Annotated in this window: 55 protein-coding genes, 1 other RNA gene and 1 pseudogene (2 of these 57 cut by a window edge); 13 read left to right on the top strand and 44 right to left on the bottom strand. The window is 62.6% G+C overall.

Features of this window, described 5'->3' with window-relative positions:
• Positions 1-705 carry the end of a multidrug efflux RND transporter permease subunit gene (locus tag R3355_RS13905; RefSeq protein ID WP_318961679.1) on the top strand. It extends 2367 nt beyond the left edge of the window, so 705 of the gene's 3072 nt are visible here — the last part of the coding sequence; the start codon falls outside the window, past its left edge; its stop codon occupies positions 703-705.
• A gap of 165 nt (positions 706-870) precedes the next feature.
• On the opposite strand, the gene R3355_RS13900 is transcribed toward R3355_RS13905, so the two are convergent.
• The 6 genes from R3355_RS13900 to R3355_RS13875 form a co-directional block, all read right to left on the bottom strand.
• Positions 871-1101 (bottom strand): hypothetical protein, encoded by a 231-nt coding sequence (locus tag R3355_RS13900; protein WP_318946268.1) that lies wholly within the window; start codon positions 1099-1101, stop codon positions 871-873.
• Positions 1098-1787, bottom strand: a complete 690-nt coding sequence (locus R3355_RS13895; RefSeq protein WP_318961678.1) for a lipopolysaccharide kinase InaA family protein — start codon at positions 1785-1787, stop codon at positions 1098-1100. The genes R3355_RS13900 and R3355_RS13895 overlap by 4 nt, the downstream gene beginning before the upstream one ends.
• A gap of 425 nt (positions 1788-2212) precedes the next feature.
• Positions 2213-3862, bottom strand: a complete 1650-nt coding sequence (groL, locus tag R3355_RS13890) for a chaperonin GroEL (protein WP_318961677.1) — start codon at positions 3860-3862, stop codon at positions 2213-2215.
• A gap of 60 nt (positions 3863-3922) precedes the next feature.
• On the bottom strand, positions 3923-4216 hold the full coding sequence (locus tag R3355_RS13885; protein ID WP_079203065.1) for a co-chaperone GroES: 294 nt from the start codon (positions 4214-4216) through the stop codon (positions 3923-3925).
• A 301-nt stretch (positions 4217-4517) separates the two neighbouring features.
• Complete coding sequence (locus tag R3355_RS13880; protein WP_318946271.1) at positions 4518-4982, bottom strand: FxsA family protein; 465 nt, start codon at positions 4980-4982, stop codon at positions 4518-4520.
• 64 nt (positions 4983-5046) lie between these two features.
• Entirely contained in the window at positions 5047-5808 is a 762-nt protein-coding gene (locus tag R3355_RS13875) for a HugZ family protein (protein WP_318961676.1), read from the bottom strand.
• Positions 5809-5912: 104 nt separating this feature from the next.
• On the opposite strand from R3355_RS13875, the gene R3355_RS13870 reads away from it, so the two are divergent.
• Complete coding sequence (locus R3355_RS13870) at positions 5913-6671, top strand: SDR family oxidoreductase (protein ID WP_318961675.1); 759 nt, start codon at positions 5913-5915, stop codon at positions 6669-6671.
• Between the two features lie 202 nt (positions 6672-6873).
• Here R3355_RS13870 and R3355_RS13865 read toward each other — a convergent pair whose 3' ends face one another.
• Positions 6874-7734 (bottom strand): mechanosensitive ion channel family protein, encoded by an 861-nt coding sequence (locus R3355_RS13865; RefSeq protein WP_413243516.1) that lies wholly within the window; start codon positions 7732-7734, stop codon positions 6874-6876.
• Between the two features lie 101 nt (positions 7735-7835).
• Complete coding sequence (locus R3355_RS13860) at positions 7836-8315, bottom strand: YajQ family cyclic di-GMP-binding protein (RefSeq protein WP_172144200.1); 480 nt, start codon at positions 8313-8315, stop codon at positions 7836-7838.
• Between the two features lie 299 nt (positions 8316-8614).
• Here R3355_RS13860 and R3355_RS13855 point away from each other — a divergent pair.
• The 4 genes and pseudogenes from R3355_RS13855 to R3355_RS13840 form a co-directional block, all read left to right on the top strand.
• Positions 8615-9625: pseudogene (locus tag R3355_RS13855) on the top strand (response regulator); the annotation flags it as partial.
• Between the two features lie 12 nt (positions 9626-9637).
• Positions 9638-10564 carry a putative 2-dehydropantoate 2-reductase gene (locus R3355_RS13850; RefSeq protein ID WP_318961673.1) on the top strand — a complete coding sequence of 309 codons (927 nt, stop codon included), beginning with the start codon at positions 9638-9640 and terminating at the stop codon, positions 10562-10564.
• A gap of 50 nt (positions 10565-10614) precedes the next feature.
• Positions 10615-12633, top strand: coding sequence for an ATP-binding protein (locus R3355_RS13845; RefSeq protein ID WP_318961672.1), 2019 nt, complete (start codon positions 10615-10617; stop codon positions 12631-12633).
• A gap of 2 nt (positions 12634-12635) precedes the next feature.
• Positions 12636-13217 carry a cob(I)yrinic acid a,c-diamide adenosyltransferase gene (locus tag R3355_RS13840; RefSeq protein WP_318961671.1) on the top strand — a complete coding sequence of 194 codons (582 nt, stop codon included), beginning with the start codon at positions 12636-12638 and terminating at the stop codon, positions 13215-13217.
• 157 nt (positions 13218-13374) lie between these two features.
• Here the strand turns inward: R3355_RS13840 and R3355_RS13835 are convergent, their stop codons facing one another.
• The 6 genes from R3355_RS13835 to R3355_RS13810 all read right to left on the bottom strand — a co-directional run bounded on the left by R3355_RS13835 (position 13375) and on the right by R3355_RS13810 (position 18218).
• Entirely contained in the window at positions 13375-14268 is an 894-nt protein-coding gene (locus R3355_RS13835; RefSeq protein ID WP_318961670.1) for a pseudouridine synthase, read from the bottom strand.
• Between the two features lie 81 nt (positions 14269-14349).
• Positions 14350-14745 carry a diacylglycerol kinase gene (locus R3355_RS13830; protein ID WP_318961669.1) on the bottom strand — a complete coding sequence of 132 codons (396 nt, stop codon included), beginning with the start codon at positions 14743-14745 and terminating at the stop codon, positions 14350-14352.
• On the bottom strand, positions 14735-15457 hold the full coding sequence (locus R3355_RS13825; RefSeq protein ID WP_318946281.1) for a lipopolysaccharide kinase InaA family protein: 723 nt from the start codon (positions 15455-15457) through the stop codon (positions 14735-14737). The genes R3355_RS13830 and R3355_RS13825 overlap by 11 nt, the downstream gene beginning before the upstream one ends.
• A gap of 1 nt (position 15458) precedes the next feature.
• Positions 15459-16148 carry a class I SAM-dependent methyltransferase gene (locus R3355_RS13820; RefSeq protein WP_318961668.1) on the bottom strand — a complete coding sequence of 230 codons (690 nt, stop codon included), beginning with the start codon at positions 16146-16148 and terminating at the stop codon, positions 15459-15461.
• A 128-nt stretch (positions 16149-16276) separates the two neighbouring features.
• A complete protein-coding gene (locus R3355_RS13815; RefSeq protein WP_318961667.1) occupies positions 16277-17545 on the bottom strand; it encodes a HAMP domain-containing sensor histidine kinase in 1269 nt (422 codons plus the stop codon).
• Positions 17535-18218 carry a response regulator transcription factor gene (locus tag R3355_RS13810; RefSeq protein WP_318946284.1) on the bottom strand — a complete coding sequence of 228 codons (684 nt, stop codon included), beginning with the start codon at positions 18216-18218 and terminating at the stop codon, positions 17535-17537. Before R3355_RS13810 ends, R3355_RS13815 begins: the two co-directional genes overlap by 11 nt.
• 118 nt (positions 18219-18336) lie before the next feature.
• Between R3355_RS13810 and R3355_RS13805 the strand changes: the two genes are divergently transcribed.
• The gene (locus R3355_RS13805; RefSeq protein WP_318961666.1) at positions 18337-20331 is read left to right on the top strand and encodes an LTA synthase family protein; all 1995 of its coding nucleotides are present in this window, start codon (positions 18337-18339) and stop codon (positions 20329-20331) included.
• Positions 20321-21073 carry a phosphatase PAP2 family protein gene (locus R3355_RS13800; protein WP_318961665.1) on the top strand — a complete coding sequence of 251 codons (753 nt, stop codon included), beginning with the start codon at positions 20321-20323 and terminating at the stop codon, positions 21071-21073. Before R3355_RS13805 ends, R3355_RS13800 begins: the two co-directional genes overlap by 11 nt.
• Here R3355_RS13800 and R3355_RS13795 read toward each other — a convergent pair.
• From R3355_RS13795 to R3355_RS13770, 6 genes are all read right to left on the bottom strand, one after another.
• Complete coding sequence (locus R3355_RS13795; protein ID WP_318961664.1) at positions 21036-21965, bottom strand: AEC family transporter; 930 nt, start codon at positions 21963-21965, stop codon at positions 21036-21038. The genes R3355_RS13800 and R3355_RS13795 overlap by 38 nt on opposite strands.
• Before the next feature lie 106 nt (positions 21966-22071).
• A complete protein-coding gene (locus tag R3355_RS13790; protein WP_318961663.1) occupies positions 22072-23022 on the bottom strand; it encodes a Nudix family hydrolase in 951 nt (316 codons plus the stop codon).
• A complete protein-coding gene (locus R3355_RS13785) occupies positions 23019-23651 on the bottom strand; it encodes a glutathione S-transferase family protein (protein WP_318946289.1) in 633 nt (210 codons plus the stop codon). Before R3355_RS13785 ends, R3355_RS13790 begins: the two co-directional genes overlap by 4 nt.
• A 184-nt stretch (positions 23652-23835) precedes the next feature.
• Positions 23836-25053: a bifunctional glutamate N-acetyltransferase/amino-acid acetyltransferase ArgJ gene (gene argJ, locus R3355_RS13780; protein ID WP_318961662.1), complete on the bottom strand. Its 1218-nt coding sequence runs from the start codon at positions 25051-25053 to the stop codon at positions 23836-23838.
• A gap of 158 nt (positions 25054-25211) precedes the next feature.
• Positions 25212-27947, bottom strand: a complete 2736-nt coding sequence (secA, locus tag R3355_RS13775; RefSeq protein ID WP_318961746.1) for a preprotein translocase subunit SecA — start codon at positions 27945-27947, stop codon at positions 25212-25214.
• Positions 27948-28065: 118 nt separating this feature from the next.
• On the bottom strand, positions 28066-28992 hold the full coding sequence (locus R3355_RS13770) for a M23 family metallopeptidase (RefSeq protein WP_318946292.1): 927 nt from the start codon (positions 28990-28992) through the stop codon (positions 28066-28068).
• An 81-nt stretch (positions 28993-29073) separates the two neighbouring features.
• Between R3355_RS13770 and R3355_RS13765 the strand changes: the two genes are divergently transcribed.
• The gene (locus tag R3355_RS13765) at positions 29074-29529 is read left to right on the top strand and encodes a DciA family protein (RefSeq protein ID WP_318946293.1); all 456 of its coding nucleotides are present in this window, start codon (positions 29074-29076) and stop codon (positions 29527-29529) included.
• Between the two features lie 100 nt (positions 29530-29629).
• Here the strand turns inward: R3355_RS13765 and lpxC are convergent, their stop codons facing one another.
• The 18 genes from lpxC to rsmI all read right to left on the bottom strand — a co-directional run bounded on the left by lpxC (position 29630) and on the right by rsmI (position 49024).
• The gene (gene lpxC / locus R3355_RS13760) at positions 29630-30541 is read right to left on the bottom strand and encodes a UDP-3-O-acyl-N-acetylglucosamine deacetylase (RefSeq protein ID WP_318946294.1); all 912 of its coding nucleotides are present in this window, start codon (positions 30539-30541) and stop codon (positions 29630-29632) included.
• Between the two features lie 112 nt (positions 30542-30653).
• A complete protein-coding gene (ftsZ, locus tag R3355_RS13755; protein WP_318946295.1) occupies positions 30654-31847 on the bottom strand; it encodes a cell division protein FtsZ in 1194 nt (397 codons plus the stop codon).
• Between the two features lie 55 nt (positions 31848-31902).
• The gene (ftsA, locus tag R3355_RS13750) at positions 31903-33150 is read right to left on the bottom strand and encodes a cell division protein FtsA (protein ID WP_318961661.1); all 1248 of its coding nucleotides are present in this window, start codon (positions 33148-33150) and stop codon (positions 31903-31905) included.
• Between the two features lie 20 nt (positions 33151-33170).
• Entirely contained in the window at positions 33171-34028 is an 858-nt protein-coding gene (locus tag R3355_RS13745; protein WP_318946297.1) for a cell division protein FtsQ/DivIB, read from the bottom strand.
• Between the two features lie 3 nt (positions 34029-34031).
• Positions 34032-34982 carry a D-alanine--D-alanine ligase gene (locus R3355_RS13740; protein ID WP_318946298.1) on the bottom strand — a complete coding sequence of 317 codons (951 nt, stop codon included), beginning with the start codon at positions 34980-34982 and terminating at the stop codon, positions 34032-34034.
• Positions 34979-36403: a UDP-N-acetylmuramate--L-alanine ligase gene (murC, locus tag R3355_RS13735; RefSeq protein WP_318961744.1), complete on the bottom strand. Its 1425-nt coding sequence runs from the start codon at positions 36401-36403 to the stop codon at positions 34979-34981. Before murC ends, R3355_RS13740 begins: the two co-directional genes overlap by 4 nt.
• 28 nt (positions 36404-36431) lie before the next feature.
• Positions 36432-37502 (bottom strand): undecaprenyldiphospho-muramoylpentapeptide beta-N-acetylglucosaminyltransferase, encoded by a 1071-nt coding sequence (gene murG, locus R3355_RS13730; RefSeq protein ID WP_318961660.1) that lies wholly within the window; start codon positions 37500-37502, stop codon positions 36432-36434.
• Entirely contained in the window at positions 37492-38718 is a 1227-nt protein-coding gene (gene ftsW, locus R3355_RS13725; RefSeq protein WP_318946301.1) for a putative lipid II flippase FtsW, read from the bottom strand. Before ftsW ends, murG begins: the two co-directional genes overlap by 11 nt.
• Positions 38718-40064 (bottom strand): UDP-N-acetylmuramoyl-L-alanine--D-glutamate ligase, encoded by a 1347-nt coding sequence (gene murD / locus R3355_RS13720; RefSeq protein ID WP_318961659.1) that lies wholly within the window; start codon positions 40062-40064, stop codon positions 38718-38720. The genes ftsW and murD overlap by 1 nt, the downstream gene beginning before the upstream one ends.
• A 7-nt stretch (positions 40065-40071) precedes the next feature.
• Positions 40072-41154, bottom strand: coding sequence for a phospho-N-acetylmuramoyl-pentapeptide-transferase (mraY, locus tag R3355_RS13715; RefSeq protein WP_318946303.1), 1083 nt, complete (start codon positions 41152-41154; stop codon positions 40072-40074).
• Complete coding sequence (locus R3355_RS13710) at positions 41155-42534, bottom strand: UDP-N-acetylmuramoyl-tripeptide--D-alanyl-D-alanine ligase (protein WP_318961658.1); 1380 nt, start codon at positions 42532-42534, stop codon at positions 41155-41157.
• Positions 42527-43990, bottom strand: coding sequence for a UDP-N-acetylmuramoyl-L-alanyl-D-glutamate--2,6-diaminopimelate ligase (locus R3355_RS13705; protein ID WP_318961657.1), 1464 nt, complete (start codon positions 43988-43990; stop codon positions 42527-42529). The genes R3355_RS13710 and R3355_RS13705 overlap by 8 nt, the downstream gene beginning before the upstream one ends.
• Positions 43990-45723 (bottom strand): peptidoglycan D,D-transpeptidase FtsI family protein, encoded by a 1734-nt coding sequence (locus R3355_RS13700; protein WP_413243512.1) that lies wholly within the window; start codon positions 45721-45723, stop codon positions 43990-43992. The genes R3355_RS13705 and R3355_RS13700 overlap by 1 nt, the downstream gene beginning before the upstream one ends.
• Complete coding sequence (gene ftsL / locus R3355_RS13695; protein WP_318961656.1) at positions 45720-46013, bottom strand: cell division protein FtsL; 294 nt, start codon at positions 46011-46013, stop codon at positions 45720-45722. Before ftsL ends, R3355_RS13700 begins: the two co-directional genes overlap by 4 nt.
• Positions 46010-46951 (bottom strand): 16S rRNA (cytosine(1402)-N(4))-methyltransferase RsmH, encoded by a 942-nt coding sequence (gene rsmH / locus R3355_RS13690; RefSeq protein ID WP_318961655.1) that lies wholly within the window; start codon positions 46949-46951, stop codon positions 46010-46012. Before rsmH ends, ftsL begins: the two co-directional genes overlap by 4 nt.
• A 2-nt stretch (positions 46952-46953) precedes the next feature.
• Positions 46954-47409, bottom strand: a complete 456-nt coding sequence (gene mraZ, locus R3355_RS13685) for a division/cell wall cluster transcriptional repressor MraZ (RefSeq protein WP_090447645.1) — start codon at positions 47407-47409, stop codon at positions 46954-46956.
• 309 nt (positions 47410-47718) lie between these two features.
• Positions 47719-48077, bottom strand: an RNA gene (gene rnpB, locus R3355_RS13680) — RNase P RNA component class A.
• Between the two features lie 41 nt (positions 48078-48118).
• Positions 48119-49024, bottom strand: a complete 906-nt coding sequence (gene rsmI / locus R3355_RS13675; RefSeq protein ID WP_413243511.1) for a 16S rRNA (cytidine(1402)-2'-O)-methyltransferase — start codon at positions 49022-49024, stop codon at positions 48119-48121.
• A 90-nt stretch (positions 49025-49114) separates the two neighbouring features.
• Between rsmI and R3355_RS13670 the strand changes: the two genes are divergently transcribed.
• From R3355_RS13670 to R3355_RS13655, 4 genes are read left to right on the top strand one after another with little or no spacing between them, the layout of a single operon-like run.
• Complete coding sequence (locus tag R3355_RS13670) at positions 49115-50926, top strand: penicillin-binding protein activator (protein ID WP_318961653.1); 1812 nt, start codon at positions 49115-49117, stop codon at positions 50924-50926.
• Positions 50923-51297 carry a YraN family protein gene (locus R3355_RS13665; RefSeq protein WP_318961652.1) on the top strand — a complete coding sequence of 125 codons (375 nt, stop codon included), beginning with the start codon at positions 50923-50925 and terminating at the stop codon, positions 51295-51297. Before R3355_RS13670 ends, R3355_RS13665 begins: the two co-directional genes overlap by 4 nt.
• A gap of 30 nt (positions 51298-51327) precedes the next feature.
• Complete coding sequence (locus tag R3355_RS13660) at positions 51328-51921, top strand: phosphoheptose isomerase (protein ID WP_172144136.1); 594 nt, start codon at positions 51328-51330, stop codon at positions 51919-51921.
• Positions 51918-52451 carry a BON domain-containing protein gene (locus R3355_RS13655; RefSeq protein ID WP_318961651.1) on the top strand — a complete coding sequence of 178 codons (534 nt, stop codon included), beginning with the start codon at positions 51918-51920 and terminating at the stop codon, positions 52449-52451. The genes R3355_RS13660 and R3355_RS13655 overlap by 4 nt, the downstream gene beginning before the upstream one ends.
• Before the next feature lie 102 nt (positions 52452-52553).
• On the opposite strand, the gene R3355_RS13650 is transcribed toward R3355_RS13655, so the two are convergent.
• The 6 genes from R3355_RS13650 to rpsI form a co-directional block, all read right to left on the bottom strand.
• Positions 52554-52967 carry a ClpXP protease specificity-enhancing factor gene (locus R3355_RS13650; RefSeq protein ID WP_318961650.1) on the bottom strand — a complete coding sequence of 138 codons (414 nt, stop codon included), beginning with the start codon at positions 52965-52967 and terminating at the stop codon, positions 52554-52556.
• 16 nt (positions 52968-52983) lie between these two features.
• The gene (locus tag R3355_RS13645; protein WP_318949388.1) at positions 52984-53601 is read right to left on the bottom strand and encodes a glutathione S-transferase N-terminal domain-containing protein; all 618 of its coding nucleotides are present in this window, start codon (positions 53599-53601) and stop codon (positions 52984-52986) included.
• Positions 53602-53691: 90 nt separating this feature from the next.
• Positions 53692-54474 carry a cytochrome c1 gene (locus R3355_RS13640; protein ID WP_318949389.1) on the bottom strand — a complete coding sequence of 261 codons (783 nt, stop codon included), beginning with the start codon at positions 54472-54474 and terminating at the stop codon, positions 53692-53694.
• Positions 54474-55685 carry a cytochrome bc complex cytochrome b subunit gene (locus R3355_RS13635; RefSeq protein ID WP_318949390.1) on the bottom strand — a complete coding sequence of 404 codons (1212 nt, stop codon included), beginning with the start codon at positions 55683-55685 and terminating at the stop codon, positions 54474-54476. Before R3355_RS13635 ends, R3355_RS13640 begins: the two co-directional genes overlap by 1 nt.
• On the bottom strand, positions 55685-56278 hold the full coding sequence (gene petA, locus R3355_RS13630) for a ubiquinol-cytochrome c reductase iron-sulfur subunit (RefSeq protein WP_318949391.1): 594 nt from the start codon (positions 56276-56278) through the stop codon (positions 55685-55687). The genes R3355_RS13635 and petA overlap by 1 nt, the downstream gene beginning before the upstream one ends.
• Positions 56279-56531: 253 nt before the next feature.
• Positions 56532-56570: the 3' end of a 30S ribosomal protein S9 gene (rpsI, locus tag R3355_RS13625; protein ID WP_079203112.1), read on the bottom strand. Its footprint extends 354 nt past the window's final position; 39 of the gene's 393 nt are visible here — the last part of the coding sequence; its start codon lies beyond the right edge, outside the window; the stop codon is at positions 56532-56534.

The following is a 56570-nucleotide window of genomic DNA, read 5'->3' as shown; positions in this document are numbered from 1 at the left end:
CTCAACCAGTTCCAGCAACTCAACTCGGCGATCATCCAGGGCGTACCCATCGTCAGCATGGGCGAGGCGATCGAGACCGTGCAGCAGATCATGGCCGAGGAGGCTCCAGCCGGCTTCGCCGCCGACTATGCCGGCGCGGCGCGCCAATTCATCCAGGAGGGCAGCGCCCTGTACGCCACCTTCGGCCTGGCCCTGGCCCTGATCTTCTTGGTGCTGGCGGCGCAGTTCGAGAGTTTTCGCGACCCGTTGGTGATCCTGGTGACGGTACCGCTGTCGATCTGCGGCGCACTGATCCCGCTGTTCCTCGGCTTCTCCAGCATGAACATCTACACTCAGGTGGGCCTGGTGACCCTGATCGGCCTGATCACCAAGCACGGCATCCTGATCGTCGAGTTCGCCAACCAGCTGCGCCGACGCCACGGCTTGTCGCGCCGCGCGGCGGTCGAAGAAGCCGCGGCGATTCGCCTGCGGCCGGTGCTGATGACCACCGCCGCCATGGTCTTCGCCATGATCCCGCTGATCCTCGCCAGCGGTGCCGGTGCGGTCAGCCGTTTCGACATCGGCCTGGTGATCGCCACCGGCATGTCGGTCGGCACCCTGTTCACCCTGTTCGTCCTGCCCTGCGTCTACAGCCTGCTGGCCAAGCCGGACGCAGAGCCCGGCGCGGTGTCGGCAGCCGTAAGCGGGGACGCGAGCCGGGGGTGATGCCCGGGCTATTGGCGCTCGTGCGCCCGGCGGTGTCAGCGCCGCAATGACGCCAAGCCGATTGAAACGCCAGACAACCTAGTCAGCAGAAAAAGAAATGCCGCGCACTCGAGTCGGGTGCACGGCATTGGCATGGCGATGAGGCTTGTCGGACAGACCGTTCGCTTATTTATGCCCGGCCAGACTCTGCGACAGACTGAACATGAACAGCAGCAAATCCTTATCCGGGGCAAGCTGTTGCATCCCCGCGCTGGCCTTGCGCGGCAGTGGACAGTGCTCCAGGCCACCGGCATTACCCAGCATGACAGGGCCTGGCTCATGCCAGGCAGCGGCGGCCAGTGATGCCACGCCCAGCGCCGCAATCAGGAAAATACCTCTAGCAATTTCTAACTTCATAACCGCAACCCCTTGATGGCGCTGCCAAACGCTTGCTGGTAACAGTAGACCAATCGGTCCCAATCACCAGCACTCCACGACGAATGGCGTTTGAGTTGCAGCATGTCGTGGCGAGCGGCCTGGCGCGAACTGAAACGCCGTCGGCTTTTTTCCAGGTCCAACAGGGCCGTTTCGACCTCGATGCGCTCGCCCACCTGCTCGACTCGCACGAACAGATGCTTCTGATAGAGGCAACCATGCTGCCAGCCTGCCCGATGGAAACGCGCCAGCATGCCAGCCACTTGCTCCAGCAGTTGCTCGTTGACCGCGACGCCGAATCGCTCACGGCCACCCTCGGCATACCAGTGATTGAGTTCCTGAAAGCCCTTGAGCTCCTCCGACACCAGCAAACCGCGCCAGAGCCCGGCAGCATCGCGCTGCACATCGCAATAGAGCAGGTTCGGCGCCTTGACACCGAGTAGCGGCAGGGCCCGCAAGGCATCACGCTCACGCAGCACCGTGGGCCGACCGAACGGGTAACGCAGGCTGCGATAGACGTGCCCGACCTGACGCTTGGCATAGAGCACTTGACCATCGTCCTGGTACAGACGCTGCACGCCGCTCTCGCCACCGCGCCGATGATTCGGTTCTTCGACCCATTCACCCTGCAGTTGCCACCACTGATCGAACGCCATCGCTGCTGTCATTTCATTCGCCTGCAAGCCAAATATCAATACAACCAGACTTGGCCAGAAGCCCTACCCAGTCACCAACAGTAACAAAACACCCATCGCGTAACCCAAAGCCAATTCCGCACGCCGACGCACAAGTCCCTTGAAGCCCCTGATTGCATGGCCGCATCGACCAGTGGCTGGACGATGACAGCCGGAGTGCAACTTACAGCAATTTTCGCACCACACAAAAAACCTGCGGTTCCGGACCAACTGGTGGCCGTTGGGTGCCAAGGTCATCCTGCCGCTATCCACTCACTCCCATGGCGCATTACCGGCAGCCTCGGCCAAGTGCAATGCAGTCGATTCAGCATGCACAAGCCAGACAGACTTTCGCGCGCCCAATAAAAAACCCGCGCCAAGGCGCGGGTTTTTCAGGGACTGCCGGGAAGCAGGCTGGCTTACATCATGCCGCCCATACCGCCCATGCCGCCCATGCCGCCCATGTCCGGCATGCCGCCGCCCGCCTTGTCGTCGGCGACCTCGGCGATCATCGCTTCGGTGGTGATCATCAGGCTGGCGATCGAGGAAGCCGCCTGCAACGCCGAACGAGTCACTTTGGCCGGATCGAGGATGCCCATTTCGATCATGTCGCCGTACTCGCCGGTGGCCGCGTTGTAACCGTAGTTACCCGAACCTTGCTTGACCTTGTCGACCACTACGCTCGGCTCGTCGCCGGAGTTGGAAACGATCTGACGCAGCGGCGCTTCAACGGCGCGACGCAGCAGAGCGATACCGACGTCCTGATCGGCGTTCTCGCCTTTCAGCTCGCTGATAGCCTGCAGGGCACGTACCAGGGCAACACCGCCGCCAGGTACCACGCCTTCTTCAACGGCTGCACGGGTGGCGTGCAGGGCGTCTTCAACGCGGGCTTTCTTCTCTTTCATTTCGACTTCGGAACCGGCACCGACCTTGATCACGGCAACACCGCCAGCCAGTTTGGCCAGACGCTCTTGCAGTTTCTCTTTGTCGTAGTCGGACGAGGTGTCTTCGACCTGCTTGCGGATCTGGGCAACACGCGCCTGGATGTCGGTTTGCACGCCGGCACCGTCGATGATGGTGGTGTTTTCCTTGTTGAGGATAACCCGCTTGGCGTTACCCAGGTGTTCCAGGGTGGCGCCTTCCAGGCTCAGGCCGACTTCTTCGCTGATCACGGTACCGCCAGTGAGAATGGCGATGTCCTGCAGCATGGCCTTGCGACGATCGCCGAAGCCCGGTGCCTTGACGGCAGCGACTTTGACGATACCGCGCATGTTGTTCACCACCAGAGTCGCCAGGGCTTCGCCTTCGACGTCTTCGGCAACGATCAGCAGCGGACGACCGGCTTTGGCCACAGCTTCCAGCACCGGCAGCATTTCGCGGATGTTGGAGATTTTCTTGTCGACCAGCAGGATCAACGGGCCGTCGAGTTCGGCGACCATGGTGTCCGGCTTGTTGATGAAGTACGGCGACAGGTAGCCACGGTCGAACTGCATGCCTTCTACAACCGACAGTTCGTTTTCCAGGCCCGAGCCTTCTTCAACGGTGATCACACCTTCTTTACCGACTTTTTCCATGGCTTCGGCAATGATGTCGCCGATGGAGGTGTCGGAGTTGGCGGAAATGGTACCAACCTGGGCGATCGCCTTGGTGTCGGCACATGGCTTGGATTGGGCTTTCAGCTGAGCAACGATGGCGATGGTCGCCTTGTCGATGCCGCGCTTGAGGTCCATCGGGTTCATGCCGGCAGCGACGGCTTTCAGGCCTTCGTTGACGATCGACTGAGCCAGCACGGTGGCCGTGGTGGTGCCATCACCAGCGTCATCATTGGCGCGGGAAGCCACGTCTTTGACCAGCTGGGCGCCCATGTTTTCGAAGCGGTCTTTCAGCTCGATTTCTTTGGCGACGGAAACGCCGTCCTTGGTGATGGTCGGAGCGCCGAAGCTCTTCTCGATGATCACGTTACGGCCTTTCGGGCCGAGGGTCGCTTTAACCGCGTCAGCCAGGACGTTTACACCGGCGAGCATTTTCTTGCGGGCGGAGTCGCCGAACTTAACTTCTTTAGCAGCCATGATGGATATTCCTCAAAATTCGTTTTGGTGGAACGCAATACGCTGTAGCGGAGACGGAAATCAGGCTTCGACAACGGCCAGGATTTCGCTCTCGCTCATGACCAACAGCTCTTCGCCGTCGACCTTGATGGCATTGCTGCCGGAGTAAGGACCGAACACCACTTTGTCACCGACCTTCACGGCCAGCGGGCGCACTTCGCCGTTGTCCAGCACGCGACCGGTGCCTACAGCGACGATTTCGCCCTGGTTCGGCTTCTCGGCAGCGGAGCCCGGCAGCACGATGCCGCCTGCGGTTTTGGTCTCTTCTTCGCTGCGACGGATCACGACGCGGTCATGCAGAGGACGAAGCTTCATTGTCGATCTCTCCCAAATAGTTATTTACATCGGCCGGTGTTCACACCAGCGGGTTAGCAAAGTCCGGCGGGGCCGGTTGCGCTGCACCGAAGTGCAACGCGGAAGTCTGTTCTGCCGAAACCGGCAGAAAACCTTGCGGTGACCGCTACATAAGGGCGCACAAGGGGATTTCAAGGGTCAGCGATGATTTTTTTTGCTGCAGATCAACGCCTGTAGCGACGCATTGACGCACGCCAAGCGAGCAAAACTGCTCCTGACTGGTGCAAGACCCAGCCGCACTCCTACAGTGCATGGAGCCTCGTCAGTCGCGGCGCTCGTACTCGCCTTCCAGCACGTTTGGTTTGGCCGCACCCGGCCGGGGCTGCCCGGAGCGCGCCGCCAGGTCATCGGCAAAGGCCCGCTGGCGCATGGCTTGCTCGGCCGCACGCAGACGAATCTTGTTGACCAGCAGGCGGCGGGTAAAGGGGATCAGGCAGAACACGCCGAAGATGTCGCTGATGAAGCCCGGCAGCAGCAGCAGGCCACCGCCGACCGCAATCAGCAGGCCTTCGAGCATTTCCTGCTCGGGCAGTTCACCGCGCGCCAGCTTCTCGCGGGCGCGCCAGGCGGTGGCTACACCGGCGACGCGCAGCAGAATGCCGCCGAGGATCGCCGTGCCTATCACCAGCAACAAGGTGGGCAGCACGCCGATGGCGCTGCCGACCCGAATCAGCAGCGCCAGCTCGATGACCGGGAACAACAAGAACAAAATCAGAAAAACACGCATCAAGAATTCCTTAACGGAAGAAGGGCTTCCAATAAGAGTGAAATATGGGGGTATTACGCTTAATTCAAGCCAAAGCGGCGCCGTCGGTCGGCCAGGTTTCCGCATGGGCCAGCTGAACAAAGGCCTGACGCACTTCGACGGGAGTGTTGCAAGATGCGGCAAAGGCCAACCAATACAAGCCTTGGCCGATGCGCAGGTGAAAACCCTCACTGTCGATACCCACCAACTCGGCCGGCGCGTGGCTCGGCAAACCGGCCAGCGCGACATAATGGGCGATGGCGCTGGCATGGTCAGCGTTCATGTGTTCCAGCATGCCCTGCTCGCTTCCTCCAGCGGTGGCTGCCGCGGCAGTGGCTGCCTCAGCGAACGGGTTGGCCTGCGCCACCTGAGCCAGCCAGTGGATCGCGCCGAAACCGCCGATATAGCGCCAGCGCACCGGCTCCAGCACCCAGAAATCGAAATCATGGGCGCGGTGGTAATTCTGTGATTCGGGGAAGTAGCGATAATAGCGCGCCGCCGCCGCATCGATTGCGGTCTGGTCACACAATTGTCGTGCTTCGGCGAGTAGCGTGAGACGACCGACCGCCTGCACATCCTCGGCGCCGCGCTCGCCGACAAACAGCGAACACTTGGCGTCCTGCTTGAGGTTATGAGTGTGCTGGGCGATGCGGCTGATCAGGATCAGCGGCCAACCCTGAGCATCCAGGCAGTAGGGCACCACTGATCCGAAAGGAAAGCCCGGCATGGCCTTCGAATGAGTCGAGAGCACCCCGCGGTATTCCTTGAGCAGCAATTCTCGGGCATGCTTAGCGGCTTTCACGCTCACCTTATGACTCCTAGCAAAGAATCCGTCACTAACGGACAGGCGCCCTAGAATAGCTGTTACAGCGCGCCAGCGGGACTATATGACCTACCTTGAGGGGATACGCGATGCAACTCAAAGACAAAGTTATCATCATCACCGGTGGCTGCCAGGGTCTGGGCCGCGCCATGGGCGAATATCTGGCGGGCCAAGGGGTAAAACTGGCGCTGGTCGATCTCAACCAGGAAAAACTCGACGAAACCGTGGCCGCCTGCAAGGCCCATGGTGTAGAAGCACGCGCCTACCTGTGCAACGTGGCCATTGAGGAGCAGGTGACTCACATGGTCGCCCAGGTCGCCGAAGATTTCGGTGCGATCAATGGCCTGGTCAACAACGCCGGCATCCTGCGTGACGGCCTGACCATCAGGGTCAAGGACGGCGAAATGAGCAAGATGAGTCTGGCCCAGTGGCAGTCGGTGATCGACGTCAACCTGACCGGTGTGTTCCTCTGCACCCGCGAAGTGGCAGCGAAGATGATCGAACTGCAGAACCAGGGCGCGATCGTCAACATATCCTCCATCTCCCGCGCCGGCAATATCGGCCAGGCCAACTACTCTGCGGCCAAGGCCGGCGTCGCCGCCGACACCGTGGTCTGGGCCAAGGAGCTGGCGCGATACGGCATTCGTGTGGCCGGCGTGGCCCCGGGCTTCATCGAAACCGAGATGACCCTGAGTATGAAACCGGAAGCCCTGGAGAAAATGACCTCGGGCATTCCGCTGCGGCGCATGGGCAAACCGGCGGAAATCGCCCACTCGGTGGCCTACATCCTGGAAAACGACTACTACACCGGTCGCATCCTCGAGCTGGACGGCGGCCTGCGCCTGTAATCTCCACGCCCGACAAGCCGTGCCGGGTGGGCCGCACGGCCGATCCATTGCAGCAGCCGAGGTAACCCGCAGAACGCGGGGCAGTCCCGGCAGGCCAGGACCCAGAAAATGCCGCTTTCCTGTCGAAGGGAAAGCGGCATTTTTCATAAACGAGCCGTGCGCGGCGGTTTAGCAGGCTCGGGGGCGAACCCCGACCAGGCTGCTAGCCCAGGCTGCCTCGCCTACGTCCTTCAACGGCCTGCTCGCTGGCCTGGACCAGATGCACCACCCGCTGCGGGAACGGAATACCGATACCGGCCTCGGTCAGGCGTTCCTTGGCCAACTCGGTAAATTCGAAGGTCACCGGCCAGAAATCTCCCGTCGCGACCCACACCCGCAGCGACAGGTTGACCGCACTATCGCCGAGACCGGTGACGAACACCACGGGAGCCGGATCGAGATGAATGCGCGGATCCTCGGCGATCTTCAGCAGCACATCGCGGGCCTGCTTGATGTCGCTGGAGTAGTCGATGCCCAGGTTGATGTCGGCGCGACGCGTAGCTTCGCGCGAATAGTTGGTGATATGGCCGTTGGACAGGCTGCCGTTGGGCACTATCACCACCTTGTTGTCGGCGGTTTTCAGGGTCGTGTGAAAAATATGGATGCTGTCGACGCTGCCCGACACCCCCTGCCCCTCGATCCAGTCACCGGCGCGAAACGGACGAAACAGCAAGATCAGCACGCCACCGGCGAAGTTCGCCAGACTGCCTTGCAGGGCCAGGCCGATGGCCAGGCCGGCGGCACCGATCACCGCAATAAAGGAGGTGGTTGCCACGCCGATCATCGAGGCCACGCTGACCAGCAGCAGCACCTTGAGGACGATGCCGGCCAGGCTGCCGATAAAGCTGTGCAATGCACGGTCGACGTTACGCCGTACCAGCACGGCAGCGACCTTGCGGGTCAAGGCATTGACCAGCCACCAACCGACCACCAGGGTGATGATCGCCAGGGTCAGCTGACCACTGTATTGCAACACCACCGGCAGCCAGCTCTCGGACAGCTTCACCAGTTGCTCGACATTCATCTCCACTTGACACTCCTTTTCGACGCATAAAACGCAACCGCCATGGCGGTCGCTTGACGATCACTGCTGGCGAGCCACCCAGGCCCGCCACACTTGCCGCATCAATCGCGGAAGTTGTTGAATTGCAAGGGCATACCGAAGTCCTTGGCGCGCAGGGCGGCGATCGCCTCCTGCAGGTCATCACGCTTCTTGCCGGTAATGCGCACCTGCTCGCCCTGAATGGCGGCCTGCACCTTGAGCTTGCTGTCCTTGATGTGGGCGACGATCTTCTTCGCCAGCTCCTTGTCGATGCCTTCGCGCAGGGTCATCTCCTGCTTGACGCTCTTGCCCGAGGGATAGGCGTCCTTGAACTCCAGACACTGCACATCGATCTTGCGCTTTACCAGGCAGAGCTTGAGAATCTCGACCATCTGCTCCAGTTGAAAATCCGCATCGGCCGTCAGGTTGACGGTCAGGTCTTTGAGCTCGAAGCTGCCTTTACCGCGCAGGTCATAACGACGCTCAAGTTCCTTGAGGGCATTGTCGACAGCATTGGTTACTTCGTGTTTGTCCAATTCGGACACCACGTCGAACGAGGGCATGGTATTCCTCCAGATAGACGGCGCGACCCAGATCACGGACGGGGCACGCTCGGCTTGTTGACGGTTGAAAAACCCGGCCATTATATAGCCCTAGGAGCCTGTCGGATTAACACTGTTCTACTGTGAAAAAGCCGGATTCGTTCATTTTTGCCGTTCTTTCCCGTTAAATAGCTAGCTATTCGCCTCGAAAGAACGACAAAACTGCGCGGAGGGCTGCCCTTTGAGCCGAGATGTCGGACCACGGACTTTCCCTCGCTACGAACGGTCAAGCCCGACAGGCTTCTGGCAACAAACACTGCCCGGCGATGTACCGGGCCCATGCGACTTCCCCTACGAGCCTGCCCATGCCCAACCCCCATCTCAGCATCCTGGTGGTGGACGACGCCAAGTTCTCCAGCGCCATGATCGGTCGCGCCCTGAGCCAGGCCGGCTACCAGGACCTACGCTTTGCCAACAGCGCCGCAGAAGCCATCAGGCTGCTCGAACAACGTCCGGCCAGCGTGCTCCTGGCAGACTGGCTGATGCCGGAAATGGATGGCCTGGAACTGACCGGACGGGTCCGTCAACTGGATGAAATGGCCGATCACTACACCTACGTCATGCTGCTGACCGGCAAGGAAGGTGAAAACGTGCTGGGCGAAGCCTTCGACCGCGGGGTCGACGACTTCATCAACAAGGCACAGATGAATGAGCAACTGGTGCCGCGGGTCTACGCCGCCGACCGCCTGTGCAATACCCTGCAGCGCCTGCTCCAGGAAAACCGCCTGCTGACGGAAAACATCGCCACCCTGGAACAGCGCAACCTGGTCGATACGCTTACCGGCCTGGGCAACGCCCGCTACCTGCAGCAGAAGCTGCTCGACAGCCTGCGCCAGATCGAGTCGCGCGGCGGCGCGCTGTGTTACCTGTTGATCGGCCTGCAGGAAACCGGCGAACTGCGCCAGCGTCATGGCGACGGCTTCTACAGCGAACTGCTGCATGGCGTCGCCCGCCGCCTGCAGCAGCTGGTGCGCCCGCTTGACGTGCTGGTGCGCCTGGACAACAACCATTTCGCCCTGATCACCCTGCTCGAAGACCTGCATGAGTGTTCGCCGAGCAGTTTCAAGCGCCTGCATGAGGGCATCAACCTCAAGGCGTTCAAGACCAGCGAGGGTTTTATCAGCCTCAAGGCCGGGATCAGCCTGGTCGGCCTCGACGCCAAAGCCCTGCCCGTCAGCCCGGACAGCCTGATCGCCCATGCGAGCAAACTACTGCCGGAGTCCTACGCCAGTGGCCGGGTCGCAGCCATGCGCCTGCCGCTGACGAACTAGGCGGAGTCCGCGATGAGCTGGCATGTACTCGGCGCCGGTAGCCTGGGCTGTCTCTGGGCTGCACGCCTGGCGCGCGCCGGCATACCGGTGCAGTTGATCCTGCGCGACTCGAGCCGCCTCGCCACTTATCAGCGCGCGGGCGGCCTGACCCTGGTCGAGCAAGGACAGGCCCGACGCTACCCCGTGCCGGGGCAAACCGCCGCCGACTCAGCGCCCATCCAGCGCCTGCTGCTGGCGTGCAAGGCCTACGACGCCGAAACCGCCATTGCCAGTATCGCCCAGCGGCTGGCGCCAGGTGCGGAACTGGTACTTCTGCAAAACGGCCTGGGCAGCCAGGCTGCCGTGGCCGCCCAAGTACCCCAGGCGCGCTGCATTCTCGCCTCGAGCACCGAAGGCGCCTTTCGCGATGGCGCCGCGCCTGATGGAGAATGGCGCGTGGTATTCGCCGGCCATGGCCACACCTGGCTTGGCGATCCGCTCGACGACAGCCCTCCGGCCTGGTTGGCTGACCTCGAACGCAGCGGCATTCCCCACCAGTGGAGCCCGGACATTCTCAGCCGGCTATGGCGCAAGCTGGCACTGAACTGCGCGATCAACCCACTGACCGTGCTCTACGATTGCCGCAACGGTGGCCTCAGTGACCATCCGGCCGAGGTCGCCACGCTCTGCGCCGAACTCGGCCAACTGCTGCAAAGCTGTGGCCAGCCCGCCGCCGCGGTGGACCTGCATGCCGACGTGCAGCGGGTGATCCAGGCTACCGCGGCGAACTACTCCTCGATGCACCAGGATGTCGCCCAGGGCCGGCGCACCGAAATCGCCTACCTGCTCGGCCATGCCTGCGCCACCGCGCAGCGCCATCGCCTGGTCTTGCCGCACTTGGCAGCACTGCATGGGCGCCTGGTGCAGTACCTTGAGATACGCGGATTGCCCAGTCATTAAGCCGCGCGTTACCCTGCTCGAACCTTCTCGCCACTGCGACTTGTCCGCCCATGCCATTGCGTCAGCGCCTCGAAAATCTGCCCGTTGGCCGCAAACTGCTCGCCGCACTCCTGGTATTGCTGGCCGCCGTGCTGCTGATGGCCAACCTGGCGTTCATCAGCGCGGCCTACTGGATTTCCCAGCAGAGCGTCGCACCACAGGCCTTGCACACCCTCGGCCGACTGATCGCCAGCCCGACCCTGGGCCAGGAGGCACTGAGCTCGGCAAGCGCCGCCCAAGCCCTGCTGCAACGCCTGGATGACTACCCGCCACTGCGCGCCGCGGTGATCTACGACAGCGCTGGCGCGAGCCTGGCGCAACTGCAACGCGGGGAATCCTTAAACTTGCCACAGCGCGTCGAGCAACTGGACAGCTGGCGCCTTGGCGAATTCCGCACCAACCTGCTGGTCGAACTGCCGCAGCCCGACGCGCACCACGGCTACTTGCTGCTGGTCGCGTCCAGCGAGCTACCCGGCGCCTTCTACACTGGCACCCTGACCGCCAGCCTGGCGATTCTTGCGTTCAGCGTGCTGCTCTGGTTGCTGGTGGCGCGACAGATCCGCCGCCTGGTGACCAAGCCGATCCGCCGCCTGGAAGAACTGTCGCGCCAGGTCACCCGCGAGGAGAACTATTCCCTGCGGGCCAGACGCGGCAATCAGGACGAAATCGGCAGCCTGGCCGATGCCTTCAATACCATGCTGATGCGCATCGAGGCGCGTGAGCAGCAACTCAAACGCGCCCGCGACGACGCCCAGGCCGCATTCGATCAGGCGCATAACCTGGCCGAGGAAACCCGCCACTCCAACCGCAAGCTGGAGCTGGAGGTGCAGGTACGCAGCAAGATCGAGAAGAAGCTCACCGGCTTCCAGAATTACCTCAACAGCATCATCGACTCCATGCCCTCGGCCCTGATCGCCCTCGACGAACAGCTCTACGTCACCCAGTGGAACCAGGAAGCCAGCGCCCTCTCCGGCACCCCCCTGACGGAGGCGCTGAACCAGCCGGTGTTCCTCGCCTTCCCGCCGTTGAAGCCCTTCCTGCCGATGCTCAAGCGCACCGTCGAACAACACAAGGTGGAGAAGATCGAGCGAGTGACCTGGAGCAAAGACGAAAACCCGCATCACTACGCCCTGACCTTTTACCCGCTGATGGGCGGCAGTGGCCGCGGCGTGGTGATCCGCATCGATGACATCTCCCAACGCCTGAACATGGAAGAGATGATGGTGCAGTCGGAGAAGATGCTCTCGGTCGGCGGCCTGGCTGCCGGCATGGCCCATGAGATCAATAACCCGCTCGGCGCCATCCTGCATAACGTGCAGAACATTCGCCGCCGGCTGTCGCCGGAACTGGAAAAGAACCGCGAGCAGGCCGAGCGCATCGGCATCAGCCTGCAGGCCATCGACCGCTACCTGCAGGCTCGGGAAATCCCGCGCCTGCTCGATGACATCCAGCAGGCCGGCACCCGCGCGGCGAAAATCGTCAGCCACATGCTCAGCTTCAGTCGCCGCAGCAACCGCCAACTGGCGCCTTGCCAGCTGCCCGCCGTGATCGACCAGGCCCTGGAAATTGCCGGCAACGACTTCGACCTGACCGAAAGCTTCGACTTCAAGAGCCTGCTCATCCACCGCGAGTTCGACCCGAAGCTCGGCCCGGTGCCCGGCACCGCCAACGAGCTGGAACAGGTGCTGCTCAACCTGCTGAAAAATGCCGCCCAGGCGATTCACCAGCGCGAAGACTGCAGTACGCCCGGGCAGATCACCTTGCGTACCCGGCTGGCTCCGCCCTGGGCAGAGATCCAGGTGGAAGATAACGGTGTCGGCATGCCTGAATTGGTGCGCAAACGCATCTTCGAGCCGTTCTTCACCACCAAGGAAGTCGGCCAAGGCACCGGGCTGGGCCTGTCGGTCTCCTACTTCATCATCACCAACAACCACAAAGGGCAGATGGAAGTGCAGTCCAAGGCAGACCAGGGCACCTGCTTCACCCTGCGCCTGCCCCTGGCAGCCGCCATTCCCCACACAGGTCATTGAACATGGGTTATCGACTGTCGAAGATTTACACGCGCACCGGCGATGCCGGCGAAACCGGGCTGGCCGACGGCCGCCGGGTGGCCAAGGATCACCCACGGGTGGAGGCCATGGGTGAGGTGGATACGCTCAACAGTCAGCTCGGCCTGCTGCTGGCCGACCTGGCCGAACAGGCGGCCCTGTGGCCGGGGCTGAGCGAAGTCATCGAGGTGCTCGCGCCTTGTCAGCACCGCCTGTTCGACCTCGGCGGCGAACTGGCCATGCCCGAGTACCAGGCCCTGCAACAAACCGAAGTCGAACGTCTGGAAGCGGCCATCGACAGCTGGAATGAGGAGCTCGGCCCGCTGCAGAATTTCATCCTGCCGGGCGGCACCCGTCTGGTTGCCCAGGCCCATGTCTGCCGCAGCCTGGCGCGCAGCGCCGAACGCCGCTGCCAGCACCTGAACGCCGAGGAACCCATACGCGGCGTCGGCCTGGCCTATGTCAACCGTCTCTCCGACCTGCTGTTCGTCGCCGCCCGCCTGATCGCCAAGCGCCAGCGCATCGCTGAAGTGCTCTGGCAGGCGGCGCCGAAGCCACAGGCTTAAGCCGGATGCAAGGGCGTCCGCTTCCCCGGATTGCATCCGGGCTACGGGGGCTCAGGGGATTCGTAGGAGCGGCCCATGGCCGCGAACAGGGCATGTTCGGCAAAAGCATCGCGGGCATGGCCCGCTCCTACGGCCTGCACACATAGGATCTACGGGATCAGAGCAGGCTCAGGCGGCTCTCGAAGCGGCGCGGCTCGCCACTCAGGGGATCGATGAAGGCCAAGCCCTGGGCCAGCAGCTTGAGCGGCCGGCTGTAGTCATCAGGGGCATCGGGGCCTTCGCTGATCTCGGGGTAGAAGGGATCGTTGAGAATGGGCGCGCCCAGGGCGGCCATGTGCACCCGCAGCTGGTGCTTTTTCCCCGTCACCGGATAGAGCCCGTAGAGCCAGTGCTCACCCAGCCGCTGCGCCACCTCGATGCGGGTCTCGGTATTGGCCATGCCGGCGACTTCCTGCATGCGGAAAAACGGCTCGCCGGCGCCCAGCCGCGTGGCCCGGCGCAGAGGGAACTCCAGCTCCGGCAGGGCCGGCGCCAAGGCCTCGTAACGCTTGCCCATCTGCCGCTCACGGAACAGCGCCTGATAGTGGCCGCGACTTTGCGGATTGCAGGAAAACAGCACCAGCCCGGCGGTATGCCGGTCGATGCGGTGCAGCGGCACCAGATCGGCATTACCCAGGCGCTTGGCCAGACGCGCCTGCAGCGTCTGCTCGACATACTCGCCGGCCGGCATCACCGGGAGGAAATGCGGTTTGTCGGCCACCAGCAGGTGCTCGTCGACATACAACACTGTCTCGACGAAGGGAATCGGCGTCTCCGCCACCACCTCGCGAAAGTAATGCACGCGCAGGCCGACCCGATAAGCATGCGCCGGGCCGATCGGCGCGCCCTCGGCATCCAGCACCCGCCCACGCGCCATGCGCTGCAGCCATACCTCGCGATCGATCGCCGGAAAATGTGCGCACAGGCAATCGAGCACCGTCGGCCAGTTGCCCTGGGGCAGATGCAGGGTGCTGGGACGCATGTTGGACGGGGAACGGGCAGACACAGGCATGAGGGGCTCGGCGGGCAACGGCAAAGGTAACCAGCGCCCATTAGGCCGCAGCCACTCGCCTGGCGTCAAAGGCCGGGACGGTTACAGCAGTATCACCGCCCAGACCAGGGCAATCAGGGCCATGGTAACCAATTGCGCGGCGCTGCCCAGGTCCTTGGCCTGTTTCGACAAGGGGTGCAACTCCAGGGAGATACGGTCCACCGTCGCCTCGATCGCCGAGTTGAGCAGCTCGACGATCAGCGCCAGCAAACATACGCTGATCAACAGTGCACGCTCGACCTTGCCAACATCCAGGTAGAACGCCAGGGGCAACAGCACGGCATTGAGCAGCAGCAACTGACGAAACGCCGCCTCGCCCCTGAACGCGGCCCACAGCCCCGCCCGGGAATAGCCGAAAGCATGCACGATACGCCGCCAGCCGGTTTGCCCCTTCAGCGCGCTGCCATCGAGCACGCTGACAGCGACTTCAGAACTCATGGCAAACAGCCCCCACGCTAGCCATTGAACGGTTGTAGGCCTCGAGCAACAGCTGCCAATCGGCAGCCGGCATGCCCCCACGGTGGCGAAACAGTTGGCCCATGTCGCGCCGCGAAGCCGAGCGGCTGAACAACCGGCGACGACTTTTCTCCAGGTCGAGCAGCGCCACTTCGACCCCACCGCCGTCGACGACAGCCTGAGGCTTGATGAAGATGTGCTTGGGATACAAGCAGCCATGCTGCCAGCCGGCCCGGTGCAGGCGCCTGAGCATCGCCGCCAGTTGTTCCAGCATGCACCGATTCAGTTGCGTGCCGCCATGCCGCAGCGCGTCGCTGGTGTACCACTGTTCCAGGCTGACGAAGCCCTCCAGCGCCTCGGTGACCAAGAGCGCACGCCACTGTCCGGCTTGTTTTTGCGCAGCCGCATAGACCAGCTTCGGCACGCGGATGCCGAGACGCTGCAGTTGCTGCATTGCATGCAATTCACGCAACGCCGTGGGCCGGCCCATGGGGTGCAGCCAGGAGCGATGCAGGTGCCCGGTCTGGCGCTTGAGGTACAGCAGCCGCCCCGACTGGCTATGCAGGCGCTGTACACCGCTCTCGCCGCCACGCCGTTGATTGGGCGCCTCCACCCACTCGCCCTGGATCTGCCACCAACGCTCGAAGGTGCTGGGCACCTGCTCGGTCTGTACTCGCGCAATCAGGCTACTCATCTCAGTTGCCCTTGCGCAGGACATAGACCCGCCACATGGCATAGCCCGGGAGGAAATCCTTGTGGCCGAGGATATCGAACCCGGCCTGTTTGAACTCCGCCTCGATGGTTGACCGGGCGATGACGAAACGGTTCTGATTGCTCACCGTGCTGTTCTGCGCCGCACGTCGGGCCTCAAGGCGCCGGCGCTTCCAGGATTTATAGTTGCCATCGACCCACAGCGAAATGATCAGGGTATCGCGCGTCACCCGGTGCAACTCACGCAGCATGGTCAGACGATGTTCGGGCTCGGCGATGTGATGCAGCAGGCGCATGCAGAAAATACTGTCGACCGCGTTGTCACCCAGATCGATGGCGAACGCCGAGGTTTGAAAGGGCTTTACCCGCGCCACGACATCTGCCGGTTGCCCGGCCATGGCAATTGCCAGCATGTCCGGTGAGTTGTCGGCAGCGAGGATCACCCGGTTCGGCTGCTTGGCCAGCAGCGGCCAGAATCGACCGGCGCCGCACGGCAAGTCGAGCACCAGGTTGGGCTCGCCCGCCAAGTTCAGGGCATGTCGTGCCAGTTGCTCGTCGCGCCAATGGGATAACCGGCGGGACAGGCCATCCTGATGCTTTGCCAAATACTGACGGGCGTGTTCGGGGTCGTACTTGCGCGAGAAGTCCAACTCGACGGGTTTAGCGCTAGACATGACAACCTGCTCCACAGAGGAATCCACGGCTGCCAAACTAACGACCAAGGCATCAAGTTAGCGTCAACAGACTGTGAAAAAAACGTGAAGCGCCGGTTGCATCGGCCGCAGTTCGCGCGGCACGGCCTTCAGCTGCGCAAGCTGACCTCGAACGCACTACCCTGCGGGGGCAGGTCATGCACCTGCACCGTCCAGCCCTGATGCGTGCAGATCCGCTTGACCAGGGACAGGCCCAGCCCCAGGCCCTCGCCACGAGACTGGGCACCGCGCACAAAGGGCTGGAACATCTGTTCCTGCTGATCCAGGGGGATGCCAACGCCGCTGTCCTCGACCCGAAAACCACCGTCCTGGAGGATCAGCCGCACCGTGCCCTGCTCGGTGTAGTGCAAGGCATTGCGCAGCAGATTGGAGATCACCGTACGCAGAAACGTCAGGTTGTAGTGCGAGTCATCCTCGCCCTCCTCGATCAACTGGAACTGCAGACCCTTCTCGTGCATCAGTGGTGCCCAGCGCTTGCTCTGCTCATCGGCGATCGCGGCCAGGGTCGCGCTGTCGCCCTGGCTCGATTCCTGAGGCCTGGCCCGCGCCAGAATCAGAAAGGTCTGCACCAGACCACCCATTTCCTCGGTCGCGCGAGCGATGCGCTGGATCTGTTCAAGCTGGCGCGCATCCAGGTTGGGCGCCTCCGCAAGCAGCTCACAGGAACTGGCGATGATCATTAGCGGCGTGCGCAACTCATGGCTGACATCACTGGTGAACAGCCGCTCGCGCTCCAGGGAATGACGCAACTGGCCGAGGGTGCTGTCGAAGGCCGCCGCCAGGTGACCGACCTCATCATCCGGATAGTCCGGCGCCAGGGCCGGGGCCAGCGCATGCAACTGATCGCGATGGCGCACCTGATTGGCCAGACGGATTACCGGCGCCATCACCCGCCGCGCCAACAGCCAGCCAAGGCTCCAGGCGACCAGCAGGCTGAGCAGAAAACCGGCCAGCACCACATTGAACAGTACCTGTTCGCGGGCCTCGAACTCGTGCTGCTCCTGCACCAGCATGAAGGCCCGACCGTTCTTGCTGCGCTTGAACAGATAAAATGCCTGGTCACCCTCGACCACCTCGGAAAACCCGTCGGCCGCCTCGGCGAACTGCAGCGGCACCTGGAACTCCGGCAGATGCGAGGCGAAAAAACGTGTACTGGAATCCAGCCGCGGCCTTTGGCCACGCCGTAGATCTTCATCGATAACGATGCTCAACTCACGATCAAGCTCCTGGGACACCAGATGCTCTTCGACGAAGTGCACAATCGCCACGATGCTCAATGAAAACACGCCGCTGACCACCAGTGTCATCAGCACGAAGGCGATCACGATGCGCCTCAGCAACGGTTGTTTAGACACCACTTGCGGACTCCGCCAGGCGATACCCGATACCGTGAATGGTGTGCAGCAAGGGTGTGGCGAAAGGCTTGTCAAGCACTTGGCGCAGCTGATGAATATGGCTGCGCAGGCTGTCGCTGTCCGGGCAATCGTCGCCCCACAGGGCCTCTTCCAGGGCCTCGCGACGCACCACCGCCGGGCTGCGCTGCATCAACACGGCCAACAGCTTCAGGCCCAGGGGGTTGAGTTTCAACGGCTGACCCGCGCGACTGACATGCAGGGTGTCGAGGTCATAGACCAGCTCGCCGACTTGCAACTGGCGCTTACGATTACCCTGACTGCGCCGCAGGATCGCTTCGATGCGCGCCACCAGCTCGGACAGGGCAAACGGCTTGAGCAGGTAATCGTCGGCCCCCGCACTCAAGCCCTGCAGCCGGTCGTCGAGGGCATCGCGCGCGGTCAGCATGATGATCGGCGTATCACGCCGGGCATCCTCACGCAGACGTTTGCACAACTGATAACCATCGATGCCCGGCAGCATGATGTCCAGCACGATCAGGTCATAGTGCTCGGAGGCAGCCAGATGCAGGCCACTCAGGCCATCCTGCGCGCAGTCGACGCTATAACCCTTCAGGGTCAGGTAATCGAGGATATTGGCCAGAATATCCCGGTTGTCTTCCACCACAAGAATGCGCATGCCGGTTCAATCCTCAAGCGTGCCGCTACGATTTGATGTTTTTTTCACGCGACTTCTACATTTACCTCACATCCAGAGCGGCAGAGTGCACGGCATCTTTCCGCTGCCGGATCATACGATGCCAACCTTGAAGTTTGCTCAACTGCGTTACCTGGCGCTAATTCTACTGGCTTGGCTGACGATCTTTACCCTGACCCGCAGTGCCTTGCTGTTCAGTCACCTCGGCGAAGCGGATCTCGGCTTGAGCGAACTCGCCCGTGTCTATGCCACCGGCCTGGGCTATGACGTGGGCTTTGTGGTTTACGCGGCACTGCCGCTGGCCTTGTACCTGCTGTTGTGCCCACGACGCATCTGGCTGCAGCCCTGGCACCGCGGCCTGCTCCATGGCGTAGTGGCTGTCAGCCTGTTCGCCATGCTGTTTACCGCCGTGGCGGAGTGGCTGTTCTGGGACGAGTTTGGCGTGCGCTTCAACTTTATCGCCGTGGATTACCTGGTTTACTCCGACGAGGTACTCAACAACATCCTCGAGTCATATCCGATCTACCCGCTGCTGGCAGCGCTTGCCGTCATGGCGGTGGTTGCCGCCATGCTCTTGCGCAGCGCCACAGACGCCGCCCTCAAGGCACCGCTGCTGAGCTGGCGCAACAGTGCAGGGGTAGCGGCCGGCATTGTCCTGATGGCCTGCGTCAGTAGCCTGCTGCTCGACCAGGACTTCCCCCGCGGTGCGGACGGCAATACTTATCAACGTGAACTGGCCAGCAATGGCCCCTACCAATTCTTCGCCGCCTTTCGCAACAATGAGCTGGATTATCCACAGTTCTACGCCACCCTTGATCAGGACGAAATCGCCCAGCAGTTGCGCGCCGAGCTAAGCGAGCCCAACGCACGGTTTATCGGCAGCGAACCCATGGATATTCGCCGGCTGATTGATAATCCCGGTCAGGTACAGCGGCGCAACGTGATACTGGTGACCATAGAGAGCCTCAGCGCCAAGTACCTGGGCAGCTTCGGCGACACTCGCAACCTGACCCCCAACCTCGACCGTCTACACCAGCAGAGCCTGTTCTTCACCAACTTCTATGCCACCGGCACCCGCACCGACCGCGGACTCGAAGCCATCAGCCTGTCGATGCCGCCAACGCCCGGGCGCTCAATCGTCAAACGCATCGGCCGTGAAAGCGGTTTTGCCAGCCTCGGCCAACAATTCCAGGCCCTCGGCTACGACAGCGCCTTCGTCTATGGCGGGCGCGGCTATTTCGACAACATGAGTGCGTTTTTCAGCGGCAATGGCTACCGCGTGGTCGACCAGAGCAGCGTCAATGAGCAGGACATCCACTTCAAGAATGCCTGGGGCATGTCGGACGAAGACCTCTACACCGAGACGCTGAAGCTGGCCGACGCCGACCACGCCGTTGGTAAACCGTTCTACCTGCAGCTGATGACCACCTCCAACCACCGGCCGTACACTTACCCGAGCGGACGTATCGACATCCCATCGGGCTATGGCCGTGAAGGCGCGGTCAAGTACACCGACCATGCCATCGGCCTGTTTCTCGAACAGGCGCGGCACAAGCCCTGGTTTGCCAACACCCTGTTCGTCTTCGTCGCCGATCACACCGCGGGTAGCGCCGGCACCGAAGACCTGCCGGTGGCCAGCTACCATATCCCGCTGTTCATCTACGCCCCGGCCTTTATCCAACCACGCGAACATGCCGGCCTGGCCAGCCAGATTGATCTGGCCCCGACCTTGCTGGGGCTGCTCAATGTCGACTACACCTCGACCTTCTTCGGCCGCAATGTACTGCGCGCGGATGCAGTGCCTGGCCGCGCCCTGATTGGCAATTACCAGCACCTCGGACTGTTCGACGGGCATGACCTGGCGATTCTCAGCCCACGCAAGAGCATGCGTCGCCACGAGGACGCCCTGGGTCTCAGCCGCGAATCGAGCGCCAAGGCCGACGACCCGCTGCTCAAACGCAATATCAGCTACTACCAGAGCGCCAGTTACGACTTCAGCCATCACCTGCTTGGCTGGCAGCAGACTCGCGCAATCGGCACCGAGCGACTCGCCAGCTCTCCGGCCCGGACCAAGGATCGTGACCATGCGCTTTGAACTTCTCCCGGCCGGATCCAGGCCGTTCAACTTCTACCTGGGCTTTGGCCTGCCCCTCGCGCTGATGCTATTGCTGTTGCTGGCAGATCCAACCGCGCTGGACTTCGCCATCGCCCACTTGGCCTACGACCCGCAGACCGGCTTTATTGGTCGCCATAGCAGATTTCTCGAAGACATCCTGCATGACCGCGCCAAACAGGCAGTGATCGTCATCGGCGTACTGGCCATTGTCGGTTTCGTACTTAGCCTGCTGATAGGCCGCTGGCGGACATGGCGCCGGCCGCTGGGCTACCTGGTACTGGCGATGGGTCTGTCGACCAGCTATGTGACGCCGGTGAAAACCCTGACCGGCGTGCACTGCCCCTGGAGCCTCAGCGAGTTCGGCGGCGAGGAAGCCTACACGCCGCTGCTGAGCGCCCGGGCGCCGACCGACAAGCCAGGGCGCTGTTGGCCCGGCGGCCACGCTGGTGCGGGTTTCGCGCTGCTCGCGCTGTTCTTCGTGCTGCGCGACCGCCGCCCGGGCCTGGCCAGGGCCGCGCTCGCCGTAGCCCTGATCTTGGGCATTACCTTCTCGGTCGGGCGCATGCTGCAGGGCGCGCACTTCTTCTCGCACAACCTGTGGACGGCCCTGTTCGACTGGATGATCAGCCTGGGCTGCTACCGGCTGCTGCTGTACCGACCACTCCCCGCGACCGTTGCCAGCCTCAACGCTCAAGCAGCAGCAGGCACAGCGACAAGCTGAGCAGCGAGCCGAGCGTCGACAGCAGGATAGTGCTGGAGACCACCGCCGCGTCGCGGCGATAGAACTCGGCCAGCATATAGGGCCCTGTGCCGGTCGGCAGCGCGCTCAACAGTAAAGCCGCAGCGGCCCACATGGGGGGCAGCTGCAGGACATGGAACACCAGTACCCAGGTAATCAGCGGGTGTGCGATCAGCTTGATCAGCACCAGGCCGACGCTACCCTCACTGCGACCGACCTGCTTGTGCGCAAGAAACAGACCGAGCGAAATCAGCGCACAGGGCGCGGTGGCGCTGGCCAGCAGGTCGATAAAGCGGTGCAGCGGCTCTGGCAGCGGCTGGCCGCCCAGTGCCCACAGACCGCCGAACAACGGCGCGACGACCAGCGGGTTCTTGGCCAACGCCAGCGACACCTTGGCTGTCGCACGCAGCAGGTTCTTTTCATCCTGCAGGGCGACCTCGATGCACACCACCGCCAGGGCGAACAGCACACAGATCACGATCAGACTGGCGATCAACGCCGGCTGCAGCCCCTCGTCGCCGAATACCAGCAGGCACAACGGAATGCCCATGTAGCCGGTGTTGGCGTAAGACGCACTGAGTCCCTGGATGCTGGCATCGGCAAGATTGCCGACCCGGCGCAGACGCCAGAACAACGTCAGCAGGAACACCGCCAGGGTGCCCAGGCTGTAGGCGAGGATGAACTGCGGCTGCCAGATCTGCGCCCACACCGCTGTGGCCGTGGCCTCGAATAGCAACGCCGGCAGGCATAGCCAGACCACCAGACGATTGATTTCCGAGGCGGCGCTCGGCCCGAGAATGCCCGTGCGCCGGCACAGGTAGCCGGCCAGGATCAGGGCAAAGACCGGCAGGATAACGTTCAACACGGAGGCCATGGGCCGGATCACCTGCGAGCGAAAGTGATCGCGCAGGTTAAGGGCAGCCGCTCGATGTGTCTAACAGCAATTGCACGGGCTAGAGCATTTCAGTAGGCCTGCGCCCTCAATCCGCCGGCGATGGCCAGAACGCGCGAATGCCGGCGACACCCTGAGCGCCCACTTGCCATGCGCGCGTCAGGTGCTGCGGGCCAACCCCGCCAAGCAGGTAGGCTGGCTGATTGAAACTGCGCAGCAATTCGCCGGCCAGAGCCCAACCCAGTGCCGGTGCATCAGGGTGAGTCTGGGTGGCCTGCAGCGGTGACAGGGTGACGAAATCCACCCCCATCTGTGTTGCCAGTGCCAGCTCTTGCGCCGAATGACAGGAAGCCGCCAACCAACGACCCTGGGCCAAGGGTCGTCCCTGGTCGGCATAGCGACGTAGCTGCTCGGCGGTCAGGTGCCAGCCTGCTGCGGGAAAGTCTCCCAGCCACTCCAGCGGCCCCTTGAGCATCAGCTGCGCCTTGCCCGCGCAGAGCCCCTGGATATCCAGGGCCAGGTCGCGGTACTGGGCATCGAACATACCCGGCGCACGCAGCTGGAGCAGCCGGGTGCCGGCGGCCAGTGCCGCTTGCACCCCCTGCAACAACGCCTGTGGGGGCAGCCCCTCCGGGGTGATCAGGTAGCGGTCGGGCAAACGGGCTGCGGCAATGATCGGCTGATTCGCCGCCGGAAACTGATACTCGGCCAACTGGCGCGAACTGACCCAGGCCAGCGCCTGACCTTCGGCACCGTGGGGGTCGCCGGCGAAGGCCGACACCTCCCAGACATCCAGCAATACCTGCTTGTCCGGGTAATCGTGGTGCACCTGAATCAGTGGCCGCGCATCGGTTGGGCGAATCCCCAGTTCCTCCTCCAGCTCGCGAGCCAGGGCGGCCTCCACCGCCTCGCCGGGCTCAACCTTGCCGCCAGGAAACTCCCACAACCCACCCTGGTGCTTGTCGTCCGGGCGCTTGGCAATCAGCATACGGCCATCTGCCGCACGGATCACCGCGGCGGCTACATGAATGCGTTTCACTCCAACCGCTCCTCCTGAGCCGCCTGATACCAGCGCTGAAAGGCCGGCCACTGATAGACCGTCGCCACATACGCCGCCGCCACCTCGGGCAACGCCACCCGATAGCTGCGCAGCCGAGCCGCGACAGGGGCGAAGAAGGCATCCGCCAGGCTGGCGTGACCGAACAGGAAGGGGCCGCCCTCGCCGAAGTTGCCGCGGCACTCGGCCCAGAGCGCACAGATGCGCCGGATATCGGCCTCGGCATCAGCCGGCATTTCGTCTAATGCCTGATCGCGCTTGAGATCCATCGGCAGGTGCGTGCGCAGCGCCGCAAAGCCGCTGTGCATCTCGGCACAGACACTGCGCGCCACCGCCCGGGCGTACTCGCCACGCGGCCACAGATAGGCCTCGGGGAAGCTCTCGGCGAGGTATTCGCCAATCGCCAGGGAATCCCACACTGGGCCCTCCTCGGTCTTCAGCAGCGGCACCTTGCCTGTCGGCGAATGTTCGAGGATGCGCGCACGGCTATCCGCACGATCGAGCGGGATCAGTACTTCGCTATACGGCGCCTCGGCCAGCTCCATGGCCAGGGCGGCGCGTAGCGACCAGGACGAGTAGGTTTTGTTGCCGATGACAAGAACCAGGGACATGGGGGGCACTCCTTGCGTGACGCGGTTGCTGAAGGGTCGATTGACATTAAGATGCCGCGCCGCCCAATAGCAAATTCCCGTTGTTCATGCCCCCATGACCAACGGGAATAGCCGACTGCCAGCTGCAGGCCTGTGCGCGGGGGGACAGGCTTGCAGCTGACGCTGATCGCCCGCAGCGTACCGCTTAAGTACGGTATTCGGCGTTGATCTTCACATACTCATGGGACAGGTCGGTGGTCCAGATCGTCTCGCTGCAAGTACCACGCCCCAACTCGATGCGAATGGTGATTTCCTCTTTGGCCATCACCGCCGCACCCTGCTCTTCGGTGTAGCTGGCCGCCCGGCAACCACGGCTGGCAATGCATACATCACCGAGGAACACGTCGATCAGGCTGACATCCAGTTGCGCCACGCCGGCATAACCCACGGCAGCGAGGATGCGTCCCCAGTTCGGATCGGAGGCGAACAGCGCGGTCTTGATCAGCGGCGAGTGGGCCACGGCATAACCGACGTCCAGACACTCCTGATAAGTCGCCCCGCCGTTGACCTGCACGGTGACGAACTTGGTCGCGCCTTCGCCGTCACGCACGATGGCCTGGGCCACCTCCATGCACACCTCGAACACCGCCTGCTTGAGCGCGGCGAACAATGCGCCGCTGGTCTGGGTGATCTCCGGCAGGGCGGCCTGGCCAGTGGCGATCAACATGCAGCAATCGTTGGTCGAGGTATCGCCGTCGATGGTGATGCGGTTGAACGACTTGTTCGCCGCATCGCGCAGCAAATCCTGCAAGACTCCCTGGCTGACCTTGGCGTCGGTCGCGATGTAACCGAGCATGGTCGCCATGTTCGGCCTGATCATCCCGGCGCCCTTGCTGATGCCGGTGACGGTGACGGTCACGCCGTCATGCACGAACTGGCGGCTGGCGCCCTTGGGCAGGGTATCGGTGGTCATGATACCGGTGGCCGCTTCGGCCCAGTGATCCGCTGCCAGGTCGTCCAGGGCCGCCTGCAAGGCGCCTTCGATCTTCTCTACCGGCAAGGGTTCGCCGATCACCCCGGTGGAGAACGGCAGCACCGCACTCTCATCGACACCGGCCAACTGCGCCAGGCTGGCGCAGCTGCGCACGGCATTCTGCAGGCCGGGTTCGCCGGTGCCGGCGTTGGCATTGCCGGTATTGGTCAGCAGATAGCGCACGCTACCCAGCACGCGCTTTCTCGCCAGGATCACCGGCGCCGCACAGAAGGCATTGAGGGTGAACACCCCGGCCACGCTGGAGCCTTCAGCGCAACGCATGACTACCACATCCTTGCGCCCCGGGCGTTTGATGCCAGCCGAAGCGATACCCAGCTCGAAACCTGGAACCGGGTGCAGGGTAGACAGCGGGCCAAGACCAACAGCCATAGAGTGTGCTCCTTGAGGGATATAAGTGTCGTACCGCTGGGCACGACCGAATTCGATGGTAAAACGCCGCGAACAGCAAAGCCGTTCGCGGCGTTTGGGGGCAGGCTCAAGCATAGCCGAAGCCGCTACCCTTTCTGCTTAGCTTCGCCAGCCGAAGGCTAGTTGACCTGGCCGTGGCAATGCTTGTACTTCTTGCCGGAGCCGCAAGGGCAAGGTTCGTTGCGGCCGATCTTCGCTTCGGCACGCACTGGCGGTGGCGCAACAGCCACATCACCGTCTTCAGCCGCGACGTCGGGTTGCATCAGGGCCGATGCTTCGGCGTGCTGGAACTGCATGCGCTCAGCCAGCGCCTCGGCTTCGCGACGCAGACGTGCCTCTTCCTCGGCCGGGTCTTCGCGACGCACCTGGACATGGGACAAGACCCGGATGGTGTCGCGCTTGATCGATTCGAGCAGCTCCTGGAACAGGGTGAAGGACTCGCGTTTGTACTCCTGCTTGGGGTTCTTCTGCGCGTAGCCACGCAGGTGAATGCCGTGCCGCAGGTGATCCATGGTCGACAGGTGGTCTTTCCACAAATCGTCGAGCACGCGCAGCAGGATCTGCTTCTCGAAGGAGCGCAGGGCCTCGGCACTGGCCAGTTCTTCCTTCTCGTTGTAGGCCGCAATCAGCTCTTGCAGAATCCGCTCGCGCAGGGTTTCTTCGTAGAGTTTGTGGTCGTCGTCGAGCCACTGCTGGATCGCCAGCCGGAGATTGAAGCCGGCGTAGAGCGCCTCTTCCAGACCGGCGATATCCCACTGCTCGGGCAACGACTGCGGCGCAATATGCTGGTTGATGATGCCGTCAAGCACTTCCTTGCGGAACTCGGCGATGGTTTCGCCAATGTCATCGGCAGCCAGCAGGGTGTTGCGCATGTGATAAATCACCTTGCGCTGCTCGTTGGATACGTCGTCGAATTCCAGCAGCTGCTTGCGCATGTCGAAGTTGCGTCCTTCGACCTTGCGCTGCGCCTTCTCGATGGCGTTGCTGACCATGCGATGCTCGATCGCTTCGCCTGGCTGCATGCCCAGGGCCTTCATGAAATTCTTCACTCGATCCGAGGCGAAGATGCGCATCAGGCTGTCTTCCAGCGACAGGTAGAACCGACTGGAACCCGGGTCGCCCTGACGACCGGAGCGGCCGCGCAGCTGATTGTCGATACGCCGCGATTCATGGCGCTCGGAGGCGATCACATGCAAGCCCCCCGACTCGATCACCTGCTGGTGGCGCTTCTGCCAATCGGCCTTGATCTGCGCGACCTGCTCGTCCGTGGGATGTTCCAGGGCGGCCACTTCGACCTCCCAGTTGCCGCCCAGGACGATGTCGGTACCGCGACCGGCCATGTTGGTGGCGATGGTCAGCGCGCCCGGACGCCCCGCCTGAGCGATGATCTCGGCTTCCTTCTCATGGAACTTGGCGTTGAGCACCTTGTGTTCGATGCCTTCCTGGACCAGCAGGCGCGAGACATATTCGGAACTGTCGATGGTCGCCGTACCAACCAGGATCGGCCGACCCTGGGCCTGGCATTCCTTGATGTCGGTGATGATCGCCGCGTACTTCTCTTCCTGGGTCAGATAGACCAGGTCGTTGAAGTCCTTGCGCGCCATCGGCCGGTTGGTCGGGATCACGATCACCGCCAAGCCGTAGATCTGATGAAACTCGAAGGCCTCGGTGTCGGCGGTACCGGTCATGCCGGACAGCTTGTTGTACAGGCGGAAGTAGTTCTGGAAGGTGGTCGAGGCCAGGGTCTGGCTCTCGGCCTGGATCGGCAAGCCTTCCTTGGCCTCGATGGCCTGGTGCAGGCCCTCGGACAGGCGGCGGCCCGGCATGGTGCGGCCGGTGTGCTCGTCGATCAGCATGACCTGGTCGTTCTGCACGATATATTCGACATTGCGGTTGAACAGCTTGTGCGCGCGCAGGCCGGAATAGACGTGGGTCAGCAGGCCCAGGTTATGCGCCGAATAGAGGCTCTCGCCCTCGGCCAGCAAGCCGACCTCGGTCAGCAACTCTTCGACGAACTGGTGGCCGGCCTCGTTCAGCTCGACCTGACGGGTCTTCTCGTCGACCTTGTAATGGCCTTCCTGAGTGACCACGCCTTCCTCTTCCTCGATGTGCAGCCTGAGGCGCGGAATCAGCTTGTTGATCTCGACATACAGCTTGGAGCTGTCTTCGGTCTGACCGGAGATGATCAGCGGAGTACGCGCCTCGTCGATGAGGATCGAGTCGACTTCGTCGATCACGGCGAAATTCAGCTCGCGCTGGAACTTGTCTTCCAGGCTGAAGGCCATGTTGTCGCGCAGGTAATCGAAACCGAATTCGTTATTGGTGCCATAGGTGATATCGGCAGCATAGGCGCTGCGCTTTTCTTCAGGCGGCATGAACGGGGTGACGATACCCACCGACATACCGAGGAATTCGTACAGCGGGCGCATCCAGTTGGCGTCGCGGCGGGCCAGGTAGTCGTTGACCGTGACCACATGCACGCCTTTGCCTTCCAGCGAGTTGAGGTAGACCGCCAGGGTCGCCACCAGGGTCTTGCCCTCACCGGTACGCATTTCGGCAATCTTGCCTTCATGCAAGGTCATGCCACCGATCAGCTGCACGTCGAAGTGGCGCATGCCCATCACCCGCTTGCCCGCTTCACGGGCTACGGCGAAGGCTTCAGGGAGCAACTGGTCGAGGGTTTCACCTTTCGCCAGACGGGCTTTGAATTCGTCGGTCTTGGCACGCAGTTGCTCATCCGAGAGTGCGAGCATCTGCTCCTCGAAGGCATTGACGGCCTGAACCGTCTTGAGCATGCGTTTGACTTCACGCTCGTTCTTGCTTCCAAAGAATTTTTTCAACAAAGGCGCAAACATATCGGCAGGGTCTTCCACGCGTGATGGATGGAGGGCGGCCCATGAGTCGCCCATGCAGCCCTCATGGCTGCGTGCGAAGGGGGCATTCTACCCGGAAACGGAGATGATGAAAGCGGCGTTATTCGACGCCGCTGACTCGAGCGATATAGCTGGTAGGGTTGACTACCCGGCCATTCTGGCTGACTTCGAAATGCACGTGGGCACCGGTAGAGCGGCCGGTGCTGCCAACCTTGGCGATGACCTGGCCGCGCTGCACCAGTTCGCCAACCTGCACCAGGTTGCTCTGATTATGTGCGTACAGGGTGACGTAGCCGTCGGCATGACTGATTTCCACGGTATTGCCATAGCCGGAGCGCCGGCTCGAGGCCGTCACCACGCCGGCGGCGACCGCGACCACATCACTACCGGCCTTGGCGGCGAAGTCCACGCCCTTGTGCACGCGCAAACGCCCGTTCAGGGGGTCGGTACGCCGGCCGAATGGCGAGGATATATAGCCTTGCATGACCGGACGCCCCGCGAGGTATTCGGCCTCATTGAGCTGGCGGTCGGCGAGCAGTTGCTCCAGCACTTCGAGTTGCTGCTCGCGGCTGTCCAGGCGCAGGGCCAATTCATCCAGCGTGGTGATAAAGGATGGCGGCGCGTAAGCCGGGCCACCGAACAGTTCGTCCGGGCCGCCCTGACCGACATTCAGGGAAAAATCGAATTCGCTGGAGTCCAGCTCGGCCAGTTCGGTGAGGCGTTCGCCCAGTGCATCCAGACGGGTCAAGCGCGCCTGCAACTCGGCAACATGGGCGGCGAAGGCATCCAGCTGGCGCTGTGCATCGACCCGCACCGCCCCCACTTCCGCACGCTGGCGATCCAGCGCCTCGGTCAACTGGGCACTGCCTGGCGCCTGCTCCACGTGTGGCACGACCCATGCGCCTACCGCGACGCCACTGCCAAGCGCCGCCGCCACCAGCATGACCAGCGCCACCAGCAGCCAACGTAAATCCAGGCTCAGCGAGCGCGCGGCGCCGTGACTCCGATTGAGTAGTATGATGTGCATGGCTTCCCCTCTAAGGCGGAGCCCAAGTCGGTGGCAGAGATTCTGCTACCATGGCGGCCCCACAATCTCAGGCGTCCTGCCATGTCGTTTCGTCCTTTGCCGGCTAAAGCACCCGCCGCGCTAATGCGCGAAGCGAAGCCCCTGAAAGCGCTGTTCAACCAGGCGCAACGTATCGATCGCCTGCAGCACTTGCTGGAAAGCCAGCTGCAACCCGCGGCCCGCGAACACTGTCATGTAGCGTCCTGGCGCGAGGGTTGCCTGCTTCTTATAGTCACCGATGGCCACTGGGCCACCCGCTTGCGTTATCAACAACGGCGCCTGCTCAGGCAGCTGCAGACACTCGAAGAGTTCGCGACCTTAACCAAGATCCTGTTCAAGGTGCAACCGCCAACTGCCGAAAGGCGTGCACCAGGTCGCACTATCAGCCTATCCAGCAGCGCTGCCGAGAACATCCAGGCCACCGCAGACGGCATAACCGACCCCAAGCTGCGTGCCGCCCTGGAACGACTGGCCAAGCACGGCCAACCCGGCGAATAGCACCGGACCGGCCCAGACCAGGACACCTGATTGTGGCTGTTGCGCAGAAACAAAAAGCCACCCGAGGGTGGCTTCAAAACAAGGGAAAGAGAGGTTTTGCTTACACTGCCGCGGCCGGACGCATATAAGAGATAGGCGCGCTCTTGATGTCATCGAAAGTAACCACTTCCCAACTGTCCGTCTGCTCGATCAAGGCGCGCAGTAGACGATTGTTCAGGGCATGCCCCGACTTGAAGCCACGGAACTCGCCGATCAGGCTATTGCCCAGCAGGTAGAGATCGCCAATGGCGTCGAGGATCTTGTGCTTGACGAATTCGTCCTCGTAACGCAGGCCGTCTTCATTCAACACACGAAACTCATCCACCACGATGGCGTTATCCACGCTGCCGCCGAGTGCCAGGTTCTGCGAACGCAGGAACTCGATGTCACGCATAAAGCCGAAGGTGCGCGCACGGCTGACTTCCTTGACGAAAGAAGTACTGGAAAAATCCACGCTGGCCGACTGGGTGCGGTTACGGAAAACCGGGTGATCGAAATCGATCTCGAAGCTCACCTTGAAGCCTTCGAAAGGCACGAAGGTGGCGCGTTTGTCGCCCTCTTCGACCGTCACTTCGCGAAGAATACGGATGAACTTCTTGTGAGCATCCTGCTCCTGCAACCCAGCGGACTGAATCAGGAATACAAAGGGACCGGCACTGCCATCCATGATCGGTACTTCGGATGCGGAGAGCTCGACGTAGGCGTTATCGATGCCCAGGCCAGCCATGGCCGAAAGCAGGTGCTCTACCGTATCCACCTTGACGTCACCACTGACCAAGGTGGTCGACATGGTGGTTTCACCAACATTGCATGCCCGCGCGGGGATTTCCACGACAGGGTCAAGGTCAGTACGACGGAACACGATACCGGTGTCCACAGGTGCCGGCTTCAGGGTCAGGTATACCTTCTCCCCGGAATGCAGGCCAACGCCAGTGGCGCGGATAATGTTCTTCAGGGTACGTTGTCTGATCATGGCTTTGGCCGCTATAGCACTAGTTGCGAATAGTTTTCAACAATGGCCGGGGATGATAGCAGAACCGGCCTTTGCTGAACACCAATCGCCCCAATACTCCTGATCCCCTCCATTAATCGGCCTGACGACGCAGGAAGGCCGGGATGTCCAGGTAATCCAGGTCATCCTGCGGGTTCAACTTGGCCGCGGAAGCGGCACCGCCGTGGCTTTGACGCTGAACGGTCGGGCGTTCGTAGTCCTTGTAATTGACGCTTTGCTCGCCGCGCGAAGCCGGCGTCGCAGGCGACGAAGCGGCACTGCTGGTCGTGACCTGCACGGTATTGTCGATCACCTTGACCGGCTTCTCGATTTTCGCACCCAGACCAGTGGCAACCACGGTGACGTGCAACTCGTCGCGCATGTCCGGATCGATCACGGTACCCACCTTGACGGTGGCGTGTTCGGAAGCGAACTGCTCGATAATGTTACCCACGTCGGAGTACTCGCCCAGTGACAGATCGGGACCGGCGGTGATATTCACCAGGATGCCACGCGCACCCTGCAGGTTGACGTCTTCCAGCAGCGGGTTGCGGATTGCCGCCTCGGTGGCTTCACGCGCACGGTTCGGACCGCTGGCGCAGCCAGTGCCCATCATCGCCATGCCCATTTCGCTCATCACGGTTTTCACGTCGGCGAAGTCGACGTTGATCATGCCCGGACGCTTGATGATGTCGGAGATGCCGCGCACGGCACCGGCCAGCACGTCATCCGCCTTGGCGAACGCCGACAGCAGGCTGGCATCTTTACCCAGGATGGTCAGCAGCTTTTCGTTGGGGATGGTGATCAGCGAGTCGACGCTTTCCGCCAGGGCGCGAATGCCCTCCTCAGCGATCTGCATGCGCTTCTTGCCTTCAAACGGGAACGGACGAGTCACCACAGCAACGGTGAGAATGCCCATTTCCTTCGCCACTTGAGCGATCACCGGCGCAGCGCCAGTGCCGGTACCGCCACCCATACCGGTGGTGATGAAGACCATGTCGCAGCCTTGCAGCACTTCGGCGATGCGCTCACGGTCTTCCATGGCGGCCTGACGACCGACATCCGGGTTGGCACCGGCTCCCAGGCCCTTGGTCACGCCAGTGCCCAGTTGCAGGATGGTGCGCGCACCGATGTTCTTCAGTGCCTGCGCATCGGTATTGGCGCAGATGAACTCGACGCCTTCGATGTTGTTCTTCGACATGTGGTTGACTGCGTTGCCGCCGCCGCCACCCACGCCAATGACCTTGATGACCGCACTTTGCGGGATGTTGTCTACGAGCTCGAACATGTTCCCTCTCCTTTGCCTTCTAGTTGTAACGCCTACTGCATAAGCGGTTTTCAAATCAGAAATTGCTTTGTATCCAGCGCTTCAGGCGCTCGAATACCGGTGTCTTGGCTTCATCGCTGTAGCTGCCGATGGCAGACATCGAGATGCCGTCGGCCTGTTTCTGCAGGCCATACAGCAACAGGCCCACGCTGGTGGAATAAATCGGGTTGCGCACCACGTCGCCCAGACCCTTGACGCCTTGCGGCATGCCCAGGCGCACCGGCATGTGGAAGATTTCCTCGGCCAGTTCGACTGCGCCTTCCATCTTCGAGGTGCCGCCGGTGAGCACGATGCCCGCCGGAATCAGGTCCTCATAGCCGCTGCGGCGCAGCTCGGCCTGGATCAGGGTGAACAGCTCGTCGTAGCGCGGCTCGACCACTTCGGCCAGGGACTGGCGCGACAAATCGCGCGGCGGCCGGTCGCCGACGCTCGGCACCTTGATGGTTTCGCCGGCGCCGGCCAGCTTGGCCAGAGCGCAGGCATAGCGAATCTTGATTTCTTCGGCGTACTGGGTCGGTGTGCGCAACGCCATGGCGATGTCGTTGGTGACCTGATCGCCGGCGATCGGAATCACCGCGGTGTGGCGAATCGCGCCTTCGGTGAAGATGCAGATGTCGGTGGTGCCGCCGCCGATGTCGACCAGGCACACGCCCAGCTCCTTCTCGTCGTCGGTGAGCACCGCGTAGGCCGAGGCCAACTGCTCGAGAATGATGTCGTCGACTTCCAGGCCGCAGCGACGCACACACTTCTCGACGTTCTGCGCCGCGTTGACCGCGCAGGTCACCACATGCACCTTGGCCTCCAGGCGCACGCCGGACATGCCCAGCGGTTCGCGTACACCTTCCTGGTTGTCGATCACGTAATCCTGCGGCAGGGTGTGCAGCACCCGCTGGTCCGCCGGAATGGCCACGGCCTGGGCGGCATCGAGCACACGCTCGAGGTCGGCCGAGCTGACTTCGCGATCGCGGATGGCGACGATACCGTGGCTGTTGAGGCTGCGAATATGATTACCGGCCAGGCCGACGAAGGCCGAATGGATGCGGCAGCCCGCCATCAGCTGCGCCTCCTCGATGGCGCGCTGGATCGACTGCACGGTCGATTCGATATTGACCACCACGCCCTTCTTCAGGCCACGCGAGGGGTGGGTGCCGATACCGACGATTTCCAGTTGGCCATCGGCAGTCACCTCACCGACCAGCGCCACCACTTTGGAGGTGCCTATATCGAGGCCGACGATCATCTTGCCGCTCTGCACGTTTGTCATGTTTCCTGCCTTCTCCTGATTCACTGCACGACAGCGGTGTCAGCCGCCGTGGGCGCGAGCGGCTCGCGCCACGTCACGGCCAGGCCGTTGGCGTAGCGCAGATCGATCCGCGCGATATTCGTTTGCTGCTCTTTCAGCGCCTTGTCGTAGATGGCGCTGAAACGTCGCATCTTTTCCACCAGGTGGTCGCGGCCCAACAGCAACTCGATGCCCTGCCCGGTGGAGAGGAACCAGCTGCCGCGCTCACGCAACTCCAGACGCACCACGGAAAAGCCCAATGGGCGCAACATCTGACTGAGCATCTGGTACTGCTGCATCACTTGCTGCTGCGCCCGCTTGGGGCCATACAGCTGCGGCAGGTGCTGGTAATTCGCCTGCTCCTTGGGCGCGAAGGCCTTACCCTGGTTGTTCAGCAGGGCCTCATCGCCCCAGCGGGCGATCGGCAGATGCTCCTCCAGGCGGATCAGCAACTGATCCGGCCAAACCCGACGCACCTGCGCACTGGCGATCCAGGGCATCTGTTCCAGCTCATGGCGCAGACCCGGCAGGTCGACACTGAAGAAGCTTGTCGTGACGAAGGGTTCGATACGCTGCTGCACCGCCTGCTGACTGACGTAGCTCAAGTCGCCCTCGACGCTGATGCTGGCGATCGGCCGATCTGCGTAGGGCAGCAGCCGTTGCGCCAGTTCGTAAGCGGCGAAACCCAACGCCAGCAGCAACAGCGGCCAGGTGATGCGTTTGAGCACGCCGAGATTCGGCCTTGGCAGACGCAGACTGATCGGCTCCTTGGCCACCAGACGGCTTGCGCCGCGCTGCGCAGGCTTGCCGCGCAACGGTGCGCGTGCTGAACCTGGCTGGTGACGCAGAGTGGCGACCATGGCTTAACCCCGCGCCTCGAGGCTGTCGGCGAGAATCGCCAACACCAGCTGCTGAAAATCCAGACCGGCAGCTCGCGCCGCCATCGGCACCAGGCTGTGGTCGGTCATGCCCGGCACGGTATTGACCTCCAGCAGCCAGAATTGTCCGGCAGCATCCTGCATCACATCGACCCGCGCCCAGCCCTGGGTGCCGACCGCCTCGCAGGCCCGTGCACTGAGGCTTTTCAGCTCGTCTTCCTTGAGTGCATCGAGGCCACAGGGGATGCGGTACTGGGTGTCGCTGGCCAGGTACTTGGCGTCGTAGTCGTAGAACGAATGCGGGGTGCCCAGGGCAATCGGCGGCAGCACCTGGCCGCGCAACAGGGCAATGGTGTATTCCGGACCATGAATCCACTGCTCGACCAGCACTTGCGAGTCGTACTGGCTGGCGTCCTGCCAGGCGGCGATCAAGGCGTCGACATCGGCGACCTTGGCCATGCCGATGCTCGAGCCCTCGTGGGCCGGCTTGACGATCAGCGGAAAACCCAGCTCCGCCGCCGCGGCATGGCAGTCCTCGGCACTGGCCAAGACTGCATGCCGTGGCGTCGGCAGGCCGAGGCTTTGCCAGACCTGTTTGGTGCGCAGTTTGTCCATGGCCAGGGCGGAAGCCAGAATGCCGCTGCCAGTGTAAGGGATGCCGGCGCACTCGAGCAGGCCCTGCATGCTGCCGTCTTCGCCGCCACGACCGTGCAGCACGATGAAGGCGCGGTCGATTTTCTCGGCCAGCAGGCGCTGCAGAAAATCGTCACCGACATCGATGCCGAAGGCATCCACGCCGGCGCCTTGCAGGGCTTTGAGCACGGCATTACCGGAGTTCAGCGAGACCTCACGCTCGGCGCTCTTGCCGCCAAACAACACGGCAACGCGACCGAACGCAGTCACTGGCAGGCTCGATTTCAAGGTTTCGGCGCTCATTTCGACTCAGCCTCTTTCGACTCGCCGCCAGCCGCAGCGAACAGCGCGCTTTGCAGCAGTTGCGGGGCCAGGCCACCGATATCGCCGGCACCCTGACAGAGCAGGATGTCGCCGGCGCGCAGCAGCGGTTTGATCAGCGGCGCCAGTTCGACACCACGCTCGATATAGATCGGATCCAGCTGGCCACGCTGCCGAATGCTGTGGCACAGGTGCTTGCTGTCAGCCCCCGGAATCGGCTCTTCGCCGGCTGGATAGACCTCCATCAGCAGCAGCACGTTGGTTTCCGCCAGCACCTGGACGAAATCCTCGTAGAGATCGCGGGTCCGGCTGAAACGGTGCGGCTGGTAGACCATCACCAGCCGACGATCCGGCCAACCGCCGCGCACCGCCTTGATCACCGCGGCGACTTCACGAGGGTGGTGACCATAATCGTCGACCAGCATCACGCTGCCGTCAGCCACCGGCAGCTCGCCGTAGACCTGAAAGCGCCGACCGACACCCTGGAAACCGGACAGGCCCTGGACGATGGCTTGATCGCTGATGCCTTCATCGGTCGCGATGGCAATGGTCGCCAGGGCATTCAATACGTTGTGATTGCCCGGCATGTTGACCGAGACATCCAGCGGCTCGCGGCCGGTACGCAACACGGTGAAGAAGGTCAGCATGCCTTGCTGGCGCACGTTGATCGCGCGCACGTCGGCATCTTCGCCGAAGCCGTAGGTCATGGTCGGCCGTGCCACCTGCGGCAGAATCTCGCGCACGATGGGGTCGTCGACGCACATGACGGCCAGGCCATAGAACGGCAGGTTATGCAGAAACTCGACGAAGGTTTTCTTCAACTTGCTGAAGTCGCCCTCGTAGGTGCTCATGTGGTCCATGTCGATATTGGTGACCACCGCGACCATCGGTTGCAGATGCAGGAAGCTGGCATCGCTCTCGTCCGCTTCGGCAATCAGGTAGCGGCTGGTACCGAGCTGGGCGTTGGTGCCCGCTGCATTCAGACGACCACCGATGACGAAGGTCGGGTCCAGGCCGCCGGCGGCGAACACCGAGGCCAGCAGGCTGGTGGTGGTGGTCTTGCCATGGGTGCCGGCCACGGCGATGCCATGCCGGTAACGCATCAACTCGGCAAGCATTTCCGCACGCGGCACCACCGGCACACGCCGCTCCAGGGCAGCGGCCACTTCCGGGTTGGCGGTGTTCACGGCGCTGGAGACCACCAGCACATCGGCGTTCTCGGCGTTCTCGGCGCTGTGGCCGATAAAGATCTGCGCACCGAAGCTTTCCAGACGCTCGGTGACCGCCGAAGCCTTGAGGTCGGAGCCGGACACCTGATAGCCCAGATTGAGCAGCACTTCGGCGATGCCGCACATACCGGCGCCGCCGATACCGACGAAATGGATGCGGCGGATACGGCGCATTTCAGGCTGCGGGATAGCTTTGCGACTCTCAACCACGGGCCACCTCCAGGCAAATATCGACAACACTGCGGGTTGCATCGGGCTTGGCCAGGCGCCGTGCGGTACGCGCCATTTCTTTCAATCGTTCAGGGTGCATCAAAACCTCGGACAGCTGCGCGGCCAGCGTGGCGGCGTCTGTGGAGCGTTGCGGCAGAAGGACGGCGGCGCCCTCCTCGGCCAGATACTCGGCGTTACGCGTCTGGTGATCGTCGATGGCATGGGGCAGCGGCAGCAGGAACGCTGGCAGACCGGCGGCGGCCAGCTCGCTGACGGTCAAGGCGCCAGCGCGACACACCACCAGATCGGCCCAGGCGTAGGCGCGGGCCATGTCCTTGATAAAGGGCGCGACCTGCGCTTCGACGCCCGCATCGCGGTAACGTTCGCCAGTAATGCCATCGTGTTGCTTGCCGGCCTGGTGGAACACTTCCGGGCGCAACTCGCCTGGCAGCAAAGCCAGGGCGGCGGGCAACAGCTTGTTCAGTGGCTCGGCGCCCAGGCTGCCGCCGAGGATCAGCAGACGTGGCCGGCGATCGCGCAGCGAATCGCGCGGGGTTTCCAGGAACAGCTCCTCGCGCACCGGATTGCCGGTGGTGCGGCGCTTGGCCGAAGCGCCGAAGGTATTCGGGAAGGCCTCGCACACACGGCTGGCAAACGGTGCCAGGATGCGATTGGCGGTGCCGGCCACGGCGTTCTGCTCGTGGATGATCAGCGGTGCACCGCCCAGGCGGGCCGCCAATCCGCCGGGCCCGGTGACGAAGCCGCCCATGCCGAGCACACATACCGGCTGCAACTCGCGCACCACTTTACGAGCCTGGAACAGTGCCTTGACCAGCTGAAACGGCGCCTTGAGCAGCGACAGCTTGCCCTTGCCACGCAGACCCGTGACGTTGATCAGGTGCAGCGGCAGGCCGGCGGCCGGTACCAGTTCGTTCTCGATGCCGCGCGGCGTACCCAGCCAATGCACGCGGTAACCACGCGCCTGGAACTCGCGCGCACAGGCCAGCGCCGGGAATACGTGCCCGCCGGTGCCGCCGGCCATGATCAGCACATTAGCGGGCATTGGCAGGTTCCTTCGCGTTATTGCCATCGAAAAAATCCGACTCCTGAAAATCGACATCCTCGCTGCCCAACTGGGTGCGCCGCTCCCACTCGATCCGCAGCAGCAGCGCCAGGCTGACGCAGCAGATCACCAGTGAGCTGCCGCCGTAGCTGAGGAACGGCAAGGTCAGACCCTTGGTCGGCAACAGGCCGACGTTCACCCCTATATTGATCAGGAACTGGCCAATCCACAGGAAAGCCAGACCATAGGCGACATAGGCGGCGAAGTACTGCTTGGCCTTTTCCGCCCACAGGCCGATGTACAGGGCGCGCACGCAGACGAAGGCGAACAGGCCGACGGTAATCAGGGCGCCCAGCATGCCCAGTTCTTCGGCGAGCACGGCGAACACGAAGTCGGTGTGCGCTTCCGGCAAATAGAACTGCTTCTGAATGCTGTTGCCCAGGCCGACACCGAACCACTCGCCACGACCGAAGGCGATCAACGCCTGGGTCAACTGGTAGCCGGAACCGAACTGATCGGCCCAGGGGTCGGTGAAGGTGATCAGACGCTGCAGGCGATACTCCTGGGTTTGCACCAGCACGAACAACGCACCAACGGCCAGGGCGACCAACAGGCCGAAACGCAGCAGGCCGACGCCGCCGAGGAACAGCATCGCCGCGGCGGCACCCATCATCACCACGGTGGCGCCGAAGTCCGGTTCCAGCAGCAGCAAGCCGGCCATCGGCAGCAGCACCACGAACGGCTTGAAGAAGCCGGCCCAGCTTTCGCGTACTTCTGCCTGACGGCGCACCAGGTAGCCGGCCAGGTAGACCACCACGAACAGCTTGGCGATTTCCGACGGCTGCACGTTGAATGCACCGAAGCCGATCCAGCGCATCGAACCATTCACTTCACGGCCGATACCCGGCACCAGCACCAGCAGCAGCAGGGCGAAGGCGGCCAACAGCGCCAGACCACTGAGGCGCTGCCAGGTTTCCAGCGGGATCAACAGCACCACAACGGCGGCGCCGAGACCGATCACCAGGTAAATCAGGTGACGAAACATGTAGTAAAGCGGGCTGCCCACATTCACCGCGGCCACCTCGGTCGAGGCAGACGCGATCATCACCAGGCCCAGGCCGAGCAGGGCCAGGCAACCGGCCAGCAGCGGGAAGTCCATGTCCAGGCCGCGGCGGCTGAACAGCGGGGACGGGTATGGGCGCAGGAAGGCGAGCATCAGGCGAGCGCCTCCACGGCTTGGGCGAACAGGCGTCCGCGCTCTTCGAAATTCTTGAACATGTCCAGGCTGGCGCAGGCCGGCGAGAGCAGCACGGCATCGCCCGATTGGGCCAGTTCGGCGGAGCGCTGCACGGCTTCCTCGAGGGTCGCCACCCGGATCAGTGGCACACCCTCACCGAGCGCAGCGGCCAAGCGCTCGGCATCGCGACCAAGCAACAGCACGGCGCGGCAATACTGCGCGACCGGCTTGGCCAAGGCGGAGAAATCGGCGCCCTTGCCGTCGCCACCGGCGATCAACACCAGTTTGCCGACGATATCCGCGCCCAGGCCTTCGATGGCCGCCAGGGCGGCACCGACGTTGGTCGCCTTGGAATCGTCGTAGTAAGCCACGCCGTTACGTTCACCGACCCACTGGCAACGGTGCGGCAGACCGGCGAAGCGCTTCAGGGTCTCCAGCATCGGCGCCATCGGCAGGCCAGCCGCATGGCCAAGAGCCAATGCGGCCAGGGCGTTGGACTGGTTGTGCGCACCACGGATTTTCAGCTCGCGCACCGGCAGCAGCGCATCGAACTGGAAAGCCAGGGATTTCTCGCCGTGCTCGATGAGCAGACCGAAACGCTTGAAGTCCGGCTTGCCCAGACCGAACAACCAGCACGGCAGGTCGTCCGCCACCAGCGGCCGCGACAAGGCATCGTCGCGGTTCACCACCACCTGCCGGGCGCCGCGGAAGATCCGGTGCTTGGCCAGGTGATAAGCCGCCAGCGAAGCGTAGCGATCCATATGGTCTTCGCTGATGTTCAGGCAGGTCGCCACTTCGGCGTTCAACTGATCGGTGGTTTCCAGCTGGAAGCTGGACAGCTCCAGGACATAGAGTTCGATGTCGTCGCTCAACAGGTCGAGCGCGGGCACTCCGAGGTTGCCGCCGACCGCGACCTTCTTGCCGGCCGCCGCCGCCATCTCGCCGACCAGGGTGGTGACTGTACTTTTCGCATTGGAGCCGGTGATGGCGACGATCGGCGCCTTGGCGTAACGGGCAAACAGATCGATGTCGCCGGAAAGCTTCACGCCGCGGGCCGCCGCTTCCTGCAGCGCCGGAGTGGCCAGCGCCAGGCCCGGACTGACCAGCAACTCGCTGGCACGGCAGAGGAAGTCCACGTCCAGTTCGCCACAGCGTACTTCCACCTGCGGGAACTGCTCACGCAAGGTGGCCAGCTCCGGCGGGTTGGCCCGGGTATCGACCACGGCAAAGGCCAGGCCCTGGCGCGCGAGGAAGCGCACCAGGGACATGCCGCTCTTGCCGAGGCCGACAACGATGCGGAACTGGTCGGAAGCGATCAGGCTCATGGTCTCCTCAACGCAATTTCAAGGTGGCAAGGCCGATCAACACCAGAATCACGGTGATGATCCAGAAACGGACGATGACGCGCGGTTCGGGCCAGCCTTTCAGTTCGAAGTGGTGATGAATCGGCGCCATGCGGAACACCCGCTTGCCGGTCAACTTGAACGAGGCGACCTGGATGATCACCGACAGGGTCTCCATGACGAACACCCCGCCCATGATGAACAGCACCACTTCCTGACGGACGATCACGGCAATGGTGCCCAGGGCCGCGCCCAGTGCCAGCGCGCCGACATCGCCCATGAACACCTGGGCCGGGTAGGTGTTGAACCAGAGGAAACCCAGACCGGCACCGACCAGCGCGGCGCAGAACACGATCAACTCGCCCGCGCCCGGCAGATAGGGGATGAACAGGTATTCGGCGAATTTCACGTTGCCCGACAGGTAGCAGAAAATCCCCAGCGCGCCGCCAACCATCACGGTGGGCAGAATCGCCAGGCCGTCCAGGCCATCGGTCAGGTTGACCGCATTGCTCGAGCCGACGATGACGAAGTAGGTCAGCACCACGAAGCCGAAGCCCAACTGAATGCTGACGTCTTTGAGCAGCGGCAGGATCAGGGTGGTTTCCGCGGGAGTCTGCGCGGTCATATAAAGGAACAAGGCCGCTGCCAGACCGAACACCGACTGCCAGAAATACTTCCAGCGACTCGGCAGGCCGCGCGAATTCTTCTCGATCACCTTGCGGTAGTCGTCAACCCAGCCGATGGCGCCGAACAACAGGGTCACTGCCAGCACCACCCAGACATAGCGGTTGCTCAGGTCGGCCCAGAGCAGGGTGCTGATGGCGATGGCGGAGAGAATCAGCGCACCGCCCATGGTCGGCGTGCCCTTCTTCGACAGGTGCGACTGCGGCCCGTCATTGCGCACCGACTGGCCGATCTGGCGGATCTGCAGAGTGCGGATCATCCACGGCCCCAGCCACAACGACAGCGCCAGTGCGGTCAACACACCGAGAATCCCGCGCAGGGTCAGGTACTGAAAGACCGCGAAGCCCTTGTGGAACTGTTGCAGGTACTCCGCCAGCAGCAGCAGCATTTAGTGATTCTCCCCAGACATGCCACAAAGCGCCGCCACGACTTTTTCCATCGCGGCGCTGCGTGAACCCTTTATTAGAATGGTGGTGTCGCCTTGCTCGCGGCGTAATGCCTCGATCAGGCTGGCTTGGTCGGCGAAATGCTGGGCAGCGGCGCCGAACGCGGCAACCGCATGGGCCATCAACGGGCCGACCGCATAGAGTGCAGCGACCTTGCCCGCGGCATAGCTGCCCACTTCGCGATGGCCCTGCTCGGCCCAGGCGCCCAACTCGCCCATGTCCCCAAGCACCAGCACGGTGCGTCCGGAGAAGCCGGCAAGTATATCGACAGCCGCGCACATCGAAGCTGGGTTGGCGTTATAGCTGTCATCGATAACCCGCACGCCATTGCTCGCCAACTGCGCCACGCCACGGCCCTTGACCGGCTGCAGGTTTTCCAGGCCGCTCTTGATATCGACCAGCGGCACGCTCAGGGCATGTGCCGCCGCCGATGCGGCCAAGGCATTGGCCACATTGTGCTCGCCAAGCAGGTTGAGCTGGATACGAGCCAGGCCTTCTGCACAGTGCAGGGTGAAAGCCGAGCAACCGCGCGCATCGCGACTCAGGTCGCTGGCATGAAAGTCTGCCGCCGGATTGTGCAGGGCGAAACTGAGGATCCGCTGGCCGCCCGCGCGCTGTTGCCAGCGCGCAAAGGCCGCGTCGTCGCGATTGAGCACGGCAACCCCACCATCGCCTAGCCCTTCGAGGATCTCCCCTTTGGCCTCGACGATTTTCTCCGGCCCGCCGAACTCGCCCACATGGGCGGTACCGGCATTGGTGATGATGACCACATGGGGCTGCGCCAGACTGACGGTGTAGGCAATTTCGCCGACGCGCGAGGCGCCCAGCTCGATCACCGCCGCCTTGTGCTGCGATGCCAGTTCCAGCAGGGTCAGCGGTACACCCAGTTCATTGTTCAGATTGCCGCGGGTGGCCAGCACGGCACTGCCCTGCTCGACGAATGCCGTGCGCAGAATACTGGCGAGCATTTCCTTGACCGTGGTCTTGCCGCTGGAGCCGGTGACCGCAACCAGCGGGCCGCCGTAGGCCTGACGATTCAGGGCGCCGAGTCGGCCAAGCGCCAGGCGCGTGTCCTCCACCAACAACTGCGGCAAGGCGACGCCCGCCACTTCCCGCTCGACCAGCGCAGCCACCGCACCCTTGGCGGCGACATCGGCCAGGTACGCGTGACCGTCGAAGTTCGGCCCGCTCAGGGCGATGAACAGTTGACCCGGCTGAATCGTCCGGCTGTCGGTGCTGACTGCATCGAAAGCGCAATCTTCACCGATCAAGCGCGCATGCAACGGCGCGCTGACTTCGCTCAAGCGCAGGGCTTTAAGCATGCGTCACCTCCCATGCTGCCAGGGCTTTGTCGGCTTCGACCAGGTCGGAGAATGGCTGGCGCACGCCGTTGATTTCCTGATAGTCCTCATGGCCCTTGCCGGCCAGTACCAGCACATCGGCCGGGCTGGCGGCGGCGATCAACTGGGCGATGGCCTGGCCGCGACCATGGACGAACTGCACGCGCTCAGGCGCGACAAAACCTGCGCAAATGTCGCTGAAGATCTGCTCGGGTGCCTCGCTGCGCGGATTGTCGTCGGTGACCAGCACGCCATCGGCGAGGCGCTCGACCACCGCAGCCATCAATGGACGCTTGCCGCGATCACGGTCGCCACCGCAGCCGAACAGGCACAGCAGCCGGCCTTTGACATGCGGGCGCAGGGCTTCCAGGACCTTTTCCAGGGCATCCGGGGTGTGCGCGTAATCGACCACCACCAATGGCTGCTCGACTCCGCCCAGACGCTGCATGCGCCCCACCGGCCCTTGCAACTGCGGGAGCACCCTGAGGATTTCGTCGAGCGGATAATCCATGCCCAGCAGCACACCGACCACCGCCAGCAGGTTGCTCAGGTTGAAGCGCCCCAGCAGCGCGCTGCGCACGTTACCTTCGCCGCGCGGCGTGACCAGCTTGACCCGTACTCCCTGCTCGTCGAACTGGGCGTCGCGGCAGTACAGATAAGCCGCGGGATCTTCCAGGCTGTAGCTGATCAGGCGCGAGTCATGCTCGGCGCGGGCCAGTTTACGACCGAATTCGTCGTCCAGATTGAGCACCCGGCAACGCAAACCCGGCCAGGCGAACAAGGCGGCCTTGGTCTCGCCATAGGCGTCCATCGAGCCGTGATAGTCCAGATGATCGCGCGACAGGTTGGTGAACACCGCCACGTCGAACGCCAGCGCGGTCACCCGACCCTGGTGCAAACCGTGGGAGGAGACTTCCATGGCCACCGCACGGGCGCCGGCATTCTTCAGGTCGGCCAGGGTGGCTTGCACGCCGATCGGGTCCGGCGTGGTATGCCGACCGAGGGCCAGCGCGTTGTAAAAACCGTTGCCCAGGGTGCCGACGATGCCGCAGCGCTGACCCAGCAGATCCAGGGCCTGGGCCAGCAGCTGGCTGACACTGGTCTTGCCGTTGGTGCCGGTAATGCCGACCAGATGCATCCTGCGGCTCGGTTCGCCGTAGAAGCGCCCGGCGATGGCCGACAGCTGACCGGCCAAGCCCTTGATCGCCACCAGCTCGGCGCTGCTGGCCGTCATCGCCGGCGCACCCTCGGCCTCATAGGCCACTGCCGCGGCGCCGCGGGCAATCGCATCGGCGATGTGCACGCGGCCGTCCTGCTGGCTACCCGGCACGGCAAGAAACAGATCACCGGGGCGCACCTTGCGACTATCCAGGGTCAATTCACGGATCAGCACCGCACTGGCGGCTTCGGGCAACAATTGATTCAGAGGCATGGGCATCAGATGCGCCCTCCCTTGACTGCGTTCACCGCAGTGGCTTGCGATTCGACGGGCGGTGGCAGGTTATCCGGCACGACATTCATCAGGCGCAGGGCGCCGGCCATGACCTTGCCGAACACCGGCGCAGACACCAAACCACCGTAGTAACCACCCTTGCTGGGTTCGTCAATGACGATGGCAACGGCAATCCGCGGGTCATCGACCGGACCGAAGCCGGCGAACAGTGAGCGGTAGGCATTCTCCCGATAGCCCCTGGAGTCGGTCGAAACCTTGCGCGCGGTACCGCTCTTGCCCGCGACGTGGTAACCCGGAACCTTGGCCCGGAATACACCACCGGGGGCCTCGATCACTTCCTGCAGCATGCCCTGCATGGTCTTGGCGATGGCTTCGGGGATCACCTGCACGCCATCCGGCTTGCGATCCATGCGGGTCAGTGACAAGGGCACGCTGCGACCGCCATTGGCCAGCACCGAGTAGGCGTGCGCCAACTGCACGGCCGTCACCGACAGACCGTAGCCATAAGACAGCGTGGCGGTTTCGGCCTTGCGCCATTCGCGGTGGTTGGGCAGATTGCCGACCCGCTCGCCCGGAAAACCGAGGCCGGTGTCCTGCCCCAGCCCGACCTGCTGCATCACCGAGTAGATAGACTCGCCGCCGATATCGAAGGCGACCTTGCTCATACCGACGTTGCTCGACTTGATCAGAATCTCGGTAAGGCTCAACGGCCCAGTGCTGCGCGAAACATCGCGAATCGTGTACCGACCGATCTGCAGGGTACCCGGAGACACATCGACGGTATCGCTCGGCTTCCAGCGACCACTCGCCAGCGCGGCACTCATGGAGAACGGCTTCATGGTCGAGCCCGGCTCGAATACGTCGATCATTGCCCGGTTACGCATGGTGGCCGGCTGCATATCGCGGCGGTTATTCGGGTTGTAGGTGGGCTGGTTGACCATGGCCAGCACTTCGCCGGTCTTCACATCGATCATCACCAGACTGCCCGCCTTGGCCCCGAACTCGACCAGGGCGTTGCGCAACTCGCGATGCGCCAGATACTGCAGACGCAGGTCGATCGACAGCGCCAGCGCCTTGCCCGCCTTGGCATTCTGGGTGACCTGGACATCCTTGATCAGCCGGCCGCGGCGGTCCTTGAGCACCTGGCGCTTGCCCGGCACGCCGGCCAGCCAATCCTCGTAAGCCAGCTCCATGCCTTCGCGACCACGATCGTCGATATCGGTAAAGCCGACCACGTGCGCGGTCACTTCGCCGCCCGGATAGAAACGGCGAAACTCTTCGATGGCGTATACACCCGGCAGCTTCAGGTCGAGCACCCGCTGCCCCTTCTCCGGCGTAAGACCACGTACCAGGTACATGAATTCGCGCCCGGCATTGGCCTGCAGACGCACGGCAAGCGCCTTTGGCTCCTGCCCCAGTGCGGCCGCCAAGGCCGGCCACTGGGCCTTGCCTGCCTGCAACTCCTTGCCGTTGGCCCACAGGGTTGTGACCGGAGTACTGACCGCCAACGGCTCGCCATTGCGATCGGTGACCAGGCCACGGTGCGCAGGAATAGGGATATGCCGCACGCTGCGCGCATCGCCATGGGCCTTGAGGAAATCATGGTCGAACACATGCAGATCGATGATGCGCCAGACGATCGCACCGACCATCAGAGCCAGGAGCAGCAGCACCAGGCGAAAACGCCAGGGATAGAGTGCGCCCTCGAGCCGGATCATGGCGCCACCATGCGTACTTCGGCGGCTTCGGGGATGCGCATCTTCAGCTGTTCGCTGGCCAGGGTTTCGATGCGACTGTGGGCGGTCCAGGTGCTCTGCTCGAGAATCAGACGGCCCCATTCGGCCTGCGCCCGGTCGCGGGTGCTCAGCTCGGCATACAGGCCGTTGAGCAACTGACGATTCCAGTGCGCACTGTAAGAGACCGCCAGCGCACTGCCGAGCACGCCAAGGAACAGCACCAGCATCAGCAGGCTGCCCTTTGGCAATGGCTTGGCGAAGACCGCACTCATCGCATTTTCTCCGCCACCCGCATGACCGCGCTGCGCGAGCGCGGGTTGGCCTTGAGCTCGGCCTCGGAGGCGTACTGCGGCTTGCCGATCAGTTTCAGGCGAGGCTCGAAGGCCTTGGGAATGATCGGCAGGTCGCGCGGGTATGCGTCCCGCTCGCCCTTGGCATGCTTGCGCATGAACTGTTTGACGATACGGTCCTCGAGGGAGTGAAAGCTGATCACCACCAGACGGCCGCCCACTTCGAGCGCCTCCAGCGCGGCGTCGAGGCCACGCTGCAGATCGCCGAGCTCGTTATTGATGTAGATGCGCAGCCCCTGGAAGGCGCGGGTCGCCGGATTCTTGCCCTTTTCCCAGGCGGGATTGGCCACCGTCAGCACTTGGGCCAGGTCGGCGGTGCGTTCAAAGGGCTGTTCCGCGCGACGCAACACCACGGCACGGGCCATGCGCTTGGCGAAACGCTCTTCGCCATACTCCTTGAGCACCCTGGCGATTTCCTCTTCGCTGGCGCTGGCGATCCACTGCGCCGCACTGACGCCACGCGTGGGATCCATGCGCATGTCCAGCGGGCCGTCGTTGAGGAAGCTGAATCCGCGCTCGGCATCGTCCAGCTGCGGCGAGGAGACGCCCAGATCCAGCAGAACCCCATTGACCTTGCCAGCCAGCCCGCGGACAGCGATCTCTTCGCCAAGTTCCGCAAAACTGCGCTGCACAACGACAAAGCGGCCGTCTTCGGCCGCTAGCTCATTCCCCGTGGCAATCGCCAAGGGGTCCTTGTCGAACCCCAGCAAATGCCCGTCCGGCCCGAGCCTTTCGAGGATCAACCGGCTATGCCCGCCACGACCGAAGGTGCCATCCAGGTAGCAGCCATCGGCTCGCACGGCCAACCCGTCGACAGCCTCGTCGAGTAGCACGGTAATATGGCGAAAGCTGCTGGTCATAGTCACAGGATCAAGTCACGTAGTTCGTCGGACAAGGCACCCGGCTGCTTGATGGCCGCCAAATCGGCATCGGCGACCGCATTCCAGGCATCTTCGTCCCACAGTTGAAATTTATTCAGTTGGCCGACCAACATCGCGCGTTTATCCAGCCTGGCGTACTCGCGCAGACGCGGAGGCACCAGAAAGCGGCCACTGGCATCCAGCTCGAGGTCAACGGCATTACCGATCAGCAAGCGCTGCAAACGGCGATTCTCTTCACGGAAGGAGGCCAATTCGCGCAGCTTGTTTTCGATCAGCTCCCACTCGGCCAGCGGGTAGACACATAGGCAGGGGTCGATGGCATCGATGGTCACGATCAGCTGGCCTGCACAACGCGACACGAGCTCGTCCCGATACCGACTTGGCATCGCGAGTCGCCCTTTGGCGTCGAGACTGATGGCGTTGGCTCCACGAAACACAGCTGCGCTTCCCCTTAAATTAGCTATCCATGCCCAAAAAAACCCACTTCATGCCACTTCTTGCCACTTGCGCACACTATAGGAACGCCCACACCCCACCGTCAAGGCGCGCCTGGAAGGAAAAATCCTTACAGAACGGCGATTTAGCAAACTAAAGAGGAGTAAGGGCGGAGCATTGCCCGGAGTTTTTCGAGTCAAATTGAGCACGTACAGCAAGCTGCACTTCGAACTTAAAGTGATTTGTTAAGAGTAAGATTTTTTTGGTCTTAGAAAAGCGAGGAGTAAGGGTGTCGCGGATATAGAGGAAAGGTGGAGAGTCGATCTGTAAGCCGGGTTCTGTCGAGGACAGTCATTCCTCTACGACGTACATCACTGCACGCCTTTAGCAACCTACCCGGTTCCAGCGCGGGCCACGCCAATGGAACCCTATTTGGTCTTGCTCCGAGTGGGGTTTGCCTAGCCACGGACTGTTACCAGCCGCGCGGTGCGCTCTTACCGCACCTTTTCACCCTTACCGGCGCCGAAACGCTTAGGCGGTTATTTTCTGTGGCACTTTCCGTAGGCTCACGCCTCCCAGGCGTTACCTGGCACTCCGCCCTATGGAGCCCGGACTTTCCTCCCCCGCATTTCGCAGAACGAAACACGGCAGCGACTGTCCGATCGACTCTCCGCCGCCAAGGTTACCGGCACGCGCCCGATAGAACAAGGCTCAAGCGTCTTTCTGCCGGTCCAGCGCCGCCTGATAGAGCAGGTTCTTGCGCACTCCGGTGATTTCCGCCGCCAACGCTGCCGCCCGCTTGAGCGGCATTTCCTTGAGCAACAGCTCGAGTACACGCAGCGCCTCGGCACTCACCGCCGCCTCATCCTCTGGCGCCTGCCAGCCCGCGACCAGAACCACGCACTCGCCGCGCTGCTGATTACTGTCAGCCGCCACCCAGGCGCGCAACTCGGCCAATGGCAGGCCCTTGAGCGTCTCGAAGGTCTTGCTGATTTCCCGCGCGAGCAGTGCCGGGCGCTCATCGCCGAACACCGCCTGCATATCCTCCAGGCACTCGAGAATGCGGTGCGGCGCCTCATAGAAAATCAGCGTGCGCGACTCTTCCTTTACCTGCTCCAGGCGCGCGCGACGGCCGGCGGTCTTGGCCGGGAGAAACCCCTCGAAAATAAACCGGTCGGACGGCAAGCCCGCCGCCGACAGCGCCGCAATCAGCGCACAGGCTCCCGGCACCGGCACCACAGCGACGCCGGCGGCCCGCGCCTGGCGTACCAGGTGATAGCCCGGATCGGAAATCAACGGCGTACCGGCATCGGAAATCAACGCTACATCGTCGCCGGCCAGCAACCGCGCGAGAAAGCGCCCACCCTGATCGCGCTCATTGTGTTCGTGACAGGCCGCCAGCGGCGTGGCAATACCGAAATGCTGCATCAGGCGCACGGAGTGACGGGTATCCTCGGCGGCAATCAAGGCCACATCGCCGAGTACCTTGAGCGCCCGCGCACTGATATCGTCCAGATTGCCGATCGGCGTGGCGACCACATAGAGGGTGCCAGGAGTGGAGTTCGATGCACCGGGAGTGGTCACAGCACCAGCCTCTTCAATCGCAAAAGCGCGCATTGTAGCCCGTTTCGCGCCATCGACATCGCGCCGGGGCCAGGCCTTGGGTACAATTCGCCGTTCATTTGATCAAGTATCAGGAACGCTTACATGATCGCCTGCCTGCGCCCGCTCCTCGTTCTCTGCTTTGCAGCCCTGCTTACCGCCTGCGCCAGCACGCCCTCATCCACTCTTGGAGAACTGCCGCGCACCCCTCAAGCCAGCATCGAGCAACTACTGCTGCAGGCCGACGAGAGCAAGCCCGAGCAGGCCGCCCTACTGCGCCTGGCTGCCGCGGACCTGGCCTACCAGCAGAAAAATATCGCCCGCGCCGACAGCATTCTCGAACAGGTGCAACTCAACAGCCTGAAGCCTGCCCAGCAGATCTACGCCAGCACCCTGGCCGCCGAACTGGCACTGGCGCGGGAAAAACCCAAAGCCGCCCTGAAAGCGCTCAGCCACCCGAGCCTGGAGCGCCTGGCAGAACTGCCGGTCGAGCAACAAGTGCGCACCCAACTGGCCCGCGCCAACGCCCTGCAGGCCGACGGACAGCTTCTTGCCGCCACGCGCGAGCGTGTGTACATCGCGCCACTGCTCAGCGACGAAGCGGCCACACGCAACCACGAGAGCATCTGGAGCCTGGTCTCCAGCCTGCCCAGCGAACAACTGCAAACCAACGACGGATCCGACCTGGCCGGCTGGCTGAGCCTGGCTCGCGCGGCCAAGACCCCGGGCACCCTGCAACAGCAGCAAACCGCCATCGATGACTGGCTGGCGCAACACCCTCAGCATCCCGCCGCCCTGCAATTACCGCCAGCACTTAGCCAACTGCAAGAACTGTCCAGCCAACCCTTGCAGGAAATCGCCCTGCTGCTCCCGCAAGAAGGCCCGCTCGCAGCCGTAGCGCGTGCCTTGCGCGACGGCTTCCTCTCGGCCCACTATCAGGCCCAGCAGACCGGGCAGAACCCTCCCAACATCCAGTTCTATGACAGCTCACGCCTGAGCTCACTGGATGAGTTTTACCGTCAGGCACAGGCTGCCGGCGTACAACTGGTTATTGGCCCGCTGGAAAAACCACTGGTCAAGCAACTCAGCGATCGCGAGCAATTGCCGATCACTACCCTGGCCCTGAACTACAGCGACCCTGGCCAGGAAAGCCCGCCGCAGCTGTTCCAGTTCGGCCTGGCCGCCGAAGACGAAGCGCGCGAAGCAGCACGCCGCGCCTGGGCCGACGGCATGCGCCGGGCCGCCGCCCTGGTACCCCGTGGTGACTGGGGCGACCGGGTACTCGATGCCTTCCGTCAGAGCTGGCAAGCCCAGGGCGGCACCCTGGTCGCCGCCGAACACGTCGACCAGCCGGTTGAACTGGCCGGGCAAATCGCCGAACTGTTCCAATTGCGCGAAAGCGAAGCACGCACCAAGCGCCTGAAGAACACCCTGGGTGTTGCAGTGGCCGCACAGCCAGCTCGGCGCCAGGACATCGACTTCATCTTCCTGGCAGCCACCCCGCAGCAGGCGCAACAGATCAAACCGATCCTGGCCTTCCAGTACGCGGGCGACGTGCCCGTCTACGCCACTTCGCACCTGTTTACCGGCAACCACAGCGATGCGCAGCACCAAGACCTGAACGGCATCCGCTTTTGCGAGACGCCCTGGCTGCTGAACGTCAACGACCCGGTCCGCCAGCAGGTCGAAAGCCAGTGGCCGCAAGCCGGCGGCAGCCTCGGCCGGCTCTACGCCATGGGCGCCGACGCCTACCTGCTGGCACCGCGCCTGGGCCAGCTCAAGGCCCTGCCGGAGACCCGGATCGACGGTCTGTCCGGCAGTCTCAGCCTCAACCCGGCGCAACGCATCGAGCGCCAACTGCCCTGGGCCGAGTTCCGCGGCGGTCGCGTCGAGCGCCTGCCAGACAGCCTCAATTGATCGACCACAGCAGCACGCAAAGCAGCGGCAAGGCGGCCGAGGAGCTGGCCCGCCTGCATCTGCAGCAACACGGCCTGAAGCTCCTGGCGCAGAACTGGAGCTGCCGCTGCGGCGAGCTTGATCTGGTCATGCTCGATGGCGATACAGTAGTATTCGTCGAAGTCCGCTACCGCCGACATTCCGCCTGGGGCGGCGCCGTGGAGAGCGTCGATGCGCGCAAGCGCGAAAAGCTCACGAAAGCCGCCATGTACTTTTTGCAGCAGGAATCGCGCTGGGCCAAACACCCCTGCCGGTTCGACGTGATTGCCATAACCGCCGAAGGCAACTCGACTCCCCGGCTGAACTGGATCCAAAACGCCTTTGACACCTGAACCGGCGCCACACTGAAGGTTAAATCTCCGATGGAAATGCAAGACCGTATCCGCCAACTGTTCCTGGCCAGCATTGAAACCAAGCAGCAGGCTCTGGAAGTACTGGTTCCCTTCATCGAGCAAGGCAGCCTGGCCATGGTTCAGGCACTGCTCAGCGAGGGCAAGATCCTCACCTGCGGCAATGGCGGCTCGGCAGGCGATGCCCAGCACTTCTCCTCGGAACTGCTCAACCGCTTCGAACGCGAGCGCCCGAGCCTGCCGGCCATAGCCCTGACCACAGACAGCTCGACCATCACCTCGATCGCCAACGACTACAGCTACAACGAGATCTTCTCCAAGCAGATCCGCGCCCTCGGCCAGCCAGGCGACGTGCTGCTGGCCATATCCACCAGCGGCAACTCGGCCAACGTGATCCAGGCCATACAGGCCGCCCACGACCGTGAAATGACAGTAGTCGCCCTCACCGGCCGCGACGGCGGCGGCATGGCCTCACTGCTGCTGCCGGAAGACGTTGAAATTCGCGTACCGTCAAAGATCACCGCACGCATTCAGGAAGTCCACCTGCTGGTAATCCACTGCCTGTGTGACCTGATTGACCGCCAACTGTTTGGGAGTGAAGAATGACCCGTTCGCCACTGATTCTTGCCGGACTGCTATGCAGCCTGATTCTTGCCGGTTGCGGCAGCCGCAGCATCGGCAACAAAATCGATGACCAGTTCATCGCCCCGCAAGTGCGCGCCAATATCACCAGCGCTCATGTCGACCTGACCGATCCGACCTCGCACATCGTGATCACCAGTTACAACGGTGTTGTGCTACTGGCCGGCCAGACGCCGCGCAGTGAACTGAAAAGCGCCGCCGAACAAGCGGCGCGCAAGGTTCAGAACGTCGCCAAGGTGCATAACGAACTGCAGGTAATGCAGCCGACCTCGCTGCTCGCGCGCAGCAACGACTCGCTACTGACCACCAAGATCAAGGCCCAGATGGTAACCGACGCGACTGTACCGGGCTCGCGGATCAAGGTAATCACCGAGAACGGCATCGTCTATCTGCTGGGCCTGGTCTCGCGCCAGGAAGCCAACCGGGCGACCAGCCTGGTGCAAAGCACCTCGGGCGTGCAGAAGATCGTCAAGCTGTTCCAATACACCGACTAGAGGCAGCTACAGGCTGCGAGAAAACTCAAGTAAAAAACAGGGCGCCCATGGCGCCCTGTTTTTTTTACTTGTAGCTTGTGGCTTGCAGCCAGAGGCCGGGTATTACTTGACCACTTTCAGGCTGGGCCTTCCGCTGGGCCGCGGCGGCTCGCCGTCTGGCGGGCCCTGATCATCCGGACCATCATCCTCTTCAACATCCGGCACCGGAGGCTCCAGATCGAAGACCATGCCCTGGCCATTCTCCCGTGCATAGATCGCCAATATGGCCGCAGCCGGAACATACAGACTGTGCGGCGCCCCACCGAAGCGCCCCTCGAAGCTCACTGCGTCGTTATCCATGTGCAGATGACGCACCGCACTGGGCGAGACATTGAGCACTATCTGCCCATCACTGGCGAAGCCTGGCGGCACTTGCACACCGGCAAACTCGGCGTTGACCAATAAATGTGGAGTACAGTCGTTGTCGACGATCCACTCATAAAGTGCACGCACCAGGTAGGGACGGCTGGAGTTCATTAAAACCTCCTCGGCTTTAGCGCATATCGCGTTCAACAGGTGACAGACTGACCTGAAAGGCCTCACGGGCAAACTGACGGTCCATATAATCGAGCAGCGGCTTGGCCGGCTTGGCCAATTCGATGTCCAGCACCGGCAAACGCCAGAGCAGCGGCAGCAGGCAACAATCCACCAGACTCATTTCGTCACTGAGAAAGAACGGCTTGTCGGCGAACAGCGGCGAAACGCCGGTGAGGCTCTCGCGCAATTCCTTGCGGGCCTGCACGCGAGCCGACTCCTTGCTGCGCGAGTCGAGAATCAGATCAACCTGAGCACACCAATCTCGCTGAATGCGATGTATCAGCAGGCGGCTATTGGCCCGCGCCACCGGATAAACCGGTAACAACGGCGGATGCGGATAGCGCTCATCCAGGTACTCCATCACCACAGTCGACTCGTACAGAGCCAGATCACGGTCGACCAGGGTCGGCAGGCTGGCGTAAGGGTTGACCTCCAGCAGCCTCGCCGGATAACGGCCCTTTTCGACACTGATGATCTCGGCGCTGACACCCTTCTCGGCGAGCACGATGCGTACGCGGTGGGAATAGTGGTCGGCGGGGTCGGAGTAGCAGGCTAACCGGTTGGTCACGCTCATGGCGGTCCTCCTCGCTTATATAGGTTATTGGAAGCAGAAAAAACTGCGCGCCCAAAGGGGCGCGCAGGACAACGGTGAAGCGACAAACGATTAATGCACGTCCTTCCAATACTCACGCTTGAGCAGGTAGGCAAAGACGAAGAAGAAGGCCAGATACAGCAGCACGTAGGTACCGACACGCTGACTTTCCAGCTTCACCGGATTAGCCGAGTAGGCCAGGAAGGTCACCAGATTCTTGATCTTGGTGTCGAACTCCTCTTCGCTCAGGGCACCACTTTTCGGCTCGATGGCCAATTGATCGCAGGCCTCATGCGTAATTGGCGTGCCGGTCAGCGGGTCGAACTGCTTCTTGCCATCCTCGACCACCTGAACCTGCTTGCAACCGATGTACTGACGCCCTTGCAGGGAGACCAGCACGTTCGGCATACCGACGTTCGGGAACACCTTGTTATTGGCACCCAGCGGACGGCTCGGATCATCGTAGAAAGTACGCAGGTAGGTATACAGCCAATCGGTACCACGCACACGGGCAACCAGGGTCAGGTCCGGAGGCGCTGCCCCGAACCAGACCTTGGCATCCTCGACCTGCATGCCGATCTTCATGTGCTCGCCAATCTTGGCGTCATTGAAGATCAGGTTCTCCAGCATCAGCTCATGCGGGATACCCAGGTCATTGGCCACCCGCTCATAGCGCTGGAACTTGGCGCTATGACAACCCATGCAGTAGTTGGCGAAGGTGCGCGCACCATCCTGCATACCGGCCTTGTCGGTCAGATCGATCTCTACCTTGTCCAAGGGATACTCAAGAGCAGCTGCGGCAAACGTCAGGCCCGGCAGAAGCGCAATAATCAGTGCTGCAAAATGCTTTTTCATCAGCCAGTCACCCTTTCCGGAACCGGTTTGGTCTTCTCCATCCTGGTATAGAACGGCATCAGGATGAAGTACGCGAAGTACAGGAAGGTACACACCTGCGACAGCAGGGTGCGACCCGGTGTTGGCGACAGTACGCCCAGCACGCCCAGAATCACGAAGGACACGCAGAACACCAGCAGCCAGGTCTTGCTCAGCCAGCCTTTGTAGCGCATCGACTTGACCGGACTGCGATCCAGCCACGGCAGCACGAACAGCACGGCAATCGCGCCACCCATGGCAATGACGCCCATCAGCTTGTCAGGGATCGCCCGCAAGATCGCGTAGAACGGTGTGAAGTACCAGACCGGTGCGATGTGCGCTGGAGTTTTGAACGGGTTGGCTGCCTCGAAGTTGGGCTTCTCGAGGAAGTAACCGCCCATCTCAGGGAAGAAGAACACCACGAAGCAGAAGATGAACAGGAACACCACCACGCCGACGATATCTTTCACGGTGTAGTACGGATGGAAAGGAATACCATCCAGCGGTATGCCGTTAGCATCCTTCTTCTTCTTGATCTCGACGCCGTCAGGGTTGTTCGAGCCGACTTCATGCAGTGCCAGGATGTGCAGCACCACCAGACCGAGAATCACGATCGGCAGCGCAACCACATGCAGGGCGAAGAAGCGGTTCAGGGTGATCCCGGAAATCAGGTAGTCGCCACGAATCCACTGAGTCAGGTCGGCGCCGATCACCGGAATGGCACCGAACAGCGAGATGATCACCTGGGCACCCCAGTAGGACATCTGCCCCCACGGCAGCAGATAGCCCATAAAGGCTTCGGCCATCAGCATCAGGTAGATCAGCATGCCGAAGATCCACACCAGCTCGCGCGGCTTCTGGTAGGAGCCGTAGAGCAGACCGCGGAACATGTGCAGGTAGACCACCACGAAAAACGCCGAAGCACCGGTGGAGTGCAGGTAGCGCAGGATCCAGCCGTATTCGACGTCACGCATGATGTACTCGACCGAGGCGAACGCCTCTTCAGCCGAGGGCGTGTAGCTCATGGTCAGCCAGACGCCGGTAACGATCTGATTGACCAGCACCAGCAGTGCCAGGGAGCCGAAAAAGTAGAAGAAGTTGAAGTTCTTCGGCGCGTAATACTTGCTCAGATGGTCTTCCCACATCTTGGTGGCCGGGAAGCGCGCATCCACCCATTCCATGAACTTACTCATCATGCTTGCTCCTGGTCCACACCGATGATGATCACATCATCCGACTCGTACATGTGCGGCGGCACCGGCAGGTTCAAGGGCGCAGGCTGCGCTTTGTAGACCCGGCCAGCGAGGTCATAGCGGGAACCGTGGCAAGGGCAGAAATACCCCCCGACCCACTCGGCGCCGAGATCGGCAGGCGCCACTTCCGGACGGAAGGACGGTGCGCAACCCAGGTGAGTGCACAACCCGACCAGCAGCAACAGCTCCGGCTTGATCGAACGGGTTTTCGGATCGACATAGCTCGGCTGATCAGATGCCTGAGATTCGATATCGGCCAGTTTTGGCTCGAGCTTTATCAGGTTGCTGAGAATTTCCTCGGTACGGCGCACGATAAACACCGGTTGCCCCCGCCACTCGGCAACCATTTGCTGGCCAGGCTCGATCTTGCCAACGTTCACCTTCACAGGTGCACCGGCAGCTTTCGCCTTAGCGCTCGGGAACCATGACCCCACGAACGGGACCGCGGCACCCACCGCTCCAGCAGCGCCCACCACAGAGGTGGCCGCCACCAAGAAGCGACGCCGGCCTGCATTCACGCCGTCATTGCTCATTCAGTCGTCTCCCATCAGCTTTGCGGCCTGTTAGTTCAGGCCTCTACTAGGTAAAAATCGAGTTGCGCAAAAAATCCGCCAAATGGTAAAGAAAAGCCCCTTTTCTGACAAGGTAATTACCCTGCCGGAACTGGCTCAACACCTTGCAGGGCGCGGCGCGCACGGCTGCGGCATGATGTCGCAAGCAATCAGACGCCCAAAAAAAACGCCCAATTCCAAAAGGAACCGGGCGCTTTTGAACGCAAGTAGCGAATTAACGCTTGGAATACTGCGGACGCTTACGCGCTTTGCG

The sequence above is a fragment of the Pseudomonas sp. genome (assembly GCF_033723075.1).
Classification (GTDB): Bacteria; Pseudomonadota; Gammaproteobacteria; order Pseudomonadales; family Pseudomonadaceae; genus Aquipseudomonas.
Note: the sequence above shows the minus strand (reverse complement) of the source record. Positions and strands in the feature narration are given on the sequence as shown.

What these genes read in the sequence shown, in the direction of transcription:
- R3355_RS13900 (WP_318946268.1), bottom strand. Translation starts at nt 1,101, where the DNA reads ATGAAGTTAGAAATTGCTAGAGGTATTTTCCTGATTGCGGCGCTGGGC.
- R3355_RS13895 (WP_318961678.1), bottom strand. Translation starts at nt 1,787, where the DNA reads ATGACAGCAGCGATGGCGTTCGATCAGTGGTGGCAACTGCAGGGTGAA.
- groL (WP_318961677.1), bottom strand. Translation starts at nt 3,862, where the DNA reads ATGGCTGCTAAAGAAGTTAAGTTCGGCGACTCCGCCCGCAAGAAAATG.
- R3355_RS13885 (WP_079203065.1), bottom strand. Translation starts at nt 4,216, where the DNA reads ATGAAGCTTCGTCCTCTGCATGACCGCGTCGTGATCCGTCGCAGCGAA.
- R3355_RS13880 (WP_318946271.1), bottom strand. Translation starts at nt 4,982, where the DNA reads ATGCGTGTTTTTCTGATTTTGTTCTTGTTGTTCCCGGTCATCGAGCTG.
- R3355_RS13870 (WP_318961675.1), top strand. Translation starts at nt 5,913, where the DNA reads ATGCAACTCAAAGACAAAGTTATCATCATCACCGGTGGCTGCCAGGGT.
- R3355_RS13865 (WP_413243516.1), bottom strand. Translation starts at nt 7,734, where the DNA reads ATGAATGTCGAGCAACTGGTGAAGCTGTCCGAGAGCTGGCTGCCGGTG.
- R3355_RS13860 (WP_172144200.1), bottom strand. Translation starts at nt 8,315, where the DNA reads ATGCCCTCGTTCGACGTGGTGTCCGAATTGGACAAACACGAAGTAACC.
- R3355_RS13850 (WP_318961673.1), top strand. Translation starts at nt 9,638, where the DNA reads ATGAGCTGGCATGTACTCGGCGCCGGTAGCCTGGGCTGTCTCTGGGCT.
- R3355_RS13845 (WP_318961672.1), top strand. Translation starts at nt 10,615, where the DNA reads ATGCCATTGCGTCAGCGCCTCGAAAATCTGCCCGTTGGCCGCAAACTG.
- R3355_RS13840 (WP_318961671.1), top strand. Translation starts at nt 12,636, where the DNA reads ATGGGTTATCGACTGTCGAAGATTTACACGCGCACCGGCGATGCCGGC.
- R3355_RS13835 (WP_318961670.1), bottom strand. Translation starts at nt 14,268, where the DNA reads ATGCCTGTGTCTGCCCGTTCCCCGTCCAACATGCGTCCCAGCACCCTG.
- R3355_RS13830 (WP_318961669.1), bottom strand. Translation starts at nt 14,745, where the DNA reads ATGAGTTCTGAAGTCGCTGTCAGCGTGCTCGATGGCAGCGCGCTGAAG.
- R3355_RS13825 (WP_318946281.1), bottom strand. Translation starts at nt 15,457, where the DNA reads ATGAGTAGCCTGATTGCGCGAGTACAGACCGAGCAGGTGCCCAGCACC.
- R3355_RS13820 (WP_318961668.1), bottom strand. Translation starts at nt 16,148, where the DNA reads ATGTCTAGCGCTAAACCCGTCGAGTTGGACTTCTCGCGCAAGTACGAC.
- R3355_RS13810 (WP_318946284.1), bottom strand. Translation starts at nt 18,218, where the DNA reads ATGCGCATTCTTGTGGTGGAAGACAACCGGGATATTCTGGCCAATATC.
- R3355_RS13805 (WP_318961666.1), top strand. Translation starts at nt 18,337, where the DNA reads ATGCCAACCTTGAAGTTTGCTCAACTGCGTTACCTGGCGCTAATTCTA.
- R3355_RS13800 (WP_318961665.1), top strand. Translation starts at nt 20,321, where the DNA reads ATGCGCTTTGAACTTCTCCCGGCCGGATCCAGGCCGTTCAACTTCTAC.
- R3355_RS13795 (WP_318961664.1), bottom strand. Translation starts at nt 21,965, where the DNA reads ATGGCCTCCGTGTTGAACGTTATCCTGCCGGTCTTTGCCCTGATCCTG.
- R3355_RS13785 (WP_318946289.1), bottom strand. Translation starts at nt 23,651, where the DNA reads ATGTCCCTGGTTCTTGTCATCGGCAACAAAACCTACTCGTCCTGGTCG.
- argJ (WP_318961662.1), bottom strand. Translation starts at nt 25,053, where the DNA reads ATGGCTGTTGGTCTTGGCCCGCTGTCTACCCTGCACCCGGTTCCAGGT.
- secA (WP_318961746.1), bottom strand. Translation starts at nt 27,947, where the DNA reads ATGTTTGCGCCTTTGTTGAAAAAATTCTTTGGAAGCAAGAACGAGCGT.
- R3355_RS13770 (WP_318946292.1), bottom strand. Translation starts at nt 28,992, where the DNA reads ATGCACATCATACTACTCAATCGGAGTCACGGCGCCGCGCGCTCGCTG.
- R3355_RS13765 (WP_318946293.1), top strand. Translation starts at nt 29,074, where the DNA reads ATGTCGTTTCGTCCTTTGCCGGCTAAAGCACCCGCCGCGCTAATGCGC.
- lpxC (WP_318946294.1), bottom strand. Translation starts at nt 30,541, where the DNA reads ATGATCAGACAACGTACCCTGAAGAACATTATCCGCGCCACTGGCGTT.
- ftsZ (WP_318946295.1), bottom strand. Translation starts at nt 31,847, where the DNA reads ATGTTCGAGCTCGTAGACAACATCCCGCAAAGTGCGGTCATCAAGGTC.
- ftsA (WP_318961661.1), bottom strand. Translation starts at nt 33,150, where the DNA reads ATGACAAACGTGCAGAGCGGCAAGATGATCGTCGGCCTCGATATAGGC.
- R3355_RS13745 (WP_318946297.1), bottom strand. Translation starts at nt 34,028, where the DNA reads ATGGTCGCCACTCTGCGTCACCAGCCAGGTTCAGCACGCGCACCGTTG.
- R3355_RS13740 (WP_318946298.1), bottom strand. Translation starts at nt 34,982, where the DNA reads ATGAGCGCCGAAACCTTGAAATCGAGCCTGCCAGTGACTGCGTTCGGT.
- murC (WP_318961744.1), bottom strand. Translation starts at nt 36,403, where the DNA reads ATGCGCCGTATCCGCCGCATCCATTTCGTCGGTATCGGCGGCGCCGGT.
- murG (WP_318961660.1), bottom strand. Translation starts at nt 37,502, where the DNA reads ATGCCCGCTAATGTGCTGATCATGGCCGGCGGCACCGGCGGGCACGTA.
- ftsW (WP_318946301.1), bottom strand. Translation starts at nt 38,718, where the DNA reads ATGCTCGCCTTCCTGCGCCCATACCCGTCCCCGCTGTTCAGCCGCCGC.
- murD (WP_318961659.1), bottom strand. Translation starts at nt 40,064, where the DNA reads ATGAGCCTGATCGCTTCCGACCAGTTCCGCATCGTTGTCGGCCTCGGC.
- mraY (WP_318946303.1), bottom strand. Translation starts at nt 41,154, where the DNA reads ATGCTGCTGCTGCTGGCGGAGTACCTGCAACAGTTCCACAAGGGCTTC.
- R3355_RS13710 (WP_318961658.1), bottom strand. Translation starts at nt 42,534, where the DNA reads ATGCTTAAAGCCCTGCGCTTGAGCGAAGTCAGCGCGCCGTTGCATGCG.
- R3355_RS13705 (WP_318961657.1), bottom strand. Translation starts at nt 43,990, where the DNA reads ATGCCCATGCCTCTGAATCAATTGTTGCCCGAAGCCGCCAGTGCGGTG.
- R3355_RS13700 (WP_413243512.1), bottom strand. Translation starts at nt 45,723, where the DNA reads ATGATCCGGCTCGAGGGCGCACTCTATCCCTGGCGTTTTCGCCTGGTG.
- ftsL (WP_318961656.1), bottom strand. Translation starts at nt 46,013, where the DNA reads ATGAGTGCGGTCTTCGCCAAGCCATTGCCAAAGGGCAGCCTGCTGATG.
- rsmH (WP_318961655.1), bottom strand. Translation starts at nt 46,951, where the DNA reads ATGACCAGCAGCTTTCGCCATATTACCGTGCTACTCGACGAGGCTGTC.
- rsmI (WP_413243511.1), bottom strand. Translation starts at nt 49,024, where the DNA reads ATGCGCGCTTTTGCGATTGAAGAGGCTGGTGCTGTGACCACTCCCGGT.
- R3355_RS13670 (WP_318961653.1), top strand. Translation starts at nt 49,115, where the DNA reads ATGATCGCCTGCCTGCGCCCGCTCCTCGTTCTCTGCTTTGCAGCCCTG.
- R3355_RS13660 (WP_172144136.1), top strand. Translation starts at nt 51,328, where the DNA reads ATGGAAATGCAAGACCGTATCCGCCAACTGTTCCTGGCCAGCATTGAA.
- R3355_RS13655 (WP_318961651.1), top strand. Translation starts at nt 51,918, where the DNA reads ATGACCCGTTCGCCACTGATTCTTGCCGGACTGCTATGCAGCCTGATT.
- R3355_RS13650 (WP_318961650.1), bottom strand. Translation starts at nt 52,967, where the DNA reads ATGAACTCCAGCCGTCCCTACCTGGTGCGTGCACTTTATGAGTGGATC.
- R3355_RS13645 (WP_318949388.1), bottom strand. Translation starts at nt 53,601, where the DNA reads ATGAGCGTGACCAACCGGTTAGCCTGCTACTCCGACCCCGCCGACCAC.
- R3355_RS13640 (WP_318949389.1), bottom strand. Translation starts at nt 54,474, where the DNA reads ATGAAAAAGCATTTTGCAGCACTGATTATTGCGCTTCTGCCGGGCCTG.
- R3355_RS13635 (WP_318949390.1), bottom strand. Translation starts at nt 55,685, where the DNA reads ATGAGTAAGTTCATGGAATGGGTGGATGCGCGCTTCCCGGCCACCAAG.
- petA (WP_318949391.1), bottom strand. Translation starts at nt 56,278, where the DNA reads ATGAGCAATGACGGCGTGAATGCAGGCCGGCGTCGCTTCTTGGTGGCG.